This window comes from Streptomyces sp. 1114.5, from assembly GCF_003635085.1.
Lineage (GTDB): Bacteria > Actinomycetota > Actinomycetes > Streptomycetales > Streptomycetaceae > Kitasatospora.
Window position 1 is genome coordinate 1 of record NZ_RBXE01000002.1, and the last position, 57,671, is coordinate 57,671.

The window sequence follows — 57,671 nt, forward strand, 5'->3', positions numbered from 1 at the left end:
GTCGAAGGACATGCGAAAGGTCCGGCGTAGAGGGTAAGACCCCCGTAGACGAAATCTGTACGGCTTGCTTGCTCATCTCCCAAGTAGCACGGGGCCCGAGAAATCCCGTGTGAATCTGGCGGGACCACCCGCTAAGCCTAAATATTCCCTGGTGACCGATAGCGGATAGTACCGTGAGGGAATGGTGAAAAGTACCGCGGGAGCGGAGTGAAAATAGTACCTGAAACCGTGTGCCTACAAGCCGTGGGAGCGTCGTCGTGGTCTTCGGATCACGGCCGTGACTGCGTGCCTTTTGAAGAATGAGCCTGCGAGTTTGCGGTGTGTAGCGAGGTTAACCCGTGTGGGGTAGCCGTAGCGAAAGCGAGTCCGAATAGGGCGACTCAGTTGCATGCCCAAGACCCGAAGCGGAGTGATCTAGCCATGGGCAGGTTGAAGCGCGGGTAAGACCGTGTGGAGGACCGAACCCACCAGGGTTGAAAACCTGGGGGATGACCTGTGGTTAGGGGTGAAAGGCCAATCAAACTCCGTGATAGCTGGTTCTCCCCGAAATGCATTTAGGTGCAGCGTCACGTGTTTCTTGCCGGAGTAGAGCACTGGATAGGCGATGGGCCTTACCGGGTTACTGACCTTAGCCAAACTCCGAATGCCGGTAAGTGAGAGCGTGGCAGTGAGACTGTGGGGGATAAGCTCCATGGTCGAGAGGGAAACAGCCCAGAACACCGACTAAGGTCCCTAAGCGTGTGCTAAGTGGGAAAGGATGTGGAGTCGCAGAGACAACCAGGAGGTTGGCTTAGAAGCAGCCACCCTTGAAAGAGTGCGTAATAGCTCACTGGTCAAGTGATTCCGCGCCGACAATGTAGCGGGGCTCAAGCACATCACCGAAGTCGTGTCATTGCAGCATTGAGGGCCAACGCCTGCTGTGATGGGTAGGGGAGCGTCGTGTGCCGGGTGAAGCGGCGGTGGAAACCAGTCGTGGACGGTATACGAGTGAGAATGCAGGCATGAGTAGCGATACAAGAGTGGGAAACTCTTGCGCCGATTGACCAAGGGTTCCTGGGTCAAGCTGATCTGCCCAGGGTAAGTCGGGACCTAAGGCGAGGCCGACAGGCGTAGTCGATGGACAACGGGTTGATATTCCCGTACCCGCTTTGAAGCGCCAACGCTGAACCTCTTGATGCTAAGCCCGTGAAGCCGGCCCGGAGTCTTCGGACAATGGGACGTGGTGGAGCCGGTGACCCAACGGGGTAGTAGGTGAGCGATGGGGTGACGCAGGAAGGTAGTCCAGCCCGGGCGGTGGTTGTCCCGGGGTAAGGGTGTAGGCCGTGAGGTAGGCAAATCCGCCTCACGTTAAGGCTGAGACCTGATGCCGAGCCGATTGTGGTGAAGTGGATGATCCTATGCTGTCGAGAAAAGCCTCTAGCGAGTTTCATGGCGGCCCGTACCCCAAACCGACTCAGGTGGTCAGGTAGAGAATACCGAGGCGTTCGGGTGAACTATGGTTAAGGAACTCGGCAAAATGCCCCCGTAACTTCGGGAGAAGGGGGGCCATTCCTGGTGACGGGCCTTGCGCCTTGAGCTGGGGGTGGCCGCAGAGACCAGCGAGAAGCGACTGTTTACTAAAAACACAGGTCCGTGCGAAGCCGTAAGGCGATGTATACGGACTGACGCCTGCCCGGTGCTGGAACGTTAAGGGGACCGGTTAGCTCCATTTCGGTGGGGCGAAGCTGAGAACTTAAGCGCCAGTAAACGGCGGTGGTAACTATAACCATCCTAAGGTAGCGAAATTCCTTGTCGGGTAAGTTCCGACCTGCACGAATGGCGTAACGACTTCTCGACTGTCTCAACCATAGGCCCGGTGAAATTGCATTACGAGTAAAGATGCTCGTTTCGCGCAGCAGGACGGAAAGACCCCGGGACCTTTACTATAGCTTGATATTGGTGTTCGGTTCGGCTTGTGTAGGATAGGTGGGAGACTTTGAAGCGGCAACGCCAGTTGTTGTGGAGTCGTCGTTGAAATACCACTCTGGTCGTGCTGGATGTCTAACCTGGGTCCGTGATCCGGATCAGGGACAGTGTCTGGTGGGTAGTTTAACTGGGGCGGTTGCCTCCTAAAGGGTAACGGAGGCGCCCAAAGGTTCCCTCAGCCTGGTTGGCAATCAGGTGTTGAGTGTAAGTGCACAAGGGAGCTTGACTGTGAGACTGACGGGTCGAGCAGGTACGAAAGTAGGGACTAGTGATCCGGCGGTGGCTTGTGGAAGCGCCGTCGCTCAACGGATAAAAGGTACCCCGGGGATAACAGGCTGATCTTCCCCAAGAGTCCATATCGACGGGATGGTTTGGCACCTCGATGTCGGCTCGTCGCATCCTGGGGCTGGAGTAGGTCCCAAGGGTTGGGCTGTTCGCCCATTAAAGCGGTACGCGAGCTGGGTTTAGAACGTCGTGAGACAGTTCGGTCCCTATCCGCTGTGCGCGTAGGAGTGTTGAGAAGGGCTGTCCCTAGTACGAGAGGACCGGGACGGACGAACCTCTGGTGTGCCAGTTGTCCTGCCAAGGGCATGGCTGGTTGGCTACGTTCGGGAGGGATAACCGCTGAAAGCATCTAAGCGGGAAGCCTGCTTCGAGATGAGCACTCCCACCTCCTTGAGAGGGTAAGGCTCCCAGTAGACGACTGGGTTGATAGGCCGGATATGGAAGCCCTGTGAGGGGTGGAGTTGACCGGTACTAATAGGCCGAGGGCTTGTCCTCAGTTGCTCGCGTCCACTGTGTTGTTCTGAAACAACGACCGCCCTGCCGGCGGGTCGGACAGTTTCATAGTGTTTCGGTGGTCATAGCGTGAGGGAAACGCCCGGTTACATTCCGAACCCGGAAGCTAAGCCTCACAGCGCCGATGGTACTGCAGGGGGGACCCTGTGGGAGAGTAGGACGCCGCCGAACAATCATTCCGAAAAGACCCCCTTCCATTCGGGAGGGGGTCTTTTTGCGTTACCCTCTGCCAATGCAGAACCTGACCCTGACCTGGCAGTCCGCCGGGGGCGCTGCCGCCGGTCTCTACGCCGGTGCGTTCGCCGCGGCCAAGGTTCGGAAGCCGGCGTTGTCGGCGCTGCTGCGGGAGGCCGGGACGCTGCTGGCGCTGTTCGCGCTCTGGCAGCTGGTCGGGCACCTGTCGGTGATGAGTACGGATCACGCGCTGGACCGGGCGAGCTGGATCCACCACACCGAGCAGGTGATCGGGTTGCCCGACGAGGCGTCCTGGCAGGCGGCGGTCACGCCGTACCCGGTGCTGGTCCGGCTGGCGAACTACTACTACGCGGTCATGCACTTCGCGGTGATGCTCGGCGTCCTGCTCTGGGTGTTCGTGCGGCACCGGGAGCGGTACTCATGGGTGCGGAACACGGTGGTGATCACCACCGCCGTCTGCCTGCTGGTGCAGTTCATTCCGGTGGCACCGCCCCGGATGCTGTCGGAGAGCGGCTTCGTCGACGTGGCTGCGGAGTACGGGCAGTCGGTGTACGGGGGCGCGGTCGGCGGTGTCGTGGTGGCTGACCAGCTGTCGGCCATGCCTTCGGTACACGTGGCCTGGTGCGTGCTGGCCGCGGTCGCGGTGATCCGGGTGTCGCGCAGCTCGCTGCGGTGGGTGATGCTGCTGCACCCGGTGCTGACCGTCGCGGTGGTCGTGGTGACGGCCAACCACTTCTGGTCGGACGGCATCGTCGCGGTGGTCATCCTCCTGCTCGCTTACGCCGTCCTGGCGTTGGCGGCACGCCGACGGGGCCGGCCCTCCGTCGGGACGGAGGGCCGACCCCGCAGCACCGCCGAGGAGCGGTTGGAACAGGTCGGTTGAGCCGGCTCGGTGTCCGGCCGGTCACTTGACCGGCAGGGCGACCTTCCCCCAGGAGCCGTTGCTCAGCGCGGAGGTGGCCCAGTACCAGGCGGCGAGGCCGGAGACGGCCGCGACCCAGCCGGCGAGCTTGGCCAGACCGCCGTAGCCGCCGAAGGTGGCGATGGCGGACAGCAGCAGGGAGAGCGTCAGCAGGCCGTAGACGGCCCGGCTGAGCAGGCCCGAGCCCCAGCTCGCCGCGGTGAGGGTGAGCGCGAGCAGGGCCCACAGCAGCAGGAACAGTCCGGCGGCGTTCTTGCCGGCGCCGCCCGCCGCCGACCAGGTCGCCCAGAAGGCGCCGAGGCTGGTGAAGGCGGTTCCGGTGAAGCCCTCGCCGCCGCGGAGCTGCCAGAGGCCCGCGATGAAGAGAGTGACGCCGCCGAGCAGGTGGGCGAGGTGGGCCGCGTCGCCGACTCCGGTGCCGTGCAGGAGGCCGGTGGAGAGCAGGCCGTAGGCGAGAAGTGTCAGGCCGAGGGCGAGGTAGCCGAGGTTACCCGCGTCGGCTCCGGTGGAACGGGCGTTCGTTGCCCCGGTAGCGTCGTTGCTCACCGGAGGCTCCTTTCACTCTGGGCGCGCGCAGGGCGCAGTGACGCTGTGGTGTGGTGTCGGTGAGTGGATGCGCGCGACCGCGCCGAGGGCGCACGGCTGTGGGCGTGCGCGGGCTGCGGTCAGAAGTGACGGGCCAGGAGTGATGGGCCAGGGAAGAACCGCTGGCCACGTCCCCGCCGGGTGGATTCCCCGGTGGGATCGGTCTACCCGACGCAGGGCGCTTGTACCCTTGTGAAGATAACAATTTGTGACTGCGTCAGCTGCCGAGTGCGGACGAGTGCGGACGAGTGCCGACGCGGGCCGACGCGGGCCGACGAGCGCGGACGAGTGCGCGGAGCCGCCGGAGTCGGGGAGGGCTCAGGGCCGGCGACGCTGGTTGGGCACCCGCAGGGTCAGGATCGCCATGTCGTCGGACGGCGGCTCGGGGGCGAAGCGCTCGACGGCGCGCTGGACGCGGGCTGCGACGGCGCCGGCGGTCAGGCCGGTGCAGCCGGTGAGCACCTCGGCAAGGCCGTCGTCGCCCAGCATCCGCCGGCCCTCACGGCGTTCGGTGACGCCGTCGGTGACGCACAGCAGGACCTCGCCGGGGGCGAGCACCAGGGTCTCGGCGGTGAGTTCGAGGTCGTCCATGACGCCGAGCAGCGGCTGCGGGGTGGCGGCGCGGTCGACCCGGCCGTCGGTGCGCAGCCGCAGCGGGAGCGGGTGGCCGGCACAGACCAGGGAGAGTTCGGTGCTGCCGTCCGGGCGGGGCGTCAGTTCGCCGTAGAGCAGGGTGAGGAAGCGGCTGCGCGAACCCTCGTCCAGGATGGCCGCGTTGAGGCGGCTGAGCACCTGCGGGGCGTCCAGGCCCTCGCGGGCGAGCAGCCGCAGCGAGTGCCGGGCCAGGCCGGTGACCGAGGCGGCCTCGGGGCCGGTGCCGCAGACGTCGCCGATGGCGAAGCCGTAGGTGCCCTCGCGGATGGTGAACAGGTCGTAGAAGTCCCCGCCCACCTCGTTGCCCTCGCCGGCGGCCTGGTAGTAGACGTCCACCTCGACGCCCGGGATCTCCGGCAGGTCCGGCGGCAGCAGGCTGCGCTGCAGGGCCTGGCTGGTGGCGGTGCGCTCGGAGTAGAGGCGGGAGTTGTCGAGGGCGAGGGCGGCGCGACGGGAGAGGTCCTCGGCGAGTTCGAGGATCTCCTGGCGGAACCGGACGCCGGCCGGGACGCCGAGGGCCAGCAGGCCGATGACGCGGTTGCGGGCGGTCAGCGCGATGGCGACGGTCTCGCCGAGCAGGCCGGCGAGTTCGGGGTTGTCGGTGAGTCCGCCGGCTTCGGCGGCTTCGGCGGGCGCGGTCCAGAAGCGGACGCCGTGGGTGGGGCCGGCCGCGGGGGCGGGGGTCTTGTCGAGCAGGTCGCGCAGCGGGTCGATGCGGTCCTCGTCCTCGTGCAGGACGAAGGCGAGCCGGGCCGGGGACGTGTGGTCGGCGGTGGTGTAGACGGCGCACCAGGAGGCGAGGGTGGGGACGGCCATCTGGGCCATCAGCGCGAGGGTCTGCTCGTGTTCGAGGGTGCCGGCCAGCAGGTCGGAGGCCTCGACGAGGAAGGAGAGCGAGCCTCGGCGAAGCCGTTCGAGCTCGGTCAGCCGGGTGCTCTCGACGGCGAGGGCGACCCGGTCGGCGGCGGACTGCAGGCGCAGCGCGTCCTCGTTGTCGTAGCGGCCCGGCGAGGCGGCGGCGATGCCGAGCGAGCCGATCAAGCGGCCCTCGACCTTGAGCGGGACGGTGAGCAGGGAGCGCATGCCGCTGTCGGTGAGCAGGGGCAGGCCGGTGGGGCGGGCGCTGAGGTCCTCGTGGACGGAGGGCAGCCGGGCGGAGTGGTAGCGGTTGCCGCTCTCGACGGGGAAGCGGGTGTGCCGGCGGTGTCCGGAGGTGAGGCCGGTGGCGGCGCGGACCTCGAACTCGGCCTCGTCGTCGGTGGTGAGCAGCAGGTAGGCGGCGTCGCCGTCGAGCAGGTCGCGGGCGCGCTCGACGGTGCGCTGCAGCAGCGTGTCGAGGTCGTCGGTGGTGACCGGGCCGGCCAGCAGGTCGAGCCGGGGGCCGGCAGGGTCGGGGCGCTCGCCGGGCAGGACGCGGGAGGGGGAGCGCAGGACGGCGCGGTCGGGTTCGAGGACGAGCAGGCAGAGGGCGGAGGGGACGCCCGCGGTGTCGCGCACGCGCACCTGCACGCCGTACACCTCGACCTCCCGGCCGTCTTGGCGGCGGATCCCGTAGCCGCCCTCCCAGCGGGCCATCCGCAGGGTGTCGGTCAGATCGAGGCCGCGGCCGGCGGGCTTCGGCCAGACGGCGAGGTCGGCCCAGGGGCGGCCGAGGACGGCGCCGGCGGGGTAGCCGAAGAGCGCCTCGGCGTCCGGGTTCCAGGCCAGGACGCGGCCGTCCTCGTCGAGTTGGACGACGGCGACGTGCACCGGTCCGGGGCTGCTGGGCAGGTCGCTTCCGGGGGTGGCGGGAACGGCGTAGCGGGTGCCGAGCACGTGTGCGGGCAGGGCGAGGCGGAACCAGACGGTCTTCCGGCCGGCCCCGTACTCGACGCCCCATCTCTCGGCGAGGGCGGAGCACATCAGCAGGCCGCGGCCGCCTTCGCCGTCGGGGTCGGCGTAGCGGTCGGAGGCGGTGACGGGCCCGTCACCGAGGGAGGGCAGGCCGCGTTCGGGGTGGCGGTCGGTGACCTCGATCCGGACGGTCTCCTCCTCGCGCAGGCAGCAGACCTCGGCGGGGGTGCCGGCGTGTACGACGGCGTTGGTGACCAGCTCGCTGACCAGCACGACCGCGTCGTCCACGACCTCGGGCAGACCCCAGCCGAGCAGCGCGTCCCGGACGAAGCCCCGGGCGGCCGCCGCGGACCTGCCGTCGGGGTCGAAGGTGGCGGCTGCGCGCGCGGTGACCACGTTGCCACTTCTCCTCTGCTGCTTCTTGCCCTGGCTGTCCGGGGTGCGGCGCCGACTTTCCCCGTGCGCGCCGTCGGGGTGAGCGGCGGCGCTGGGTCGGGTCGTGGCCCGGTGCAGCGCTCCACCCTACTTTCCGCTTGGTTCCCCGTGGGGGCGGGGCGTCGAAACAGGCACCTGAGGGTGATTCTGCCCACCTGTTTCGGACGGTGCGGTGCTTTCCGTGCGTAACCGGCCGTACACCCGGCGCCGGTGCTGCCAGACTGGGGGGTCCGCACTGACCGGTACGAGCAGTACGGTCGTGTGGGTGCCGGTGCGCCGCAGGCCGCCGGTACGCAGCCCAGCCGGGCCGGTGCCCGGGCGCGCGTGTCGCGCTCGGCACGGGCGGTCACCGGACAGTTCACGATGTGGGAGGGGCCCGTTGAGTTCGGCCACCAAGGACGCAACCGGTACGACGCCGCCCGCCCAGCGCGGCGGCCGCCCCGGGACCGCGCCGCGGAACGCGGCCGGCCGTCGGGCGAGCCACAACCGCGGTGCGGAGCCCGCCGACCTGCGCAAACTGCTGTCCGCGCTGACCGCGATGCGCGACGGCAACTTCCGCCGCCGGCTGTCTGTCCCGGGCGACGGCCCGCTGGCGGAGATCGCCGCGGTGTTCAACGAGGTCGCCGAGCGCAACCAGCACCTGACCGGTGAACTGGCCCGGGTGCGGCGGGCGGTGGGCCGCGAGGGCCGGCTGAACGAGCGGCTGGAGACCGGGGCCGGCGAGGGCGCCTGGATGGCGGCGACCGACAACTGCAACGCGCTGATCGACGATCTGGCCCGTCCGATGGCAGAGGTGGGCCGGGTGCTCACCTCGATCGCCGAGGGCGACCTGGACCAGAAGATGGAGCTGCGCTCGCTGCACAGCAACGGGGTGAGCCACCCGCTGCGCGGCGAGTACCTGAAGATCGGCCGGACCGTCAACGGACTGGTGGACCAGCTCTCGGAGTTCACCGACGAGGTGACCCGGGTGGCCCGTGAGGTGGGCACCGAGGGCAAGCTCGGCGGTCAGGCCAAGGTCCGTAGCGTGTCGGGCAGTTGGAAGGACCTGGCGGATTCGGTCAACACCATGGCCGGCCGGCTGACCGCGCAGGTGCGCAACATCGCGCAGGTGACCACGGCGGTGGCCAAGGGCGACCTGTCCCGCAAGGTCACCGTCGAGGTGGCCGGCGAGATGCTGGAGCTGAAGAACACCGTCAACACGATGGTGGACCAGCTGAACGGCTTCGCCGCCCAGGTCACCACCGTTGCCCGGGACGTGGGGACGGAGGGTCGGCTGGGCGGTCAGGCCCAGGTGCCGGGCGTGGCCGGGGTGTGGCGGGACCTCACCGACTCGGTGAACTTCATGGCCGACAACCTGACCGGCCAGGTGCGCAACATCGCCCAGGTGACCACGGCGGTGGCCCGTGGTGACCTGTCGCAGAAGATCGAGGTGGACGCGCGCGGCGAGATGCTGGAGCTGAAGAACACCATCAACACGATGGTGGACCAGCTCTCCGGCTTCGCCGAGCAGGTGACCCGGGTGGCCCGCCAGGTGGGCACCGAGGGCCGGCTGGGCGGTCAGGCGCAGGTGCCGTGGGCGGCCGGGGTGTGGCGGGACCTGACCGACAACGTCAACTTCATGGCCAACAACCTCACCGACCAGGTGCGCAACATCGCCCAGGTGACGACCGCGGTCGCCAAGGGCGACCTGTCGCAGAAGATCCAGGTGGACGCGCGCGGGGAGATCCTGGAGCTGAAGAACACCATCAACACGATGGTGGACCAGCTGGGCGCCTTCGCGGACGAGGTCACCAGGGTCGCCCGGGACGTCGGCACCGAGGGCATCCTCGGCGGTCAGGCCAGCGTGCCGGGCGTGGCCGGGATCTGGAAGGACCTGACCAACTCCGTCAACCTGATGGCCAACAACCTGACCAGCCAGGTCCGCAACATCGCCGAGGTGACCACGGCGGTGGCCCGCGGAGACGTGTCGAAGAAGATCACCGTCGACGCCCGGGGCGAGATCCTGGAGCTGGTGACGACCGTCAACACCATGGTCGACCAGCTGTCGGCCTTCGCCGACGAGGTCACGCGCGTTGCCCGAGAGGTGGGCACCGAGGGGATCCTCGGCGGTCAGGCGCGGGTGCGCGGGGTGTCGGGTATCTGGAAGGACCTGACCGACAACGTCAACTTCATGGCGTCCAACCTGACCGGTCAGGTCCGCAACATCGCCGAGGTCGCCGGCGCGGTGGCCCGCGGAGACCTGTCCAAGAAGATCTCCATCGACGCGCAGGGCGAGGTCGCGGCGCTCGCCGCCACCCTCAACACCATGGTCGACCAGCTCTCCTCCTTCGCCGTGGAGGTCACGCGCGTTGCCCGCGAGGTGGGCACCGACGGCACCCTGGGCGGTCAGGCGAGCGTGCCCGGCGTGGCCGGGATCTGGAAGGACCTGACCGACAACGTCAACCTGATGGCCAACAACCTGACCGGTCAGGTGCGCAACATCGCGCTGGTGATCACCGCCGTGGCCCGCGGCGACCTCTCGCAGAAGATCGACGTGGACGCGCGCGGCGAGATCCTGCAGCTCAAGACCAGCATCAACACCATGGTCGACCAGCTCTCCGCGTTCGCCGACGAGGTCACCCGGGTCGCCCGCGAGGTGGGCACCGACGGGCGGCTCGGCGGCCAGGCCCGGGTGCCCGGCGTGGACGGCACCTGGCAGGACCTGACCGAGTCGGTGAACGAACTGGCCAACAACCTGACCCGGCAGGTGCGTGCGATCGCCCAGGTCGCCACCGCGGTGACCAGGGGCGACCTGAGCCTGCGGATCGACGTGGACGCGGCGGGCGAGCTCGACGAGCTCAAGGACAACATCAACCAGATGATCGCCAACCTGCGCGAGACCACCCGCACCAACCAGGAGCAGGACTGGCTCAAGACCAACCTGGCCCGGATCTCCGGCCTGCTCCAGGGCCGCCGGGACCTGGAGGCGGTCGCGTCCCTGATCATGACCGAGCTGACCCCGGTCGTCTCCGCCCAGCACGGCGCCTTCTTCCTCGCCCAGCCGGCCGGCCGCACCGCCGAACTGATCACCGAGGACGACGACGAGAACGACACGGTGCTGCGCCTGATCGGCAGCTACGGCTACCAGCGCAGGGCGATGCCGACCACCTTCCGCCCCGGCGAGTCGTTGATCGGCCAGGCCGCGGTGGAGAAGCGGGCGATCATCCTCAAGGAGGCGCCGCCCGGGTACCTCAAGATCGCCTCCGGCCTCGGCGAGGCCTCCCCGGCCCACATCGTGGTGCTGCCGGTGCTGTTCGAGGGCCGGCTGCTGGGCGTGATCGAACTGGCCACCTTCAGCTCCTTCACGACCGTCGCGCTGGACTTCCTGAACCAGATCGCGGACCTGATCGGTGTCACGGTCAACACCATCAGCGTCAACACCAAGACCGAGGGCCTGCTGCTGGAGTCCCAGCGACTCACCGCCGAACTCTCCATGCGGTCCGCCGAGTTGGAGGCGCGCCAGGAGGAACTGGAGCGCACCAACGAGGAGTTGCAGGAGAAGGCCGAGCAACTCGCCCAACAGAACCGCGACATCGAGATCAAGAACAGCGAGATCGAGGAGGCCCGCCAGGTCCTGGAGGAGCGCGCGGAACAGCTCGCCCTGGCCTCCCGGTACAAGAGCGAGTTCCTCGCCAACATGTCGCACGAGCTGCGCACCCCGCTCAACTCGCTGCTGATCCTGGCCAAGCTGCTCTCCGACAACAACGAGGGCAACCTCTCGCCCAAGCAGGTCGAGTTCGCCGACACCATCCACGGCGCCGGCTCCGACCTGCTCCAGCTGATCAACGACATCCTCGACCTGTCCAAGGTCGAGGCCGGCAAGATGGACGTCCGCCCGGCCCGGATCGCCCTGGTCCAGCTGGTCGACTACGTGGAGGCCACCTTCCAGCCGGTCGCGCTGGACAAGAACCTGGACTTCGCCGTCCGGGTCTCGCCCGCCCTGCCGGTCACCCTGCACACCGACGAGCAGCGGCTCCAGCAGGTGCTGCGCAACCTGATCTCCAACGCCGTGAAGTTCACCGACGCGGGCGCCGTCGACTTCTCGATCCGCCCGGCCGGCCGGGAGGTCCCGCAGCACGTGCGCGAGCGGCTGCTGGAGTCCGGCTCGATCAAGGGCCCGGACGAGGAGCTGATCGCCTTCTCGGTCTCCGACACCGGCATCGGCATCCCCGGTAACAAGCTGCGGGAGATCTTCGAGCCGTTCCGGCAGGCCGACGGCACCACCAGCCGCAAGTACGGCGGCACCGGCCTCGGGCTGTCGATCAGCCGCGAGATCGCCCGGCTGCTCGGCGGCGAGATCCACGCCGAGAGCGAGCTGGGCAAGGGCTCCACGTTCACGCTCTACCTGCCGCTGCGCACCGAGGCCCCGGAGGCCGGCCCGGGCGAGCAGCGGCCCTCGGCCGAGCGCCAGGCCGGGCCGAACGACCGGGTGCCGCGCGCCTCGGTCGGGGTGACCCCGGTCGGCCTGCCGGTGCCGGTCGGCGAGAACCCGGCCGACCACTGGGCCCAGGAAGTCCGGGAGATGGCCGAGGAGCGCCGCCGCGGAGCCGTCGAACGCCGCCGCAACGCCGCCCTGGAGACCGCCTCCGGGCCCCGGGCGGTCGAACCCGCCGCGCCCCGGCCGGCCAACGGCGGCCGGCGCTTCGACGGTCAGCAGGTGCTGATCGTGGACGACGACGTCCGCAACGTGTTTGCCCTCACCAGCGTGCTGGAGCAGCACGGCCTGACCGTCCTGTACGCCGAGAACGGCCGCGAGGGCATCGAGATGCTGGAGCAGCACGAGAACGTGGCGCTGGTCCTGATGGACATCATGATGCCGGAGATGGACGGCTACGCGACCACCGAGGCGATCCGCCGGATGCCCCAGTTCGCGGGCCTGCCGATCATCGCGCTGACCGCCAAGGCGATGAAGGGCGACCGGGAGAAGTCGCTGCAGGCGGGTGCCACCGACCACATCACCAAGCCGGTCGAGACCGACCACCTGCTGTCGGTGATGCACGAGTGGCTGAGCGGCGACCGCTCGTGAGCTCGAAGACGGGCCCGGGGGAGGCGTGAACCCCGGGCCGGGCCCCCGGGTTCGCGCCTGCCGGGCGGTCGCTTTGCTGGCGGTCGGGCCGGGGAACCGGGTAGGGTCACCGATCGTTGCGAACAGTGACCGGATGGCGACGCCCTGCTGAGCGTGCGCCGGAGCACTGGCCGCGCGCCGCTCCGGATCGGGTCACGACGGAGCGATGTGCCGGGCGAGGGGGTGCGGCTAGCATGACCGGGGTAGCGGTGGGCAGTACGCGAGTGCCCGCACCGGGCGGCAGGCAGGCGACAGGAGGGCGGGCCCTGATGCAGAAGGCGAAGATCCTCCTGGTCGACGACCGACCGGAGAACCTGCTGGCGCTGGAGGCGATCCTCTCGGCCCTGGACCAGACGCTGGTGCGCGCCGCGTCCGGCGAGGAGGCGCTCAAGGCGCTGCTCACCGACGACTTCGCGGTGATCCTGCTGGACGTCCAGATGCCCGGGATGGACGGCTTCGAGACCGCCGCCCACATCAAGCGCCGCGAGCGCACCCGGGACATCCCGATCATCTTCCTGACCGCGCTCAACCACGGTCCGCACCACACCTTCCGGGGTTACGCGGCCGGGGCCGTGGACTACATCTCCAAGCCCTTCGACCCGTGGGTGCTGCGCGCCAAGGTCTCCGTCTTCGTCGACCTGTACGCGAAGAACTGCCAGCTGAAGGAGCAGGCCGCGCTGCTGCGGCTGCAGCTGGAGGCGGGCGGCGGCGAGCAGGCCCTGGGCGGGGTGCTGCTGGGCGAGCTGTCCGCGCGGCTGGCGGCCGTCGAGGAGCAGGCGGAGTCGCTGGGCAAGCAGCTGGACGGGGTCGAGGACGCCGGGGTGGCGGCGACCGCCGCGCACCTGGAGCGCAAGCTCGCGGGACTGCGCCGGGCGCTGGACGCGATGCGCCCGGGAAGCCCCTGATCCGCCGCCCCGGGTTCACCCGCCCGAGTGGTTTGGTGCGGCGCACGGGTGAATCCCGGTCAGGGTGACGGTGTGTCTGCGACACGTCCGGGCGGCCCGGCTCGGGCGCATGTGCACCGGTGGTCCGCACCGGTAGGCTGCTGACCCATGGCCACTCGTACGCCCGGAAACGCAGCACGTAAGACGAGTCCGGGACCGTCCAAGAAGGCCGCGGCGAAGGCCCCCGGCAAGCCGCCCGCGAAGAAGGCGGCGGCCAGGAAGGCGGCCCCCGCGAAGAAGGCGGCGGCCAAGCCCGCACCCGCGCCGGCACCGTCCCGGTCGGTGCTGATGGGCGCGCTCAACGCACTGGCGAGCCCGATCGCCGCGATCTTCCGCGGCGCCAGGTACCTCGACCCGGCCCACCGCAAGGACGGCGTGGGCCTGCTGCTGTTCGCGCTCGGGCTGGCCACCGCCGCCGGCACCTGGTTCAGCGAGAAGGGCTGGCTCAACGACGCGGCCACCAACGTGGTCTCCGGGCTGTTCGGCCGGCTCGACGTGCTGGTGCCGTTCCTGCTGGCCGGGATCGCCATCCGGATCTGGCGCCACCCGGACCTGCCGGAGGCCAACGGCCGGATCATGATCGGGCTGACCACGCTGCTGGTCGGCGTCCTCGGCCTGGTCCACATCGGCTGCGGCGCGCCCGTGATGGGCAGCGGCGCCTCCCGGATAAGGGCGGCCGGCGGCATCCTCGGCTGGGCCGCGTCCACCCCGATGATGGCCGCCGCGGGCCCGGCGCTCGCCGTGCCGCTGCTCCTGCTGCTGGCCTTCTTCGGCCTGCTGGTGGTCACCGCCACCCCGGTCAACCGGATCCCGGAGCGGCTGCGGGCGATCGGCATACGGCTCGGCGTGGTCGAGCCCGGGCCGGACGACGAGTACCGCGGGGGGCGCACGCCGGAGCGCGACCTGTCCACCGAGCCGCCGGAGGACGCCGACCCCGACGCCCTGCCGTTCACCGTGGACAGCGGTGGTGACGATCCGGCGGACGAGGTGGCCGCCCGCCGGCTCCGCCGCCGGCGCCGCCAGGCCGACCCGGAGGATCCGGCGGAGGCCGTCCGGGTCTCCCTGGACAAGGAACCGCAGGACCCGTACGCCACCCGCAACCTCGCCGCCGGCGCGGCCGCCGATCTTGACGGCGCGCTGGTCTACGGCGTGCCCGCCTCCTCCGCGGTGGCGGACATGATGCACCAGGTGCAGGACCGCACCGCCCCGCCGGAGGAGCCCGTCGTCCCGGCCGCCCGCGGCGCAGGCCCGGGCGCGCCCGAGGAGCACGGCCCGGCACCGGTGCGGATGGAGCAGCTCCAGCTCACCGGCGACGTCACCTACGCGCTGCCCTCCCTCGACCTGCTGGAGCGCGGCGGCCCGGCCAAGGCCCGCAGTGCCCTCAACGACGAGGTGGTCGCCCAGCTCACCGGCACCTTCGCCGAGTTCAAGGTGGACGCCCGGGTCACCGGCTTCACCCGGGGCCCGACGGTCACCCGCTACGAGGTCGAGCTCGGCCCGGCCGTCAAGGTGGAGCGGATCACCGCGCTCGCCAAGAACATCGCGTACGCGGTGGCCAGCCCGGACGTGCGGATCATCAGCCCGATCCCGGGCAAGTCCGCGGTCGGCATCGAGATCCCCAACCGGGACCGCGAGATGGTCAACCTCGGCGACCTGCTGCGTTCGCGCACGGCTGCCGAGGACACCCACCCGATGGTCGTCGGCATGGGCAAGGACGTCGAGGGCCACACCGTGATGGCCAACCTCGCCAAGATGCCGCACATCCTGGTGGCCGGCGCCACCGGCGCGGGCAAGTCGTCCTGCATCAACTGCCTGATCACCTCGATCCTGGCCCGGGCCACCCCGGACGAGGTCCGGATGGTGCTGGTCGACCCCAAGCGGGTCGAGCTGACCGCCTACGAGGGCATCCCGCACCTGATCACGCCGATCATCACCAACCCCAAGAAGGCCGCCGAGGCCCTGCAGTGGGTCGTGCGCGAGATGGACATGCGCTACGACGACCTCGCGGCGTACGGCTTCCGGCACGTGGACGACTTCAACGCGGCGGTGCGGGCCGGCAAGGTCACCCCGCCGCTGGGCAGCGAGCGGGAGCTGCGGCCGTACCCGTACCTGCTGGTGATCGTCGACGAGCTGGCCGACCTGATGATGGTCGCGCCGCGCGACGTCGAGGACTCGGTGGTCCGGATCACCCAGCTGGCCCGTGCGGCCGGCATCCACCTGGTGCTCGCCACCCAGCGGCCCTCGGTGGACGTGGTCACCGGCCTGATCAAGGCCAACGTGCCGTCCCGGCTGGCCTTCGCGACCTCCGCGATGGCCGACTCCCGGGTCATCCTGGACCAGCCCGGCGCGGAGAAGCTGATCGGCAAGGGAGACGCGCTCTTCCTGCCGATGGGCGCCAGCAAGCCGATCCGGATGCAGGGCGCGTTCGTCACCGAGGCGGAGATCGCCAAGGTGGTGCAGCACTGCAAGGACCAGCTGAGCGCCGTCTACCGGGACGACGTGACGGTCGGCGGCGGGCCGAAGAAGGAGATCGACGAGGAGATCGGCGACGACCTGGACCTGCTGATCCAGGCGGCCGAGCTGGTGGTCTCCACCCAGTTCGGCTCGACCTCGATGCTCCAGCGCAAGCTCCGGGTCGGCTTCGCCAAGGCGGGCCGGCTGATGGACCTGATGGAGTCGCGCGGGATCGTCGGCCCCAGCGAGGGCTCCAAGGCCCGCGACGTCCTGGTGAAGCCGGACGAGCTCGACGGGGTGCTGCTGACCCTGCGGGGCTGAGGACGGACCTGCGGGGCTGACGGGCCGTGTCCTCCGCCGGGGCCGGGTCCTCCTCCCGGCCCGTGTCCCGGGCGGGTGTCACTCGTTCGGAGGAGGGCGGGCGCGGTGTGCGGAACCGGACGTCCGTACACCGCGTCACAGGCCGGGAAGCGAACGCCGGGTCCTCCGCGCGACTGCGCTGACGGCCGGTCAGCGCAATGCCGGGCCCCGGCCGGAGCGGGTGCGCGCATTCGGTCCCTCTCCGCTTGAGAAACGATCCGCCCACGCCCCTAGACTGTTCCCCAGCAGGTGGCCATCCGCTCGAAAGGCGTGCCCCGTGACCATCGGCAAGTCCTCCGACCGCGAGAACGCCCCGTCGTCCGTCCTGCCGACCGACGACGCGGTGCAAGCGGCCGATGCCCCGAGCATCGGCCGGGTGCTGTCCGCCGCCCGGATCGACGCGGGACTCACGGTGGACCAGGTGAGTACCGCCACCAGAGTCCGGGTGCCGATCGTCCATGCCATCGAGGAGGACGACTTCGGCCGCTGCGGCGGCGACTTCTACGCCCGCGGGCACATCCGCCTGATCGCCCGCGCCGTCGGCGCGGACGGCGAGGCGCTGGTTGCCCGGTACGACGCCGCGCACGGCGGCTCCCCGGCCTCCAAGCGCCCGGCGGGTCAGCTGATCGACAGCGGCCCGATCAAGGTGCCCAGCCGCGGCCGGCCGAACTGGGCGGCCGCCATGGTCGCCGCGATCGTCGCCGTGGTCGCCCTGATCGGCTTCAACCTGGTCAGCGGCAAGGGCGGGCACGGCACCACCGGCTCGGCCAGCGCGCCGCTGCCCAGCGGCTCCGGCACCGGCTCGGTGGCCCCCGCGGCCAGCCCCGCCGTCCAGCCGCCGGCGCCCGCGCCGAGCGCCGCCGCGATCGCCGCCGTCCCGGCTGACAAGGTCACCGTGAAGCTCGTCGCCGCGGGCACCAGCTGGGTCTCGGCGATGAACGGCAAGGGCGAGTCGCTGTTCCAGAACAACATCAGCGACGGCCAGGACCAGACCTTCACCGACGCCAAGCAGATCAAGCTGGTGCTGGGCAACGGCGGAGCCGTGCACGCGTACGTCAACGGGAAGGACCTCGGTCTCCTCGGCAAGGACGGCCAGGTGGTGCACGTCACGTACACCCCCGGAGACCCGCAGGCGGGCTGACCACAGGGGCTGCGGAGCCCGCTGATGATCAGCTGATCCGAGGCGCGCGGCCTCCGGGGCGAACGGCACCGGAGGCCGCGCGTTAATCTTGGGCCTATGCCTGAACGCCGCACTGTCGCCCTTGTCACGCTCGGATGCGCCCGCAACGAGGTGGATTCCGAGGAACTCGCCGGGCGACTGGAAGCCGACGGCTGGTTGCTCGTCGACGACGCCGCCGAGGCCGATGTCGCCGTCGTCAACACCTGCGGCTTCGTCGAGGCCGCCAAGAAGGACTCCGTGGACGCCCTGCTGGAGGCCAACGACCTCAAGGGCCACGGCCGCACCCAGGCCGTCGTCGCGGTCGGCTGCATGGCCGAGCGGTACGGCAAGGAGCTCGCCGACGCCCTGCCCGAGGCCGACGGCGTGCTCGGCTTCGACGACTACGCCGACATCTCCGACCGCCTGCAGACCATCCTGTCCGGCGGCCACCACGCCCCGCACATCCCGCGCGACCGCCGCAAGCTGCTGCCGATCAGCCCCGCCGAGCGGCAGTCCGCCGCCGAGGCCGTCGCGCTGCCCGGCCACGGCGCCGAGGCCGCCGCCGAGCCGATCGCCGACCTGCCCGAGGGCGTCGCCCCGGCCTCCGGCCCGCGCACCCTGCGCAAGCGGCTGGACGACAACCCGGTCGCCTCGGTCAAGCTCGCCTCCGGCTGCGACCGGCGCTGCTCCTTCTGCGCCATCCCGGCCTTCCGCGGCTCCTTCATCTCCCGCCGCCCCTCCGACGTGCTGCACGAGGCCCAGTGGCTGGCCGGGCAGGGCGTCCGCGAGATCGTCCTGGTCAGCGAGAACAACACCTCGTACGGCAAGGACCTCGGCGACATCCGGCTGCTGGAAACGCTGCTCGGCGAGATCGCCGCGATCGAGGGCGTCGAGCGGGTGCGGGTCTCCTATCTGCAGCCGGCCGAGATGCGCCCGGGCCTGATCGACGCGATGACCGGCATCGAGGACGTCGCGCCCTACTTCGACCTGTCCTTCCAGCACTCGGCGCCCGCCGTGCTGCGCCGGATGCGCCGCTTCGGGTCCACCGACCAGTTCCTGGAGCTGCTGAAGACCATCCGCGACAAGGCCCCGCAGGCCGGCGCCCGCTCCAACTTCATCGTCGGCTTCCCCGGCGAGACCGAGGAGGACTTCGCCGAGCTGGAGCGCTTCGTCACGCACGCCGGGCTGGACGCGATCGGCGTCTTCGGCTACTCCGACGAGGAGGGCACCGAGGCCGCCGGCTACGACGGCAAGCTGCCCGAGGACGTGATCGCCGACCGGCTGGACCGGCTCAGCCGGCTGGCCGAGGAGATGACCGCCCAGCGGGCCGAGCAGCGGATCGGCACCGAGGTCGTGGTGCTGGTCGAGTCGATCGAGGACGGCGTGGTCGAGGGCCGGGCCGCCCACCAGGCCCCGGAGACCGACGGCCTGACCACCCTCGAAGGCGTCGAGGCGCCCGCGGTCGGGCAGTTCTGGCGGGCCAAGGTGGTGGCCAGCGAGGGCGTCGACCTGGTCGCCGAGGCGCTGGAGCAGGTCCGGCCGGCCAGGACGTCGGGGGCCGAGACCCCGGGAGCCGGGGAATGACCCAGGGGCCCGGCGCCCCGGCCGCGGCCCACCCGGGCAGACCGGCGGCCGCGGTGCCGTCGACCCCGGGGGTCTGGAACATCGCCAACGTGCTCACGATGGTCCGGGTGCTGCTGGTGCCGGTCTTCGTGGCCCTGCTGTTCGCCGGCGGCGGGCACGATCCCAAGTGGCGCTCGGTCGCCTGGGCCGCGTTCGCCATCGCGATGATCACCGACCTGTTCGACGGGGAGATCGCCCGCCGCAAGGGTCTGGTCACCGACTTCGGGAAGATCGCCGACCCGATCGCCGACAAGGCGATCATGGGCTCGGCGCTGATCGGCCTCTCGCTGCTCGGCGACCTGCCCTGGTGGGTCACCGTGGTGATCCTGGCCCGCGAGCTCGGCATCACCCTGATGCGCTTCTGGGTGATCCGCTACGGGGTCATCCCGGCCAGCCGCGGCGGCAAGCTCAAGACGCTGACCCAGGGCACCGCGGTCGGCATGTACGTGCTCGCCCTGACCGGCTGGCTGGCCACCGGGCGGGCCGTGCTGATGGGGCTGGCGGTGCTGCTGACCGTCGGCACCGCGCTGGACTACGTCGGACAGGCGCTGCGACTGCGCCGCGAGGGACGGGCCGCGGAGCGCGCGGACCGGTGAGCGACGGGGGAGACCGGGTGGCGGAGCACGACCACGGGCTGGCCGAGCGGGCGCACGCCGCCCTGCGGGCCGAGGGCGGCACCCTGGCCGTCGCCGAGTCGCTGACCGGGGGGCTGCTGGCCGCCGCGCTGGTGGACGTCCCCGGGGCGTCCGCGACCTTCCGGGGCTCGGTCACCGCGTACGCGACCGAGCTGAAGGCCTCGGTGCTCGGCGTCGACGAGGGCCTGCTGGACGTGTACGGGCCGGTCCACCCGGTGGTGGCCCGGCAGATGGCCGAGGGCGTGCGGCGGCTGCTGGGTGCCACCTACGGGCTGGCGACCACCGGGGTGGCCGGTCCGGAGCCGCAGGGCGGGCAGCCGGTGGGCACCGTACACCTGGCGGTCGCCGGACCGGGGGGAACTCTGGTCACTTCGCCCCTGCTGTCGGGCGGGCGTGCCACAATCCGTCACGGGGCGGTGACTGCCGCGCTGGAGCTGCTCGTCGGCCGGCTCGCACGATGACGGCCCTCGCCGACGGATCTCCACCGAACCGAGATCTGCCGATCTGGCGCGCGGGGACGACACAGCTGGAGGATCGTGTTACATCCAACAGCCTGGTTGGGCAGAAACCAGGTGGCGAACGAGTTGCGTGACGGTGGCCGGGTGGCCCGCGTCGGGTACCACGAGGGGCCCACGGACCCGGGGACGACACCGGAACGAGGAGGGGGACAGCCTTGCAGCCCAGAGTGAACACGACCAGGGTCCCCGCACGCGAAGCGGGCAAGGCGGTACGGTGGGGTCGTGACATCTCGATCCGCAGTCCGAGGAGGGAGGCACCGATGATCCTGCTCCGTCGCCTACTGGGCGATGTACTGCGTCGGCAGCGCCAGCGCCAGGGCCGCACACTCCGCGAGGTGTCGGCGGCCGCCAGGGTTTCGCTCGGGTACCTCTCCGAGGTCGAGCGGGGACAGAAGGAGGCCTCCTCGGAGTTGCTCTCCGCCATCTGCGACGCACTCGACGTCCGGATGTCCGAGGTCATGCGCGAGGTCAGCGACGAACTGTCGCTCGCCGAACTTGCGGCGATGGCCACCCTCTCCGAAGGTGATCTGCTGAGGCCGGTACTCGAACCGGTTCCGCTTCCCGCCCCCGGCAGCGACCGGGCGACCATGTCGCCCAAGGCCGCCGCGATGGACGTGGTCGCCGCCTGATCCCGGCCTCGACTCCCGGGCGTCCCTGCCCGGGGCGAGCGAAGGGAGGGCGGTCGTGCGAAGAGACGTGCGGATGCGCCCGTCGGCCCGAATACGGGCCCGGGCGCGACTGTTGCTCCGGGCGCGACGTCCGGTGCGGCCGGTCCTGGCGGCCGTGGCGGCCGGGTTCGCCTGGTGGCTGCTGATCGTCCGGGGACAACTCGCCGACGGTGCGGCGCTCGGGCTGCTCGCGGCCGGAGGCTGGGGGCTCGGTCTCATCCCGGTGCACGCCGACCGGAACGCGACCGGACCGGCCAGGCGCCGGCCCGAGGAGACGGTCCGGCCGGTGGAGGCCCAGCCGCCGCAGATCGGGTGAGTACGACCCGGGCGACGACGGCTCGGGAGACACGACCCGGGAGACACAGCTCGGGAGATCAGACGTGGCCGGAGGCCGCGGGGTCCTGGACCCCGCGGCCTCCGGCGTTCCCGTGTGCTGCTTCGTGCCCTGGCTCAGGGGCGCAGCCGCAGGCCGCGCGGGGTGGCGTGGAACCCGGCGTCCTCCAGGGCGCGGCCGAGCTCGGAGCCGAGGGCGGGCTCGCCGTTGGCCCGCTCCACCGTGACGCTGCCGAGCGCGCCCGCCCGGATGGCGGCGGCCAGCGCACCGGCCGCCAGCGCCCGGGTCTCCTCGTCCTCCGGCCAGGCCAGCAGGGACTTGCCGCCGCGCTCGACGTACAGCGCCAGCTCGCCGTCCACCAGGACCACCAGGGCGCCCGCCTTGCGGCCCGGGCGGTGGGCGGTGGACTCCTTGCCGCCGGGCGCGGTGGGCGGCTCCGGCCAGGGCAGGGCGGCGCCGTAGGCGTTGGCAGGGTCGGCGGCGGCCAGCACCAGGGCCTGCGGCGGCTCGGCGGCCGGGGCGTCGGGCCACTCGGCGGCCCGGGCCCGCTCCAGTCGGCCGTTGACGGAGCGCAGCCGGTCGGCCGCGCCCTCCATCGCGAACTGGGCGCCGCCGAGGCCCTCGACGAAGTAGCCCCGGCGGGCCCGGCCGCGTTCCTCCATCGCGGCGAGCACCCGGTAGACCCCGGCGAAGCCGCCGGGCACCCGTTCGGCCGCCACCGTGCCCCGGGTGAGCAGGCCGTGGCGATCCAGCAGGCTCTGCGCCTGGGCGGTGGCCCGGACCGTCGGGTCGGGGGCGAGGGCGGGCAGCAGCGACCAGCGCCCGGCCACCGTCGGCGGACCGCTGCGCAGGGCGCCGCCGACCCGGCCGAAGGGGCGGCCGGCACCGCCGTAGCGGCCGCGCGGCGTCGCCCGGGGCGCGCGGTGGGCGGTGGCGCCGGCCGTCCGGGCGGAGCCGAGCAGGGCGCGCAGCGGGGCGAGGGTGTCATTGGTGACGTAGCCGGCCCAGACCAGGTCCCACAGGGCCGTGACGACCTCGGGCTCCGCGGTCTCCTCCGGGAGCTGTTGGACGAGCTGGCGGAAGAACAGGCCGTAGCCGCCGGCCAGGGCGGACATCAGGGCGCTGTGCAGCGGGGTGAGCGCGGGCGGGACCGGCTCGGGGCGCAGCAGGTGGGCGTTCTCGGTGAGGTGCAGGCTGATCCAGCCGTCCTTGCCGGGCAGTGCGCCGGCCCCGCACCAGCCGATCTCGCCGGCCGCCGTCAACTCGTCCAGCAGGCCGGGGGAGTAGTCGGCGAGCCGGGCCGGGAGGACCAGCTTCTCCAGGGCGGAGGCGGGCAGGGCGGTGCCCTGGAGCTGTTCGACCACCCTCAGCAGGCCGTCCGGGCCGCGCAGCCGGTGGCCGGCCAGGTGCTGCCACTGCGGGAGGAAGGCGGCCAGGGCACGCGGCGGGACGGGCTCGACCTCCTGGCGCAGGGCGGCCAGCGAGCGGCGGCGCAGCCGGCGCAGCACCTCGGCGTCGCACCACTCGGGGGCGGCGGTGTGGCTCTCGGCGGGCCGGAACGCGCCCTGGACCAGGCGGCCGGCGGCGGTGAGGCGGTGCAGGGTGCCGGTGACGACGGCGGTGCCCAGGCCGTACCGGGCGGCGGCCTCGGCGGCGGTGAACGGGCCGTGGGTGCGGGCGTGGCGGGCCAGCAGGTCGCCCAGCGGGTCCTTGACCGGTTCGGTGAAGGCCTCGGGGACGCCGACCGGCAGCGGGGTGCCGAGCGCGTCGCGCAGCCGTCCGGCGTCCTCGATCGCGGCCCAGCGCTGCTCGCCGGCGATCCGGACCTGGATCACCCGGCGGGCGGCCTCCAGTTCCAGGGCCCACAGCGGCTCGGCGCCGCGGGCGGTCAACTCGGCCTCGCCGAGCGGGCCGAGCAGGCGCAGGGCGTCGGCGACGCCCTCGGCGTCCCTGATCCGGCGCTCGGGGGTGAGGCGTTGGAGCTCGGCCTCCAGCTCGGCGAGCACCCGGGGGTCGAGCAGTTCGCTCAGCTCGGCCTGGCCGAGGAGTTCGGACAGCAGCCGGGAGTCCAGCGAGAGGGCGGCGGCCCGGCGTTCGGCGAGCGGGGAGTCGCCCTCGTAGAGGAACTGGGCGACGTAGCCGAAGAGCAGCGAGCGGGCGAAGGGCGAGGGCTCGGGGGTGGTGACCTCGACCAGCCGGACGGCGCGGGATTCCAGGTCCCCCATCAGCTCGACCAGGCCGGGGACGTCGAAGACGTCCTGCAGGCACTCGCGGACGGCCTCCAGGACGATCGGGAACGAGCCGTACTCGGAGGCGACTTCGAGCAGTTGGGCGGCGCGCTGGCGCTGCTGCCAGAGCGGGGTGCGGCGGCCGGGGTTGCGGCGGGGGAGCAGCAGGGCGCGGCCGGCGCACTCGCGGAAGCGGGAGGCGAACAGGGCGGAGCCGCCGACCTGGTCGGTGACCAGCTGTTCGATCTCGCCCGGGTCGAACAGGGCGGCGTCGGCGCCGACCGGGGCCTCGTCCGGGGTCGAACCCGCCTGTTGCGACAGGTCCGCAGGGCTGCCGAAATCGAAGTCGGGGGCGAGCAGGTCCGCGTCGGGCAGGCGCAGGACGATGCCGTCGTCGGCGTGCATGACCTGGGGGTCGAGGCCGTGCTTCTCCCGGAGCCGGGCGCCGAGGGCGAGGGCCCAGGGGGCGTGCACCTGGGCGCCGAACGGGGAGTGGATGACGATCCGCCAGTCGCCGAGCTCGTCGCGGAAGCGCTCGACCACGATGGTGCGGTCGTCCGGGAGGTGGCCGCAGGCGGCGCGCTGTTCGGCGAGGTAGTCGAGCAGGTTGGCGGCGGCCCAGTCGTCCAGCCCGGCCTGCTTGAGGCGCTCGGTGGCGGCCGCGGGCTGCAGCGCACCCAGCTCGCGGGTGAACGCGCCCAGGGCGCGGCCGAGTTCGAGCGGACGGCCGAGGGTGTCGCCCTTCCAGAACGGGAGCCGGCCGGGGATGCCTGGGGCGGGGGTGACCAGCACCTTGTCGTGGGTGATCTCCTCGATCCGCCAGGAGGTGGTGCCCAGCGTGAAGACGTCGCCGACGCGGGACTCGTAGACCATCTCCTCGTCGAGCTCTCCCACCCGGCCGCCGCCCTTCTTGGGGTCTGCGCCGGCGATGAAGACGCCGAACAGGCCGCGGTCGGGGATGGTGCCGCCGGAGGTGACGGCCAGGCGCTGGGCGCCGGGGCGGCCGGTCACGGTGCCGGCCACCCGGTCCCAGACCACGCGGGGGCGCAGCTCGGCGAAGGCGTCCGAGGGGTAGCGGCCGGCCAGCATGTCGAGCACGGCGTCGAAGGCGGACTGCGGGAGGGTGGCGAAGGGTGCGGCGCGGCGGACCACGGCGAGCAGGTCGTCCACCGGCCAGGTGTCCAGGGCCGTCATCGCGACGAGTTGCTGGGCCAGCACGTCCAGCGGGTTGCGGGGGATGCGCAGCGCCTCGATCCGGCCGGCCCGCATCCGCTCGGTGACCACGGCGGACTGCACCAGGTCGCCCCGGTACTTGGGGAAGAAGACGCCGGTGGAGACCGCGCCGACCTGGTGGCCGGCCCGGCCGACCCGCTGCAGGCCGGAGGCGACCGAGGGCGGGGACTCGACCTGGACGACCAGCTCGACGGCGCCCATGTCGATGCCCAGCTCCAGGCTGGAGGTGGCGACCACGGCGGGCAGCCGGCCGGCCTTCAACTCCTCCTCGACCAGGGAGCGCTGCTCCTTGGAGACGGAGCCGTGGTGGGCCCGGGCGATGACCGCGGGCGCGCCCTTGGCTGCGCCCGAGCCGCCCATCAACTGGGCCGGGGCGTGCGCCTCGGGGGCGGCGGTGCCGGTGGCGCGCTCGTGGGCGATCTCGTTCAGCCGGTTGCACAGGCGCTCGGCCAGACGGCGGGAGTTGGCGAAGACGATGGTGGAGCGGTGCGCCTCGACCAGGTCGACGATCCGCTCCTCGACATGCGGCCAGATCGAGGCTTGACGCTGTGGGTCGCCGGCGGCGGCGCCGCCGGTGGCCGGGGCGGCGGGCAGGTCGTCCAGGTCGGGGACGGGGACGACCACCGAGAGGTCGAAGTCCTTGGCGGCGGGCGGCTGGACGACGACGGCGCCGCGCTGCGGGCTGAGGAAGCGGGCCACCTCCTCGACCGGGCGCACCGTCGCGGACAGGCCGATCCGGCGGGCCGGGCGGTCCAGCAGCTCGTCCAGCCGCTCCAGGGTGAGCGCGAGGTGTGCGCCGCGCTTGGTGCCGGCGACCGCGTGCACCTCGTCCAGGATCACCGTGTCCACGCCGCGCAGGGCCTCCCGGGCGGCGGAGGTGAGCAGCAGGAACAGTGATTCGGGGGTGGTGATCAGGATGTCCGGCGGGTGGGTCGCGAAGCGGCGGCGGTCGGCGGCCGGGGTGTCGCCGGAGCGGATGGCGACCTGGACCTCCGGCTCGGGCAGACCGAGCCGGACGGCGGCCTGGCGCAGGCCGGTCAGCGGGGCGCGCAGGTTCCGTTCGACGTCCACCGCGAGGGCCTTGAGCGGGGAGACGTAGAGGACCCGGCAGCGGTGCTTGGGATCGGCCGGGGGAGGGGTGCTGCTGAGCCGGTCGAGGGCGGAGAGGAAGGCGGCGAGCGTCTTGCCGGAGCCGGTGGGGGCGACCACCAGGACGTCCGTGTCCCGCTGGATGGCGCGCCAGGCCTCGGCCTGGGCGGTGGTGGGGGCGGAGAAGGCGCCGGTGAACCAGGCCCGGGTGGCCGGGGCGAAGCCGGCCAGGGGGTCGTCGGGCCGGGGGGAGCCGGTGGCTGGGGTCGGGTGCTGGGGCGCCATGCCCCCATGGTGCCGGGTGGGACCGACAACGGGTGGCCGAGGCGTGGGGGAGGGGTGCAAGCCGGGGAGCAGAAACGACAATCCGCTCATATGGTGATGATTCGGGAGCATGATCCACCCGTGAAATCACCGGACCGACGAGCGGAGGCCGTGCGATGGCGCAGGCGCACCCGTCGGGCCGGCCCGCCCGCGCCGCCCGCCGCCGGGTCCGCGGGCCCGCCCGGGCGCTGCTCGCGATGCTGCTCACGGCGCTCGTGGTGGGCGGGGCCGTCCCGTACGTGTCCGGGCCCGGTCGGGCCTACCTCAGCTACCTGGTGCTGGCCGAGCGGGAGGACGCGTCCGGCGCCGACCGGGCCGCGGCGGAGAGCCGGGCGGCCGGCGGGCAGGTGGTGCAGGCGTACCCGCAGATCGGAGCCGTCCTGGCGTACGCGACCGGGGGGTTCGCGGACGCGGTGCGGGCCCGGCCCGGGATCGCCGCCGTCGGCGCCACCCGGACCGCGCCGGTGGTGGCGCCGCCCCGCGCGGTGGACGGGGCCGGGGACTTCACGGCGGGCGTGGCCCGGGGCGTGACCGGGACGAGGGGGGCGGACCGCGCGGACCGGGCCGACGGGGAGACGGCCACCGTGCCCGATCCGGCCGAGGGCGGGGCCTGGAACCTCGCCATGCTCGGGGCCGGTGCGGCCCGGGCCGGCGACGCCTCCCCGACGCCGAACGGCGCCCCTGCGGGCGGCGTGCCCGGCCCGGAGACCCTGCGCGGGGTGCTGGTCGCGGTGCTGGACTCCGGCGTCGACGACACCCACCCCGACCTGCGGGCGGCCGTCGACCCGAAGGCCTCCGTCTCCTGCGCCGACGGCCGGCCCGACGCCCGCACCGGCGCCTGGCGGCCCGACCCCGGGGTCGGCGAGAGCGGCCACGGCACCCACGTCGCCGGGATCGTCGGCGCGGCCCGGGACGGCCGCGGCGTCACCGGGGTCGCGCCGGGCGTGCGGATCGCCGCCGTACGGCTGCTCGGACCGCTCGGGCAGTACTACGCCGAGAACATCGTCTGCGGCCTGCTCTGGGCCGCCGACCACGGCGCCAAGGCGGTCAACAACAGCTACTTCGCCGACCCGTGGAAGTACAACTGCCCCGGGGACCGCGACCAGGCCACGCTGATCGCCGCCGTCGACCGGGCCGCCCGGTACGCCCGGAGCAAGGGCGCGGTGGTGGTCGCCTCGGCGGGCAACGACGGGCAGGACCTGAGCGCCGCCCGGACCGACGAGCGCAGCCCCAACGACCGGGCCTCCGGGCCGCCGCGCACCCGCTACCTGGGCACCGAGTGCGTCCGGCTGCCCGGCGAGCTGCCCGGCGTCGTCACCGTCACCGCCGTCAACCGGGACGGCCACCCGTCCGCGTACACCAACTACGGGCGCGGCCGGGTCTCGCTGGCCGCCCCCGGCGGGGACCCGGACGGCGGGGCGCAGAACGCGATCGTCTCGGACTGGCCCGGCGGGCAGTACGCGGCGCTGGCCGGCACCTCGATGGCCGCCGCGCACGTGACCGGTGCGGTCGCGATCGCGGCGGCGCTCCACCCGGGCCTCGGCTCGGACGGCCTGGCGGCGTTGCTCGCCGACTCCGCGACGGCCGGCTGCCCGCCGGGGCCGTACGCGTGCGGGGACCGGCAGTACTTCGGGGCGGGGCTGCTGGCGCTGCCGCGTTGACCCCGGCCTGTGCGGCGGAACTCCGGGGACGGGCGCGGGCGGTGGGGTCCGGGATACTTGAGCCATGAGGCTGACGGAGTTCTGGCGACGGATGTACGCGCACTTCGGAGAGGCGTACGCGGAGTCGTTCGCGACCGACCACGTGCTGACGGAGCTGGGCGGGCGGACGGTGCGGCAGGCGCTGGAGGCGGGCTGGGAGGCCAAGGACGTCTGGCGCGTGGTCTGCGACACCCAGGGGGTCTCGACGCTGCTGCGCTGAACGGGGCCTCCGCCGGGAGCCGCGGCGCGGGGACGTGCGACGCTTGAATCGAACAGATGTTCTTTGTACTCTCCGGCGACGAGTTTTCCACAGGCCGAGCCCGATCGGGCTCGTTTGTCAGTGGGACGCGCTAGCGTCGAGGACGATGAAGCGCACAGCACAGAACCCGAGGGAAAAAGCCATGGCAGGTACGGACCGCGAGAAGGCCCTGGAAACCGCGCTCGCCCAGATCGAGCGGCAGTTCGGCAAGGGCTCGGTGATGCGCCTCGGCGAGAAGGCCAACGAGCCCATCGAGGTGATCTCCACCGGCTCCACCGCCCTGGACGTCGCCCTCGGGGTCGGCGGCATCCCGCGAGGCCGAGTGATCGAGATCTACGGCCCCGAGTCCTCCGGCAAGACGACCCTGACCCTGCACCTGGCGGCCAACGCCCAGAAGGCCGGCGGCACGGTCGCCTTCGTCGACGCGGAGCACGCGCTCGACCCGGAGTACGCCAAGAAGCTCGGCGTGGACACCGACGCCCTGCTGGTCAGCCAGCCGGACACCGGTGAGCAGGCCCTGGAGATCACCGACATGCTGATCCGCTCCGGCGCGATCGACCTGGTGATCATCGACTCGGTCGCGGCGCTCGTCCCGCGCGCCGAGATCGAGGGCGAGATGGGCGACTCGCACGTCGGTCTGCAGGCGCGACTGATGAGCCAGGCGCTGCGCAAGATCGCCGGTGCGCTGAACCAGTCGAACACCACCGCGATCTTCATCAACCAGCTGCGCGAGAAGATCGGTGTGATGTTCGGCTCGCCGGAGACCACGACCGGTGGCCGGGCGCTGAAGTTCTACGCCTCGGTCCGGCTGGACATCCGCCGGATCGAGACCCTGAAGGACGGCACCGAGGCGGTCGGCAACCGCACCCGCGTCAAGGTGGTCAAGAACAAGGTCGCCGCGCCGTTCAAGCAGGCCGAGTTCGACATCCTCTACGGCGTGGGCATCAGCCGCGAGGGCGGCCTGATCGACATGGGCGTCGAGCACGGCTTCATCCGCAAGTCGGGCGCCTGGTACACCTACGAGGGCGACCAGCTCGGCCAGGGCAAGGAGAACGCCCGCAACTTCCTGCGGGACAACCCGCAGCTCGCCGACGAGATCGAGCGGAAGATCAAGGGCAAGCTCGGCATCGGCCCGAAGACCGAGGAGCCGGCCGAGGGCGAGCCGGCCGCCGCGGCCGCCGACGGTGCGGCGAAGCCGATCACCGCGACCGTCGCCAAGACGGCCGCGGCGAAGAAGACGGCTGCTGCCAAGGCCTGAGCCGTTGACGCAGTACGACACGGTGGGTGGCGGCCCGGCGGGCCCGGAGGACGAGGACTACGGGCCGCCGGACTGGTTCGCCGCCGTCGCGGAGGAGCCGGAGCCCGAGTCGGATCCGCAGCCCGACCGGCCTCCGGCCCGGGCGGTGCGCGGCGCGGCGCCCGGGCCGGCTTCGGCGGGGGAACGGCCGGCGGAGGCCTCGGTCGAGGCGCTGGGGCTGGTCTCCGCCTCCGAGCTGCCCACCGGCCGCCGTCGGCGGCGCTCGGCCGTGACGGCCGAGGAATTCGAAGCGGGCGCATCCGCCTCCGCACCGGCGTTCGCGCCGCGCCGCCGGAGTGAGGACGAGGCGGCTGGTCACGGGGGTGTGGCCGCCTCCACCCTGCGCTCCGGCGCGCGCCGGGGCCGCACCCGGCGCGGGCGCACCGCCGACGGGCCGTCCGGCGAGTCCGACGGACCCGGCGGCGGGCTGTTCGACGAGGAGCAGCCCGGCGGGGGGCCCTCCGGCGCGCGGGAGAAGGGCGGCCGCGGAGCCCGGAAGCAGGCCGAGGAGTCGGTCGATCCGGAGACCCGCGCCCGGGACGTCTGCCTGCGGCTGCTGACCGGCGCGGCCAAGACCCGCAAGCAGCTCGCCGACGCCCTGCGCAAGCGGGAGATCCCGGACGAGGTCGCCGACGAGGTGCTGACCCGGCTCGAAGAGGTCGGGCTGATCGACGACGCGGCCTTCGCCGCGGCCTGGGTGGAATCCCGGCACGCCGTCCGGGGCCTGTCCCGGCGGGCCCTGGCGCAGGAGCTGCGCACCAAGGGCGTGGCCGCCGAGCTGGTCGAGCAGGCCGTCTCCCAGGTGGACCACGACGACGAGGCGGACGCGGCCCGGGCGCTGGTGGAGCGCAAGCTGCGCTCCACCCGGGGCCTGGATCCGCAGGTCCGCACCCGGCGGCTGGTGGGGATGCTGGCCCGGCGCGGCTACTCCGAGGGGCTGGCGTTCCGGGTGGTGCGCGGTGCGTTGGAGGAAGAGGAGAGCGGGCGCTAGGCAGCCGCGGTAAGCCCAGGCCCTAGCTCGGGGAGTCCACCTGTTGTGGCGCGTGGCGGTCGGCGTGCTCGGGGGTGGGCGCCGGCTCGGGTGCGGGGTCGGGCTCGGGCTCGGATTCGTGCTCGGGGGCCGGGGCGAGCGGGGCGGGGCCGCCGCGGGCGCGGTCGGCCAGGGCGTGCAGGTCCTCGGCGACGGCGCCCTGGGTGGCCCCGACCAGGTGGCCGTCGGGGCGGATCAGCAGCACGGTGTGCGGCCCGGCGCCCGGGTACTCCTCGGTGACCAGCACCTCGGCGGGTACCGGCAGGGCGGCGGCGACCTCGGCGAGCCGGGGCATCAGGCCGGCGCCGAGCCAGTGCTCGGACGACCAGACGGCGGTGCCGGGCGCGACCAGCAGCAGCAGGAAGGTGGCGCCGAGACGGGCGTGCAGGTGGTCGGGGGAGCCGTCGGTGGCGAGCACCGGCAGGTCCGGGACGAGCACGCCGGGGGCGGTGGCGGGCAGCAGTTCGCTGAGCGAGGTGGTGCCGCGCGAGCCGCGCTGCACCGGGACGCGGCCGGGGACTCCGGAGGGCGCCGCCGGGTAGGCGGGCGCGCCGCCGAAGCGGCCGGTGCCGAGCTGGCCGTCGGCGAGCATCGGGGCGTGCTTGCGGAAGCCGCCGACCAGCAGTGAGCGCCGGGTCTGCTGCCAGCCGCGCAGCGGGCGCAGCAGTGGCATGGCCTGGTCGACGGCGCGCAGCCGGGCGCCGACCGCGCCGCGTCGCTCGGCCTCGTAGCCGTCCAGCAGCGAGCCGCCGGGCTGCGGACCGCCGGAGTGGAGGTGCCAGGCGAGGGCGAGCCGCCAGGCGAGGTTGTCGGCGTCGCGCAGCCCGTCGGCGAGGTTCTGCATGCCGAGCGCGCCGTGCAGGTGAGCGGCGTCGCCGGCCAGGAAGCAGCGGCCGACCCGGAACCGGGCGGCCAGGCGCTGCTGGGCGGTGTGGTCGGCGGCGGCGAGCAGGTCGAAGCGGGGGAGTTCGCCGCACCACCCGGTGAGGGTGGCGGTGACCCGGGTGAGCAGGGTGTCGCCGGTGACGATGCCGGGCCAGGTGGCGTGCGGGTCGACCGTCTCGGTGGGGGCGGGCCGGCCGGGGGGCAGCCGCCAGTCGAGCCGCCAGACGCCGTCCGGCAGTGGACGGGCGGAGGCTTCGCGGTCGCCGCGCCACGGGGGTTCGCGGTGCAGCCGGGCGCCGTCGAAGGGCAGGTCGACCCGGACGGTGGCGATGGCGTTTCGGTCGACCGCCGGGCGGCCGGGGAAGCGGATCTTCAGGAGCTTGCGGACGGTGGATCTCGCGCCGTCGCAGCCGACCAGGTGGCTGCCGCGCCACCAGGTGGTGGAGCCGTCCCGGGTGCCCGCGGTGCGGACGCTGACGCCGTCGCGGTCCTGTTCGAGTTCGACGACCCGGTGGAGCGGGACCAGCTTGATCAGCGGGGTGCCGGTCAGGGCGTCGCGCAGGCCGCGCTGGAGGCGGTGCTGGGGGAGGTGGAAGGTGGGCGACTCGGTGAGGTCGATCCGCAGCACCTCCTGGCGGCGCCGCCAGATGGCGAAGGAGTCCCACAGGGCGGAGTCCGAAACGGCCCGCGGGTAGCCGATCCGGGTCAGGAAGGCGATGGCGTCGGCGCCGAGGACGAGGCTGCGCGGGCCCTCGGGGCAGAGCCCGGAGCCCTCGTCCAGGACGACGGTCGGCACCTCGTGCCGGGCCAGGGCGAGGGCCAGGGCCAGACCGACCGGTCCGGCCCCGACCACGATCACCGGGTCCATGAGGGGACCTCCGGGCACGAACCGGCCGATCGGCCGGCGTCAGTTACCGCTGCCGCATATGCCGCGTGGATGCTCCCGGGAGGTGTCACGAAGAGCAATGCAACAGTTCACCTGCGTGTCCGTCAAGCAGCAGCTGAAGTGCGCCGGTTCGCGCCGCGACGGCCGCGTGCTTCGATCCAGCGCGCGAGCGCGGTCAGCAGCAGACACATGGCGATGTAGAGCGGGCCGATCACGAGCACCACGGGGATGTAGGGGAAGCCCGCGGCGTTCAACGGCTGGCTGGCGATCTTCTTGCCCATGAACAGCAGCTCGTTGTAGGTGATGATGTAGCCGAGCGAGGTGTCCTTGAGGGTGACGACGAGCTGGCCGATCATCGTGGGCAGCATCGAGCGGACGGCCTGCGGCACCAGGATGCCGGCCATCACCTGGGTCTTGCGCATGCCGAGGGCGTACGCCGCCTCGCCCTGGCCGCGGGGCACGGCGTTGACGCCGCTGCGGATGATCTCGGCCTGGACCGCCCCGTTGTAGAGGGTGAGGCCGAGCACCAGCGCCCACATCGGCTCCTTGGCGAAGAACGCGTAGTAGAGCCCGACGATCAGGATCAGCAGCGGCATCGCCCGGAAGAACTGGGTGAAGCCCGTGCAGGCCCAGCGGACCGGCCGGTGGTCGGAGAGCTGACCGGCCGCCAGCAGGGCGCCCAGCGTCAGCGAGAACGCCGCTGCCAGGCCGAAGGCCTTCAGGGTGGCGAGCAGGCCGTCCACGATCATCTGCTGGACGTAGGTGTACTGGAACGCGTCCCACAGGTCGGCGTCGAACTGGCCGTTGTCGGCGAGCGCGGTGACGGCGTACCAGAGGAGTCCGGCGACGCCGATCAGGGAGAGGACGCCGAACAGGCGGTACCGGGTGCGGGCCTTGGGGCCGGGGGTGTCGTAGAGGACACTGGCCGTCGCAGGGCGGTTGAAAATGGTCATGCGCCCACCTCGCTGCGCTCGGCAGGGGCATTCGCCCGCACGCGCGTCTTGATTGTTCGCTCGCTACGCTCGCTCATCGGGCCACCGCCAGTCGGGATTCCAGGAAGCGGAAGAACGTGGCGACCACCGCGCTGATCAGCAGGTAGGCGCAGGCCACCCAGAAGAAGATCGCGAAGATCGAGTAGCCGCGCTCGGAGAAGGTCTGCTGGGCGCTGTACAGCTCGGGGACGCTGAACGCGCCGGCGATCGCCGAGTTCCTCGGCAGGGCGATGAACACGCTGCTCATCGGGGCCAGCACGGTGCGGGCGGCCTGCGGCAGGACGACCAGGGTGAGGGTCTGGCCGAAGGTCATGCCGAGGCTGCGGGCGGCCTCCGCCTGGCCGAGCGGCACGGTGTTGATGCCGGAGCGGATCACCTCGCAGACGAACGAGGCGGTGTAGCCGCCGAGCGCCAGCACGGCGAAGGCCAGGTGGCTGAAGTGCACGCCGAGCGGCGGCAGGCCGAAGGTGACGGCGAAGAACAGCAGGGTCAGCGGGGTGTTGCGGAAGAGCGTCACCCAGCCGGTGCCGAAGGCGCGCAGGACCGGCACCGGGGAGACCCGGAAGGCCGCCAGCAGGGTGCCCAGCAGCAGGGCGAGCAGCGCGCTGAGCGCGCTCACCTCGATCGTCTGCAGGAAGCCGTCGCGGAACAACGCGAAGTTGTCGTCCTCGAACAGGAACCCCATCCGGCGGCCCTCCTCTCAATCAGGGTCGGGAATGTCGTGCGGTGGGCGGATCGGTGCCCGGGTGGATCGGTGACCGGGTGGATCAGTAGCGGTCGAGGGCCGGGACGTCGGGCGCCGGGGAGCCGGAGGCGCCCAGGGTCGCGTCGTAGGCCTTCTTCCAGTCGCCGTTGTCCTCGTGGGCCTTGAGGGCGTCGCTGATGGCGTTGCGCAGCACCGCGTCGTCCTTGTTGAGGCCGACGCCGTAGTTCTCCTTGGTGAAGGGCTTGCCGACGACCTTGAGCTTGCCGGCGTACTTGGAGGCGTAGCCCTTGAGGATGGCGTCGTCGGTGGTGACGGCGTCGACCTCGCCGGAGAGGAGCTTCTCGACGCAGGCCGAGTAGGTGTCGAACTGCGTGATCTTCGGGCTGTACTGCTGGACGTTCTTGATCGAGGTCGAGCCGGTGGCGGTGCAGACGTTCTTGCCGTTGACGCTCTCCGGGCCGGTGATCGTCGTGTTGTCCTGCTTCACCAGCAGGTCCTGGCCGGCGATGTAGTACGGGCCGGCGAAGGAGACGGTCTTCTTGCGCTCGTCGTTGATGCTGTAGGTGCCGACGTAGAAGTCGATCTGGCCCTTGGCGATGGCGGGCTCGCGCTGCGAGGAGACCAGGGTCTGCCACTTGATCTGCTGCGGGGTGAAGCCGAGGTCGGCGGCGATCATCTTGGCGATCTCGATGTCGAAGCCGCTGCGGTCGCCGCTGGCGACGTCCTCCCAACCGAGGTTCGGCTGGTCGGCCTTGGCGCCGATGATCAGCTGGCCGCGCTTGCGGGCCTCGGCGACGATCGGGGAGTCGACCTTGGCGTCGGTCTTGACCGTGTAGGTCGGCAGCTTCGGGGCGTCGCTCGCGCTGGCGGCGGCACCGGGCGTGCCGTCCTTGCCGCAGGCGGCGGTGGCGGTGAGCGCGACGGCACAGAGCGCGACGGCGAGGGTGCGGGAAGTCCTCATGAGGGTGTTCTCCTGGGGCTGGGCCGCGGTGTCAACCGGGCTCTGGCGTCTGGAAGTTGTGCACGGGCAGGGCCGATCGGCACCGTTGCCTTAGGCGGCCCGCGTGGTCTCGAAGCGTCAGTGGTGCAGGATCTTCGAGAGGAAGTCCTTGGCGCGGTCAGAGCGCGGCGCGGTGAAGAAGGCGTCCGGGGTGTTCTGCTCGACGATCTTCCCGTCGGCCATGAACAGCACGCGGTTGGCGGCGGAGCGGGCGAAGCCCATCTCGTGGGTGACCACGACCATGGTCATGCCGTCGGCGGCCAGTTGGCGCATGACCTCCAGCACCTCGTTGACCATCTCCGGGTCGAGTGCCGAGGTGGGCTCGTCGAAGAGCATCACCTTGGGCTTCATCGCCAGCGCCCGGGCGATCGCCACGCGCTGCTGCTGGCCGCCGGAGAGCTGGGCCGGGTACTTGTCGGCCTGCGCGCCGACACCGACGCGCTCCAGCAGTTCGCGGGCGGTCTTCTCGGCCTCCGGGCGGGGCACCTTGCGCACCTTCACCTGGCCGATGACCACGTTCTCCAGCACGGTCTTGTGCGCGAACAGGTTGAAGCTCTGGAACACCATGCCGACCTCGGCGCGCAGCCGGGCCAGCTCCTTGCCCTCGGCGGGCAGTGGCCGGCCGTCGATGGTGATCGTGCCGGAGTCGATCGTCTCCAGCCGGTTGATCGTCCGGCAGAGCGTGGACTTGCCCGAACCGGACGGGCCGATCAGCACGACCACCTCGCCCTGGGCGATCTCCAGGTCGATGTCCTGCAGTACGTGCAGCGCGCCGTAGTGCTTGTTGACGTTGCTCAGCACGACCAGCGGGGCGGCTGCGGGGGTGGAGTCCTGGACCGGGCTCTCGGTCATCGCGCCTGCTCCCTCTGTATCGAATCGTGCCTGCCCGAGAAGTCTTCAACTCCCTTGGGAGGCAATGGTGGTGCGAATCCGGGAGCCGCGGCCGGCGGAGCCGCAGCCCCCGGTGGGCCGACCTTAGGAGCCGTGACCGCGCGCCGTCAGCCGATCTGAGCGGAACTTGAGGATCACGAAACGGCCACACGGTCCGTACGTACTGTTCGCGAGGGCGTCGGCGGGGCATGTCACAGCGGGAAGCAGCGCCGGTGCTCCCCGTCCCCCACGAGCCCGGTGCGCGGTCCAGCCTGGCGTCGGGCCGCCCGCTGGCCCATACTGCGCAAGGGTCGGGCCTGACCGATCGGTCCGCGACCACCGGTGATCACGTGGGGGAAGGAGGAGAACAGGATGCGACTGCTGCTCGTCGAGGACGACGAACGCGTGGCCGCCGCGCTCGTCGCGGTACTGGGCCGGCACGGGTTCCAGGTCCGGCACGCCCGCAGCGGGCACGAGGCACTGGACGCCCTGGTACCGGACGGCAACGAGCCGTACCGGGTGGTGCTGCTGGACCTCGGGCTGCCCGACCGTGACGGCTTCGAGGTCTGCAGCCGGATCAGGGCCGGCAGCGGTGTGCCGGTGATCATGGTCACCGCCCGCGCCGACGTCCGCTCCCGGATCCACGGCCTCAACCTGGGCGCCGACGACTACGTCACCAAGCCGTACGACATGGGCGAACTGCTCGCCCGCATCCACGCCGTCGCCCGCCGCGGCGCCGCCCCCTCCTCGGTGTCGGTGCCCGCCCCCGACACCGTCCCCCAGCAGCGCGGCCCGCTGGAGTCCCGCGGCATCCGGATCGACCGGGAGCGCCGCCGGGTCAGCGTGGACGGCCGTGACGTGCCGCTCACCCGCAAGGAGTTCGACCTGCTCGCCCTGCTCGCGCAGAGCCCGGGCGTGGTCTACCGGCGCGAGCAGATCTTCAGCGAGGTCTGGCGCAGCGGCTGGGAGGGCAACGGGCGCACCCTGGAGGTGCACATCGGCTCGCTGCGCAACAAGCTCGCGCTGCCCGGCCTGGTCGAGGCCGTGCGCGGTGTCGGCTACCGGCTGATCCCGGAGTCCCCGGCGCCCGTCGCCGCGGACCAGGCCCCGAACGCCCCCGCGGAGCACTGACCGCACGTGCGCACCCGCCTGCTCGGCATCCTGATCGCCCTCATGCTCTGCGTCCTGGCCGCCCTGGGGCTGCCGCTCGCGGCGGCGGTCGCGGCGGCCGAACAGACCAAGGTGGTCGTCGACCGGCTCGACGACGCCGCCCGCCTCGCCCAGGACCTGCCCACCTCCGGCGCCGTCGACTCGGCGCGCAAGGGCGACCCGGAGCCCGCCCCCGGCGACCTCAGCCGACAGCGCGCGATCGACGCCGAGGTCCGCCGCTACTACGACCTGTACGGCGTGCGTCTGGGCATCTTCCAGCGCGACGGCCTGCCGATCGCCGCCGCGCCCGTCGACTGGCGGGTACCGGCCGGCGGCTGGGGTGCCCAGGCCTTCCAGGAGGCGCTGGACGGGCGGCGCAGCCACAACCCGCCGCAGGTCTGGCCGTGGACCCCGGACCGGACGATCACCGTCGCCGCCCCGGTGGTGCGTGACGGTGACGTGGTCGCGGTGGTGCTCAGCGAGTCCCCGACCGGGGCGCTGCGCACCCGGGTGGTGCACAAGTGGTTGGTGCTCGGCGCGGGCGAGGCCGCCGCGATGATCGTCGCCGTGCTGCTGGCCGTCCGGCTCACCGAATGGGTGCTGCGGCCGGTGCGCACCCTGGACCGGGCCACCCACGACATCGCCACCGGCCGGATGGCCGCCAGGGTCGCCCCCGGCGGCGGCCCGCCCGAGCTCCAGCGGCTGGCACGCTCGTTCAACGAGATGGCGGACCACGTGGTGCTCGCCATGGACCAGCAGAAGGCCTTCGTCGCGGACGCCTCGCACCAGCTGCGCAACCCCCTCTCGGCGCTGCTGCTGCGGGTCGAGGTGCTCGGCCTGGAGCTGCCCGAGGGGCACGAGGAGGAGCTCAGCGGCGTCCGGGAGGAGGGCGTCCGGCTGGCCCGCGTCCTGGACGACCTCCTCGGGCTGGCCACCGCCGAGCACGCCCGCCCGGAGCCGGAGCGCACCGACCTCGCCGAACTCACCCTGGCCCGGGTGGACGCCTGGCGGCCGGTCGCCGAGCGGCGCGGGATCGCGCTGCGCTGGGACGGCCCGGCGCTGGCGATCGGCATGGCCGACCCGATCGGCTTCGGCTCCGCCCTGGACGCCGTGGTGGACAACGCGCTCAAGTTCAGCCCGGCCGGCAGCGAGGTGCGGCTGCGGGTCGCGGTGCGCCGGGACGAGGTCGCGGTGACCGTGGTCGACGCCGGGCCCGGCCTCACCGAGGACGAGCTGTCCCGGGCCGGCGACCGGTTCTGGCGCAGCCCCCGGCACCAGAACGTGGACGGCTCCGGGCTGGGCCTGTCCATCGCCCGCACCCTGCTGGCGGCCGGCGGCGGCTCGCTCGGCTTCGCGCCGGTCAAGCCGACCGGGCTCGCGGTGACGCTGACGGTGCCGCGGCCGGAGAAGTGACGGCCGGCGCTCCGGCATCGGCGGGCGGTCCGGCATCGGCGGGCGATCGGCGTCGGTGCCCGCGTGCGGCAGGGGCTTACGGCTTCACCGAGCGGTAGTAGCGCGCGGCGCCCGTGTGCAGCGGGAGCGGGTCGGTGTAGACGGCGGTGCGCAGGTCGACCAGCTGGGCGGCGTGCACCTGGGCGCCGATCTGGTCGCGGCTGTCGATCACCGCGCGGGTCATCCCCTCGACCAGGCCCGGGTCCGCGTCGTCCCGGGTGATCAGCAGATTGGGCACGGCCACCGTGGCGACGGCCTCCTTGGGCTCGGCGTTCGGGTAGGTGCCCTTGGGCATGGTGGCCGCCCGGTAGGCGTCGGTGCCGCCGCCCTCGGCCTTGTGCAGGGCCTCGGCGAGGTCGCTGAGCGGCACGATCCGGATCCGGACGTGGTCGGACAGGTCGGTGAGCGCGCTGGTGGGCAGCCCGCCGGACCAGAAGAAGGCGTCCAGCCTGCCCTCGCGCAGCTGGTCGGCGGCGTCGCCGACCCCGGCCGGGACCGGGACGATGTCGCGGTCCGGGTCCAGCCCGGCCGCAGCCAGCAGCCGCTTGGTCACCAGGTTCACGCCGGACTGCGGCAGGCCGACCCCGACCCGCAGGCCCTTGAGGTCGGCCGTGCGGCGCACCGGGGAGGAGACCGGGACGATCAGCTGCAGGTAGTCGTCGTACAGTCGGGCGATCGCCCGCAGCCGCTCCTTCCCGGGGCCCTGGTAGTCGGCGACCGCGTCGGCGGTGGCGATCGCGAAGGCGTCCCGGCCGGTGATCACCCGGTTGAGGTTGTCTATCGAGCCCTCGGAGCTGTCCAGGGCCAGCCGCACCCCCGGCATCGTCCCGGACACGTGCGCCTGCAGCAGCTGCCCGTACCGGTCGTAGACGCCGCGTTGCACGCCGGTGGCGAAGCGGACCTCCCCGTGCGGGTACCCGGGCGAGCGGGCCGCCGACAGCCACCAGCCGCCCAGACCGGCGACCAGCAGCACCAGCACCAGCAGCGTCCGCCACAGCGGGCTGCGGGCCGCGGTGCGGGCGGCGGCGCCGAGACGGGACGGGGTGGTGGGGGCCATGCAGGGATACTGCCAGGCGCTCCGGCCGAACGGGAGGGGACCGGGACGGGCAAAGCTCGGGGCGGAGCCGGGGGCCCTGGGCGGGGCCTCGGTCGGGGCCTCGGTCGGGGCCGGGGAAGCTCCGGGAAAAGCGCTTCGCGGCTGCCCGTACCCTGGTCTGGTGAGCGGTGAGAGCGGATTGAAGAGCTACAAGGTCGTCACGCACGGCTGTCAGATGAACGTCCACGACTCCGAGCGGCTGTCCGGGCTGCTGGAGGAGGCGGGCTACGTCAAGGCCGGGCCCGAGGGCGACCCGGACCTGGTGGTGTTCAACACCTGCGCGGTGCGCGAGAACGCCGACAACAAGCTGTACGGCAACCTCGGCCAGCTGGCGCCGGTCAAGGGCCGCCACAAGGGCATGCAGATCGCCGTCGGCGGCTGCCTGGCCCAGAAGGACCGCGACACCATCGTCCAGCGTGCCCCCTGGGTCGACGTGGTGTTCGGCACGCACAACATCGGGCACCTGCCGGCGCTGCTGGAGCGGGCCGCGATCGAGCGGAAGGCCCAGGTCGAGATCCTGGAGTCGCTGGAGACCTTCCCCTCCACCCTGCCGACCCGCCGCGAGTCCGCGTACGCCGCCTGGGTCTCGATCTCGGTCGGCTGCAACAACACCTGCACCTTCTGCATCGTCCCCGCCCTGCGCGGCAAGGAGGAGGACCGCCGGCCCGGCGACGTCCTCGCCGAGATCGAGGCGCTGGTGGACGAGGGCGTCATCGAGGTGACCCTGCTCGGCCAGAACGTCAACGCCTACGGCTCCGACCTGGGCGACCGCGAGGCCTTCTCCAAGCTGCTGCGGGCCGCCGGCCAGGTCGAGGGCCTGGAGCGGATCCGCTTCACCTCGCCGCACCCGCGCGACTTCACCGACGACGTGATCACCGCGATGGCCGAGACCCCCGCCGTGATGCACCAGCTGCACATGCCGCTGCAGTCCGGCTCGGACCGGGTGCTCAAGGCGATGCGCCGCTCCTACCGGCAGGAGCGTTTCCTCGGGATCATCCGCAAGGTCCGCGAGGCGATGCCGGACGCGGCGATCTCCACCGACATCATCGTGGGCTTCCCCGGCGAGACCGAGGAGGACTTCGAGGAGACGATGCACGTCGTCCGCGAGGCCCGCTTCACCAACGCCTTCACCTTCCAGTACTCCAAGCGCCCCGGCACCCCCGCCGCCGAGATGGCGGACCAGGTGCCGAAGGAGGTCGTGCAGGCCCGCTACGACCGGCTGATCGCCCTCCAGGAGGAGATCTCCTGGGAGGAGAACAAGAAGCAGGTCGGCCGCACCCTGGAGATCCTGGTCGCCGAGGGCGAGGGCAAGAAGGACGACCAGACCCGGCGGCTCTCCGGCCGCGCCCCCGACAACCGGCTGGTGCACTTCAGCAAGCCCGAGGAGCCGGTGCGCCCGGGCGACATGGTGACCGTCGAGATCACCTACGCCGCCCCGCACCACCTGCTCGCCGAGGGCCCGGTGCTCGCGGTGCGCCGCACCCGGGCCGGCGACGCCTGGGAGAAGCGCCAGGCCAAGCCCGCCGCCAAGCCGGCGGCCGGTGGCTCGACGGGCGTCATGCTCGGCCTGCCGTCCATCGGGGCCCCGGCGGCCCTGCCGCTCACCGCGCCGGCGGGCGGGGCCTGCTGCGGGGACTGACGGCGCTGCTGAACCGCTGACGCGCTGCGTGTGACGGCGGCCCGGTGGGACTTCCCAGTCCTGCCGGGCCGCCGTTCGTGTTGGTTAGAGTGATCCACATGCTGGTAGCCGCCGCCGTGTGCCCCTGTCCGCCGCTGCTCGTCCCCGAGGTCGCCGCCGGGGCGGCCGCCGAGCTGGACGCGCTGCGCGCCGCCTGTGACGAGGCGCTGGCGGCGCTGGTCGCGGCCGGGCCACAGCTGGTCGTGGTGGTCGGCACCGGGCCGGAGGCCGAGGTGTGGACCGAGGGCGGGGCCGGCTCCTTCCACCGCTACGGGGTGCCGCTGGTCGCCAAACTGCCCGGGGACCGGGTCGAGGGGCCGGAGCTGGCGCCCTCGCTGACCGTCGGCGCCTGGCTGCTGGAGCGCGCCGGGGTGACCCTGCCGACGCACGCCTGCGCGGTGCCCGCCGACGCCCCGGCCGACCGGATGCTCGGCCTCGGCCAGGGCCTGGCCGGCCTCGCCGACCGGGTCGCCCTGCTGGTGCTCGGCGACGGCAGCGCCTGCCGCACCGTGAAGGCGCCCGGCTACCTGGACGAGCGGGCCGAGGGCTTCGACGCCGCGCTGGCCACCGCCCTGGGCACGGCCGACCTGCCCGCCCTCGCCGCCCTGGACGCGGGCCTCGCCGCCGAGCTCAAGGCCGAGGGCCGGGCGCCCTGGCAGGTGCTGGCCGGCGCCGCGCAGGGCGCCGGTCTCACCGGGCGGCTGGGCTACCAGGACGCGCCGTACGGGGTCGGGTACTTCGTGGCGTCCTGGAGCTGACGGTCAGGACTGCGGGGCCTGGCCCCCGCCGCCGTCCGGCTTCGGCTTGTGGGCGAAGTCGTCGACCGCGCCCTTGGCCCGGTCGGTGCCGTGCTCGATCTTCTCGCTGTACTTGCCCTTGGTCGCCTTGTCGATCGCACCGCCGGCCTTGTCGACGATGTTGTCGATCTGCTCGCTGTGCTTGCCGGCGAGTTCGCTGGCCTTCTCCTTGAGCTCCTCGGCCTTGCCCTTGAGGTTGTCCATCAGACCCATGGCGGTCTCACCCTTCCCTGTCGTCCGTCGGTCCCCGTCCCCTGCACAACGTCCGCGCCCGACGAAGTGTTCGCAAAGCGGGCACCACCTGGGGAAACGGCCGGAAACGGTCCCGGGAACAGTCATATCGTCGCGCAGTGGCGGGCGAGCGGCAGCCCGGTCTCCGGTGCCGCGGGGGTTTTGCGAGACTGGAACGGTGAGCAGCCTCCGTACCCCGCGTGTCATCTCGATCGTCGGCGCGACCGCCGCCGGCAAGTCCGACCTGGCCGTCGCCATCGCCCGCAGCCTCGACGGCGAGGTGATCAACACCGACTCGATGCAGCTGTACCGGGGCATGGACATCGGGACCGCCAAGCTCACCACGGCCGAGCGCGGCGGAGTGCCGCACCACCTGCTGGACGTGTGGGACGTCACCGAGGCCGCCAGCGTGGCCGAGTACCAGCGGCTGGCCCGGGCCGAGATCGACCGGCTGCTGGCCGCCGGGCGCACCCCCGTCCTGGTCGGCGGCTCCGGGCTGTACGTCCGGGCGGCGATCGACGAGATGGAGTTCCCCGGCACCGACCCGCAGGTGCGGGCCCGGCTGGAGGCCGAACTGGAGCAGGCCGGACCGTACGAACTGCACCGGCGGCTGGCCGCGCTGGACCCGGCGGCGGCCGAGGCGATCCTGACGAGCAACGGCCGCCGGATCGTCCGCGCGCTGGAGGTCATCGAGATCACCGGGCAGCCGTTCACCGCCAACCTGCCGAGCAACACCGCCGTGTACGAGGCCGTGCAGATCGGCGTCGCCGTGCCGCGCCCCGAGCTGGACGAGCGGATCACGCTGCGGGTCGACCGGATGTGGGAGGCCGGACTCCTCGACGAGGTGCGGGAGCTGGAGAAGGCAGGACTGCGGGAGGGCAGGACCGCCTCCCGGGCGCTCGGCTACCAGCAGGTGCTCGACCACTTCGCCGGCGAGTGCACCGAGGACGAGGCGCGGGCCGAGACCGTCCGGGCGACCAAGCGCTTCGCCCGCCGTCAGGAGTCCTGGTTCCGCCGGGACGACCGGATCCACTGGCTCTCCCGACCGGCCGGCACCGACCCCGTCGAGCTGCTGGAACGGTCCCTGGAACTGATCGACGGTCAGGGAGTTCCGGCCGCGTAGGACGGGTTCCGGCCAATCCGGCGGTGCACCTGCGCGCGCAGGCGACCGTGCAGGACGAACCGGCGGTCACGGCCCGATCACGTGATGGCCACGGATCACCCGTCGACCCCGGTCAGGCCCGGAACGCCCCTCTGGACATGCCATCATCGATGCCAGAGGGGTCGGCCGGACGGGCCGACCGCGCCCGGCCGCGAGTCCGCTCGTGTCGAACTGTCAGGGGAGGCCGCGTGTCGACGGGTACCGGCCCCGAATCCGGTCAGAGCGGGAGCGTCACCGCCCCGGCCGAGGCGTTCGACGAGTCCACGTTCGACGAGTCCACGTTCGACGAGTCCACGATGGGCGACCTCCCGGTGCTGACCGGACTTGAGGCGCCGACCTCGTACGCGGTCGCGCTGCCCGCCCTGGACACCCGCACACCGCCGGGGGGTGCCGTGCACGAACGGGAGATCCGGCCGCGGCGCCGACTGCGCTGGTGGCAGACCCTGCCGATCGCCCTGCTGGGCACCCTCGGCTCACTGATGTTCGCCTTCCCGCTCGCCTTCGGCTCGGCCGGCTCGCGCGCCACCATGGTCGGCATGCTCGGGCTGCTGCTCACCGCCGCCTCCTTCGGCTGGGGCGCGATGGCCGCCCGGCACGCCGGCTACAAGTGGCCGGGGCTGCCGCGACGGGGCTCCGGGCAGCGGGCCGGCTGGAAGGCGATCGTGGTCTACACCCTGATCGCGCTGGCCGCCTGCGCGCTCGCGGTCTGGCGGGTCGCCTACCTGCGGTAGGCCCGGGCGGGCCGCCCCCGCCCCGGAGGCGAGCGGGCGAATATCAGTACCATCGGGAGGGTGAGCGCATCCTCCTTCCCGCAGGGCGGCCTTCCCTTCTTCAAGGGGCACGGCACCCAGAACGACTTCGTCATCGTCCCGGATCCGGACGGCCTGCTGGAGATCGGGCCCGAGACCGTCGCGGCGCTGTGCGACCGGCGGGCCGGGATCGGCGGGGACGGGCTGCTGCGGGTGGTGCGTTCCGCCGCCGACCCGGCCGCCGCGGGGATGGCCGACCGGGCCGAGTGGTTCATGGACTACCGCAACTCCGACGGCAGCATCGCCGAGATGTGCGGCAACGGGCTGCGGGTGTTCGCCCGCTTCCTGGTCGAGACCGGCCTGGCCAAGCCGGGGGAGTTGGCGGTCGCCACCCGTTCCGGGGTGCTCACCGCGAAGGTCGCCGAGGCTGCGGAGGACGGCACGCCCGGTGACGTCACCATCGACATGGGCCGCGCCCGGCTGCCCGGGCCGGACGGCATCGAGGTCGCGGTCGGCGAGCGGCGCTGGCCGGCCCTGAACGTCAACATGGGCAACCCGCACGCGGTGGCCTTCGTGGAGAGCCTGGACCACGCCGGCGAGCTGCGGACCGCGCCGCTCACCAGCCCCGAGGGCGTCTACCCCGAGGGCGTCAACGTCGAGTTCGTGGTGGACCGCGGACCGCGGCACGTGGCGATGCGGGTGCACGAGCGCGGCTCGGGCGAGACCCGGTCCTGCGGCACCGGCGCCTGCGCGGTCGCGGTGGCCGCGATCCGCCGGGACGGTGCCGACCCGGCCGTCACCGGCGAGGCCGTCGCGTACACCGTGGACGTGCTCGGCGGCCGACTGGTCATCACAGAGCACCCGGACGGCCGGGTGGAGATGACCGGCCCGGCGGTGATCGTGGCCGAGGGGCGGCTGGACGAGCGCTGGTGGGCGTCGCTGAGCCGGAGCTGACGGCCCGGTTTGCCCACTTCGTACCGCGACGAATCCCCCCGATCGGGTGATACCGGTCGCGGACGGGAATCACGGCGTCGCGGAACGTGCTCTGCTCGGTAGCATGGACCACCGGGTCGATCACCCCATGGGGAGGGGCAGCGCCCGGCGACCGTTGCCGGAGGTGCGCCGATGACCATCGAAGCCGGACAGCCCCTGGGCCTGGGGCAGCCGACGACCGTACGGCAGGCCGGGGCCAGGAGGCCCCTCGGAGAGCTCGGCCGGGCCGCCCTCGGCCGGGCCGGGCGGGCCGCGTTACTGGCCACCGGCCGGCCGCCCGTGCCGGACGCGCTGGAACCGCTCGTCCGGGTCCACCGCCTGCACCACCCGCAGGCCGACCTCGGCCTGCTCGCCCGGGCGTACCGGCTCGCCGAGGCCAGCCACCGCGGCCAGAAGCGCAAGAGCGGCGAGCCGTACATCACCCACCCGCTCGCCGTCACCATGATCCTGGCCCAACTCGGCGCCGGGACCACCACCTTGGTCGCCTCGCTGCTCCACGACACGGTGGAGGACACCGAGTTGACGCTGGACCAGGTGGGTGCCGGCTTCGGGCCCGAAGTCGCCTACCTGGTCGACGGGGTGACGAAGCTGGAGAAGGTCGACTTCGGCGCCGCCGCCGAGGCCGAGACCTTCCGCAAGATGCTGGTCGCCACCGGGGACGACGTCCGGGTGATGGTGATCAAGCTGGCCGACCGGCTGCACAACATGCGCACCATCCGGCACATGAAGCCGGCCAGCCGGGTGCGGATCGCCAAGGTCACCCGGGACGTGCTGATCCCGCTGGCCGAACGGCTCGGCATCCAGGTGCTCAAGGCGGAGCTGGAGGACATCGTCTTCGCCACCCTGCACCCCGAGGAGTACGCCCGCACAAGGGCCCTGATGGCCGGTCACGAGGCGGAGCCGGACGCCGTGCTGGAGCCCTTCGCCCGGCAGCTGGCCAAGCAGCTGGCCGAGGCCGGGGTGGCGGCCGAGGTGACCGTCCGCCCCCGGCACTGCGTCTCGCTGCACCGGGTGCTGCTCAAGCGCTCCGGCGGGACGGGGCCGGACGGCCGGCCGAGCGGGCCGCGGCCGGCCGACTTCGGGCGGCTGCTGGTGGTGGTCGAGGAGAACGCCGACTGCTACGCCGTGCTCGGCGAGCTGCACACCTGCTGGACGCCGCTGCCCGGGGAGTTCAAGGACTTCGTCGCCGCGCCCAAGTTCAACCTGTACCAGTCGCTGCACACCGCCGTGGCGCTGAGCGGCGGCGCGGTGGTCGAGGTGCTGGTCCGCACCCGGCGGATGCACGAGGTCGCGGAGACCGGGGTGGTCGCGCTGGGCGACCCGTCCCCGGCCGGCACCGCCCAGGACACCGACGAGCTGGACCGCACCGACCCTGCCCGGCCGGGCTGGCTCAGCCGGCTGCTGGAGTGGCAGCAGGAGACGCCCGACCCGGACGCCTTCTGGTCCGCGCTCACCGCCGACCTGGCCGGCGACCGCGAGATCACCGTCGTGACGGAGAGCGGCGAAACGCTTCAGCTGAGGGCCGGCGCGACCTGTGTCGACGCGGCCTACCTGCTCGGCGAGGAGACCGGCCACCGATGTATCGGCGTCCGGGTCAACGGGCGGCTCAGCGCGCTCTCCACCGTGCTGGAGGACGGCGACCAGATCGCGGTGCTCACCGAGACCCTTCCGGCCGGCGGCGGGCAGCCCTCCGGCCCCGCCCCCGAGTGGCTGGCCCACGCCCGTACCCCCGCCGCCCGGCTGGCCATCGAACGCTGGCTGGCCGACCCACCGGCCCGGCTGCCGGCGGTCCGGACCGGCCCGGCGGTCACTCCGCCCGGCCAGCCCGGTCAGCCCGGTCAGCCCGCCCGGACCGGCCGGCCGTCCGGGCCCGGACGGCCGGCCGCCGAGAAGCGGGCCACCCCGGTCACGGTGGCCGGCCGGCCCGGGGCGGCCGTACGGCTGGCGCGCTGCTGCACGCCGGTGCCGCCGGACGCGGTGGCGGGCTACCCGATCCGCGGCGGCGCGGTGGCCGTGCACCGCACCGGCTGCCCCGCGGGGGAGCGGATGCGGGCGGACGGCCGGGACGCGCTGGAGGTCCACTGGCAGCCGCAGGACGCCCCGGCGGACGGGCACCGGGCCACCCTGCGGGCGGAGGCGCTGAACCGGCCCCGGCTGCTCGCCGACCTCACCGCGGCGATCTCCGCCGAGGGCGTCGGCATCGTCTCGGCCGAGGTCGAGCCGCCGCAGGAGTCCAGGGTCCGGCACACCTACACCGTGGAGCTGCCCGAGCCGGGCGCGCTGCCCGGGCTGATGCGGGCGATGCTGCGGGTCTCCGGGGTGTACGACGTGAGCCGGCCGCACGCCCCGGAGGTCGGCTAGGTTCCGGCTCGGTTCCGGCCTGGTTCCGGGCGGGCTGACGTGGGCGGTCGTCCGCCGGGACGGGGGCGGCCGTCCGTCGGGACGTGGGCGGCCGGTAAATGGGGATGACCGGCCCGGGCCGGGCGTGCGACCATCATGGGGAATTCACGGCCGGTCCGCGGCGTTATCGGGGCACAGGAGCCCGGTGGCGTTTGAGGACCCGAGGGGTAGCTCACCCCGCCCGGACGATAGCCGGGTCGGCAGCTGGGCAGACTCCTTACGGGACCGCTCCGACGGTCCCCGAAGGCCACCCGTACCAGCGAGCCAAAGGACAGAATGACCTCCACGTTCGACACCCGCGACCACGCCGACGCCACGCGCCGCCTCGACGGTCTGCGGGCGGAAGCCCTCATGGACGAGGACCTCGCGGCCATCGACGAGGACCTCGACCACCACTACGACGGCGACCAGTACGACCGCAGCGAGCGAGCCGCCCTGCGCCGTGTCGTCGGCCTCTCCACCGAGCTCCAGGACGTCACCGAGGTCGAGTACCGCCAGCTCCGCCTGGAGCGCGTGGTTCTCGTCGGCGTCTGGACGGACGGCACGCTGGAGGAGGCGGAGAACTCGATGGCGGAGCTCGCCGCGCTCGCCGAGACGGCCGGCTCCGAGGTGCTGGACGGCGTCATCCAGCGCCGTGACAAGCCCGACGCGGCCACCTACATCGGCTCCGGCAAGGCGAAGGAGCTGCGCGACATCGTCGCCGCCAGCGGCGCCGACACCGTGGTCTGCGACGGTGAGCTCACCCCCGGCCAGCTGATCCAGCTGGAGGACGTGGTCAAGGTCAAGGTCGTCGACCGGACGGCCCTGATCCTGGACATCTTCGCCCAGCACGCCAAGTCCCGTGAGGGCAAGGCGCAGGTCTCGCTCGCCCAGATGCAGTACATGCTGCCGCGGCTGCGCGGCTGGGGTCAGTCGCTCTCCCGGCAGATGGGTGGTGGTGGCTCCGGCTCGTCCGGCGGCGGCATGGCCACCCGTGGTCCCGGTGAGACCAAGATCGAGACCGACCGGCGCCGGATCCGCGAGAAGATGGCGAAGCTCCGCAAGGAGATCGCCGACATGAAGAAGGGCCGCGACACCAAGCGCCAGGAGCGCAAGCGCCACCAGGTGCCGTCCGTGGCCATCGCCGGATACACCAACGCCGGCAAGTCCTCCCTGCTCAACCGGCTCACCGGCGCGGGCGTACTGGTGGAGAACGCGCTGTTCGCCACCCTGGACCCGACCGTGCGCCGGGCCCAGACCCCGAGCGGGCGGGTCTACACCCTGGCCGACACGGTCGGATTCGTCCGGCACCTGCCGCACCACCTGGTCGAGGCCTTCCGCTCGACCATGGAGGAGGTCGCCGACGCGGACCTCATCCTGCACGTGGTGGACGGCTCGCACCCCGAGCCGGAGACGCAGCTGGCCGCCGTCCGCGAGGTCATCGTCTCGGTCGACGCGCAGAACGTGCCGGAGATCGTGGTGATCAACAAGGCGGACGCCGCCGACCCGCACGTGCTGCAGCGCCTGCTGCGCCGCGAGCCGCACGCCATCGTGGTGTCGGCCCGCAGCGGCGCGGGCATCGAGGAGCTGCTGCAGCTCATCGACGACGAGCTGCCGCGTCCGGCGGTCGAGGTGCGGGCACTGGTGCCCTACACCCAGGGCGGGCTGGTCTCCCGGGTGCACGCGGAGGGCGAGCTGCTCTCCGCCGAGCACACCGGCGAGGGCACGCTGCTGCACGCCAAGGTGCCGGCCGAGCTGGCGGCGGAGCTGGAGTACTTCGCGGTGGCCCTGCAGGGCTGATCGAGAATCGACGCCGAAGGCGTGGGAAGGGCCCCCGGGAACAGTCCCGGGGGCCCTTCCTGCGCGGTGGGAGCTCCTGCGTAGGGGAGCGTAGGGGGAGCGTTGGGGGAGCTACCTGACGTTCTTGGCGAAGTAGTCGAAGGCCTGCTTCGCCTGGTCCTGCAGGGCCGGTCCGGCCTGGTAGCCGGCCGGGTTGCGGTTGCCGACCGCGCCGACGCTGATGAGGTTGGGCTTGCCGTCCTTGGTGATGAACCAGCCGCCGCCGCTGGAGCCCGCCGTCATCGAGCAGCCGATCACGTACAGCGGCGGGCGGGTCCGGTCGAAGGAGAGCCGGGCGGGTGCGACGGGCGAGTCGCAGTGGTCCAGCTCCATGCCGTCGAAGGGCCGCTCGGCCGGGTAGCCGTAGGCGGCGGCCGAGGTGATCTGGTCGCGCGGGGCGTTGAACCAGATCGGGACGGCGCCGCCGACCGTCTCCTCCAGGGACCTGCCGGAGTCGTCCTCGCCGCGCACCCGGAGGATCCCGTAGTCGAACTGGTTGTGGGCCCCGACGCCGCTCTCCTGCAGCCAGGTCGGCGACACCAGCGCGCGCACCGCCGTCCACCGGCCGTACGGTGCGGCCTGCCGGTCGGCGTACGGCTTGCCGTGGGCGGCCTGGCCGTCCCGGTTGAAGGCGGGCACGAAGACCAGGTTCTTCAGCCAGCCGCCGCCCTTGCCGTCGTGCAGGCAGTGCGCGGCGGTGTAGACGAGGTTGCTGCGGCCGGGGTTGGCCGGGTCGGAGACCACGGTGGCGGAGCAGGCCGCGTCGCCCTGCGGGGTGGTCATGAAGAGCCGGCCGACCACGGCGGCGGGCAGGCCGTACGGGTGCGGCTGCGGCTGGGCCGGGACGGCGGTGGGCGCCGGGTCCCGTTCGACGCCGGGGGCCGCCGGGCCGGTCAGGGAGTACTCCGGGGTGGGCCGCGGCTTGGCGGCGTCCATCCGGGCGGCCGACCAGGCGCCCGGGGCCGCGTCCTCGGCGAACCCGCTGTCGGCGACGTACTTCGTCCAGTCCTCCAGCTTCCAGCCCGTCAGGTCGCCCAGGCTGGTGGGCGCGGACTTGGGCAGGGCGGGGGGCGGGGCGGCCGGCCTGGCGGGGCCGTCCGGGCCGCAGGCGGTCGCGGCGAGGGCGAGCGCGGCGAGCAGTGCGGCGCCGGCCGTGCCGGTCCGGCGTCCCCGGCTGGTGGTTCTGGGCATGCTGCATCGTCCCCCGCGCTGTGCTGGTGTTCCCGTACCGCCGCCCCCCGTGGCGGCTACTGCTTCCTGGAGATCCAGTCCAGGGCCTGCCTGGCGACCGTCTCCAGGTACGGGCCGCTCAGCGAGGTGTGCTCCTGGGTGCCGATCGAGGTGTTGCTGACCAGGGCCGTCCTGCCGTCCGGCATGGTGGCGAACCAGCCGCCGCCGCTGGAGCCCTGGGTCATGTCGCAGCCGATGGTGAGCATCGAGGGGCGCTTGGCGTCGAAGGAGAGCCGGGTCGGCTTGCCGCCGTCGCACCGGTACAGCTCCTGGCCGTCGAAGGGCTTGAGCAGCGGGTAGCCGGTGGCCCACACGCCGAGCTTGTCGCGGGGGGCGTCGAACCACACCGGGACGGCCGAACCGACCGTCTCCTCAAGGGACTTGCCGGTGTCGTTCTGGTTGTGCACGCGCATGACCGCGAAGTCGTACTGGTTGGCGGCGTCGCCGGAGCTGCCGCCCTCGACCGTCCACTGCGGGGAGGTGGCGACCTGGTCGGCCCACCAGGTGCCGAACGGGGCCAGTTCGGACAGCGGGGCCCGCTTGCCGCCGCTGGACGCGCCCGAGTTGTTGTACGCGGGCACGAAGACCAGGTCCTTGTAGTAGCTGCCGCCCTTGCCCGGATGCACGCAGTGGCCCGCCGTCCACACCAGGTTGCTCTTGCCCGGGTGCTGCGGGTCGGTGATCACCGTCGCCGAGCAGTTGCCGCGGCCGCCCTGGGCGGAGAAGAACACCTTGCCGGAGGGCTGCTTGGTGTACGGACGCGGTACCGCCACGGCCTTGACCGCCGGCGGCTCCGGATCGGTCACGCCGTCGTCGGTGGCGGGTTTGGGGGTCGTGGGGGCGGGCTTGGCGGCGGGCGGAGCCGGTTCGGCGGGCTTGGAGTCGCCCATCTTGTCCGGATCCCAGAAGTCCTTCACCACCGGGTTGTTGAAGACGTGCTTGGACGCCCACGTGTCCCAGTCCTCGAACTTCCACTTCTTCAGGTCGTCCCAGCTCCTCGGCAGGCCCTCCAGCAGGCCGGTCGGCAGACCGGACGGGAGGGTGATCCCGCCGATCACGCCGCTTCCGCCGGAACCGCTCGAACGGCCGCTCGCCGCGGCCGAGTCGGGCGGCGGCGCGGCGGTGCCCGCGCCGCTGCCCGCCGGGCCGTCAGGTCCGCAGGCGCTCACGGCGAACAGGGCTCCCGCGACCGCGGCGGCGGCCAGTGCTGACCGGTGGATCGTTGACATCTGTGCGCGTCCCCCTGTGCTCGGTCGGTTCGGTGCTCGGTCCGCCTGTGGTGCGGTGGTGCGGTGGGCCCGCGGTGCGGTGGGCCACCGTCCTGGAGTCTTCCATCGCCGACGAGGACGGCCGTGCCCACCCCCCCGGGTTGCGGCCCGGACCGGAGGTCACCGATCCGCGACGCGGGCCCGGTTGATCCGTTGGTGCAGCAGGGTCCCGACCTCCGGTGGTGGACAATCTCCGATCTTCACCCGGACGAGTGAGCCGTCCTTGTGATCACCCGTCATGGATAGGTAACCCTTACCTGACGCGACGGTGCGAGCGCCCGCCGGTTCCCTTCTCCGCCCGCGCGTCGGCACCCCCACGCGCCCCAAGGAGCAGCCTTGAGCACCGCCCTCACCGGAGCCCCGCCGGAACCGCCGCTGGCCGCGCCGCGGTCGACCGTCGAGCCCGACCCGCTGCTGCACGCCGACCCCGCGGTCGCCGCCGAACAGGCCGCACTGGAAGCCCTGTTGCGCTGCTGGACCCGGGAGACCGGCGCCCGCCCCGGCCCCGACGGCCGACTCCGGATCGCCGTCCTCGGCGGCGCCGCCCTGCTCACCGCCCCGGTCCGCTACTGGTCCCCGGGCGGCTGGCACCGCTTCGGGCGCGCCACCCTCGCGGCGGCGAGCGCTCCGGTGGAGGCCTCGGCCGGCACCCCGGTGGACGCCGTCACCGCCGCCGCGCTGCTCGCCGCCGCGGCCGCCGAGCGGCCCGACCCCGGGCAGGTCGCCGACCTCGCCGGCCGGGTCGCCGACTCGGTCGTCCGCACCGCCGAGATCCTGGCCCACCGCCGCACCGCCCCCGCCCCCGGCGGACCGGAGCGCTCGCACTTCCTCGCCGCCGAACAGTCCCTGCTGCTCGGCCACCCGCTGCACCCCACCCCGAAGAGCCGCGACGGCCTCGGCCCGGCCCAGAGCGCCGCCTACTCGCCCGAACTGCACGGCTCCTTCCAGCTCCACTGGTACGCCGTGGACCGCGACCTGCTCGCCGCGGGCTCCGCCGTCGCCGAGAGCGCCGACCAGCTCACCGCCGGCCTGCTCGGCAGCCGCACCGCACTGCCGCCCGGCACCGCCGCCCTGCCGCTGCACCCCTGGCAGGCCCGCGAACTCGCCCACCGGCCGGCCGTCGCCGCACTGCTCGCCGAGGGGCTGCTGCACGACCTCGGCCCGGCCGGGGAGCCGTGGTACCCCACCTCCTCGGTGCGCACCGTCTACCGGCCCGGCACCCCGTGGATGCTCAAGCTCTCGCTCGGCCTGCGGATCACCAACTCCCGCCGGGAGAACCTGCGCAAGGAGCTCCACCGCGGCCTGGAGATGCACCGGCTGCTGGAGAGCGGGCTGGCCGCCGAGTGGCGGGCCGCCCACCCGGGCTTCGACATCGTCCGCGACCCGGCCTGGATCGGCGTCGACCACCCCGGGCTCGGCGACCCGGGCGGCCTGGACACCGTGCTGCGCGCCCAGCCCTTCGCCGCCGCCGAGCGCGTGCTCTGCGTCGCCGGGCTGGTCGCCGAACAGCCGCTCGGCACCGGCGACACCGTGCCCTCCCGGCTCGGCGACACCCTGCGGGCGCTCGCCGCCCGCTGCGGCCGCCCGCTGCCGACCGTGGCCGCCGAATGGTTCCTGCGCTACCTGGACACCGTCGTGCTGCCCGTCCTCTGGCTGGACGGCCGGGCCGGCATCGCCCTCGAAGCCCACCAGCAGAACAGCCTGGTCCTGCTGGACGCCGACGGCTGGCCGACCGGCGGGCGCTACCGCGACAACCAGGGCTACTACTACCGGGAGAGCGCCGCCGAACGGCTCACCGCCCGGCTGCCCGGGCTCGGCACCGACAGCGACACCTTCCTCCCCGACCCGGTGATCGACCACCACTTCGCCTACTACCTCGGCATCAACCACGTCCTCGGCTTGATCGGAGCCCTCGGCTCCCAGCAACTGGCCGACGAGACGGTGCTGTTGGCCGCGCTGCGCCGGTTCCTGGCCGGTCCCGCGGCCGCCACCGGCTCGGCGCTGCCCGCACTGCTGCTGGACGCGCCCACGCTGCCCTGCAAGGCCAACCTGCTCACCCGGATCAACGGCCTGGACGAGCTGGTCGGCCCGGTCGCCACCCAGTCCGTGTACGTGGACATCCCCAACCCGGTGGCGGGCCCCTGATGTTCGACGACCTGCCCGGGTGGGGCGCGATCCCCACCCCGGCCGGCGAGTTCCGGCTCGGGCCCGTCCGGCTGCCCGCCGACCTGGACCTGCTCGCCGGGTGGATGAACGACCCCGAGGTCGACGCCTTCTGGGAACTCGCCGGACCACCGGAACGCACCGCCCGGCACGTCCGGGCCCAGCTGGACGGCGACGGCCGCAGCCTCCCCTGCCTCGGCCTGCTCGACGGCGAGCCGATGAGCTACTGGGAGGTCTACCGCGCCGACCTCGACCCGCTCGCCGCCCACTACCCGGCCCGGCCGTACGACACCGGCCTGCACCTGCTGCTCGGCCCCGCCGCCAGCCGCGGCCGGGGGCTGGGCGCCGTCCTGCTGGGCGCCCTCGCGGAGCGGATCCTGCGCCGCCGCCCGCACTGCGAACGGGTCGTCGCCGAACCGGACGTCCGCAACCGGCGCTCGGTCCGGGCCTTCGAACGGGCCGGGTTCCGGACGGCCGCCGAACTCGACCTGCCCGGCAAGCGCGCCGCCCTCATGGTGCGAACCCGGGCCGCCCGGCCCTGACCCGCCCGGCCCCGGCCTTCGGCCGGCAGACCCCGCCCGGCCCCGATCCCGCCTAGGACACCCCGTGGACACCGCAGCCTCCCAGCCGCCGTACGACCTGCTCGGCGTCGGCATCGGCCCGTTCAACCTCTCGCTCGCCGCGCTCGCCCAGCCCGTCCCCGGCCTGCGCACGCTCTTCTGCGACCAGCGCCCGGAGTTCCGCTGGCACCCCGGAATGCTGGTGGACGGGGCCCGGATGCAGGTGCCCTTCCTCGCCGACCTGGTCTCCCTGGTGGACCCGACCAACCCGTGGTCCTTCCTCAACTACCTGCGAGAGCAGGACCGGCTCTTCCCCTTCTACTTCGCCGAGCGCTTCCAACTGCCCCGCCGCGAGTACGACCACTACTGCCGCTGGGCCGCCGAGCGGCTGCCCAACTGCCGCTTCGGCACCGAGGTCACCGCCCTGCACTGGGCCGGCACCTCGGGGGAGGGCCCGTGGTACCGGGTGGAGCTGACCGACACCGCCACCGGGCAGCGGTCCACCGTACGGGCCCGCAACCTCGCCCTCGGGGTCGGCACCCGGCCGGTGCGCCCCGAGGCCTTCGCCGCCCTGGCCGGCCACCCCCGCGCCTTCCACTCCGCCGACTACCTGGACCGCCGCGCCGACCTGGCCGGCGCCCGGGACATCACCGTGGTCGGCAGCGGGCAGTCCGGCGCCGAGGTCTTCCTCGACCTGCTCCGCCGCCACCAGGACGACGGCGTCCGGCTGCGCTGGCTCACCCGCACCCGGGCACTCGCGCCCATGGAGTACTCCAAGCTCGGCCTGGAGCACTTCACCCCCGACTACACCCGCTACTTCCACGGCCTGCCGGCGCCCGTCCGGGACACCCTGGTCGACGCCCAGTGGCAGCTGCACAAGGCCGCCAGCGCCGAAACCCTCGCCGAGATCCACGACCACCTCTACGAGCGCACCATCGGCCGCCCGATCGACACCGCCCCGGTCGAGATCACCCCCGGCACCGGCGTCACCGACGCCCGCCCCGGCCCCTGCGGCGGCCTGGAACTGCGCTGCCGGCACACCGACTCCGGCGCCGAGCACGTGCTGCGCACCGATGCCGTGGTGCTCGCCACCGGCTACCGGGCCGCCCGCCCGGCCGCGCTCGAACCGCTCGCCCCCCTGATCGACTGGGACGAGACCGGGCGCTACCGGGTCGACCTCGACCACCGGGTCGCCACCCGGCCCGAGCTCACCGGTGGCCTCTACGTCCAGAACGCCGAACTGCACACCCACGGCGTCGGCACGCCCGACCTCGGGCTCGGCGCGCACCGGGCCGCCGTGATCCTCAACGCCGTCACCGGCCGGACCGTCCACCGGCTGCCCACCCGCACCGCCTGGACCGGCTTCGCGCCGCCCGCCCCTGCCCCTGCACCCGCCTCCGGACCCGCAGCCGTACCCGCACCCCTCGAACAGACCCCCGTCTTCCCCCGCCCCCAGGAGCTGACCCGTGCCGCAACAGCCGGCCGCTGAACCGCCGCTCTACCTGCCCCCACACCTCACCGCCGGGCACTGGCAGCGGGCCGGCCGCGCCCTGCTGGCCAAGATGCTCGGCGAGTTCGCCTACGAGGAGCTGCTCACGCCGCTGCCCGGGGCCCTCGACGGCGAGTACCTGCTGAAGCTGCCCGGCGTGGAGTACCGTTTCACCGCCCGGCGCGGCGCCTACGACGGCTGGCAGGTCGACCCGGACTCCGTCCGGTGCTCCGAGCCCGACGGGCTGGACCCGCTGCGCTTCCTCCCGTACGCCCGGGAGACCCTGGGGATGCCCGGCGACACCACCGGCCACCTGATCCGCGAACTCTCCGCCACCCTGGCCGCCGACGCCCGCCAGCTCGCCACCGCGCTCACCGCCGCCGAGCTCGCCGACCTCGACCACCCCGCCCTGGAGGGCCGACAGACCGGCCACCCCTGGATCGTCCCCAACAAGGGCCGGATCGGCTTCTCCGCCGTCGACGCCGCCCGCTGGGCCCCCGAGGCCCGCAGCCCGCGCCCACTGCCCTGGATCGCCGTCCACCGCCGGCTCGCCGAGTACCGCGGCGTACCCGGCCTGGAACGGCCCGAGCAGCTCTACGCCCGCGAACTCGACGACGTGGACGCACTGCGCGCCGCGCTCGGCCCGGACGCCGACGACTACCTGCTGCTGCCCGTCCACCCCTGGCAGTGGGACGAGACGATCCTGCCGCTGTTCGCGCCCTGGATCGCGTCCGGGGAAATCGTCCCGCTGCCCTCGGACGGCGACCCACGACTGCCCCAGCAGTCCATCCGCTCCTTCTTCAACACCGCCCGCCCCGAGCGCTGCACCGTCAAGCTGCCGCTGTCGATCCTCAACACCCTGGTCTGGCGCGGCCTGCCCACCGAACGCACCCTCGCCGCGCCCGCCGTCACCGCCTGGCTGCACGGGCTGTACGAGGCCGACCCGTTCCTGCGCGACGAGTGCCGGGTCATCCTGCTCGGCGAGATCGCCTCCGTCACCGTCGACCACCCGCTGTACCGGGAGCTGCCCGAGGCGCCCTACCAGTACAAGGAGCTGCTCGGCGCGATCTGGCGCGAACCGCTCGGCCCCCGCCTGGACCCGGGCGAACGCGCCCGCACCCTGGCCGCCCTGCTGCAGACCGGCTCCGACGGGCGGGCGCTCGCCGCCGAGCTGATCACCCGCTCCGGCCGTACCCCCGCCGAGTGGACCGCCCGGCTGTTCGCCGCGATGCTGCCGCCGCTGCTGCACTTCCTCTACCGGTACGGCCTGGTCTTCTCCCCGCACGGCGAGAACGCCATCGTCGTCTTCGACGAGCGGGACACCCCGGCCCGGCTCGCGGTCAAGGACTTCGTCGACGACGTCAACCTCAGCTCGGCCGACCTGCCCGAGCTGCGCGACCTGCCCGCCGAGGTCGCCGACGTCCTGCTGCGGGAGCATCCGCAGGGGCTCTGCCAGTTCATCCACTCCGGGCTGTTCATCGGCGTCTTCCGCTACCTCGCCCCGCTGCTGGAGGCGCAGACCGGGCTGCCCGAGGCCGAGTTCTGGGCGCTGCTGCGCGCCGAGATCCTCCGCCACCAGGACCGCTTCCCCGAGCTGCGCGAGCGCTTCGAGCTGTTCGACCTGTTCCGGCCCCGGATCGACCGGCTCTGCCTCAACCGCAACCGGCTGCTCCTCGACGGCTACCAGGACCGCCCGTTCCGCCCGCACGCCGCGCGGTACGGGACGGTGCCGAACGCGCTCGTGGCCGTGG

Annotated in this window: 37 protein-coding genes, 2 rRNA genes and 2 pseudogenes (1 of these 41 running past the window's edge); 29 read left to right on the forward strand and 12 right to left on the reverse strand. The window is 72.8% G+C overall.

The features are described 5' to 3' along the window. The 3 genes from BX285_RS23535 to BX285_RS23545 form a co-directional block, all read left to right on the forward strand. Positions 1–2,745, forward strand: a 23S ribosomal RNA gene (locus BX285_RS23535); the annotation flags it as partial. Positions 2,746–2,817: 72 nt separating this feature from the next. Further along, positions 2,818–2,934, forward strand: a 5S ribosomal RNA gene (gene rrf, locus BX285_RS23540). A gap of 61 nt (positions 2,935–2,995) precedes the next feature. Next, positions 2,996–3,841, forward strand: coding sequence for a phosphatase PAP2 family protein (locus BX285_RS23545; protein ID WP_121177907.1), 846 nt, complete (start codon positions 2,996–2,998; stop codon positions 3,839–3,841). A 21-nt stretch (positions 3,842–3,862) separates the two neighbouring features. Here BX285_RS23545 and BX285_RS23550 read toward each other — a convergent pair whose 3' ends face one another. Beyond that, positions 3,863–4,426 (reverse strand): acetate uptake transporter, encoded by a 564-nt coding sequence (locus BX285_RS23550; protein ID WP_097236061.1) that lies wholly within the window; start codon positions 4,424–4,426, stop codon positions 3,863–3,865. Positions 4,427–4,783: 357 nt separating this feature from the next. Further along, positions 4,784–7,348, reverse strand: coding sequence for a SpoIIE family protein phosphatase (locus BX285_RS23555; protein ID WP_121177911.1), 2,565 nt, complete (start codon positions 7,346–7,348; stop codon positions 4,784–4,786). A gap of 577 nt (positions 7,349–7,925) precedes the next feature. Here BX285_RS23555 and BX285_RS23560 point away from each other — a divergent pair. The 9 genes from BX285_RS23560 to BX285_RS23600 all read left to right on the forward strand — a co-directional run bounded on the left by BX285_RS23560 (position 7,926) and on the right by BX285_RS23600 (position 21,168). After that, the gene (locus tag BX285_RS23560; protein WP_121178975.1) at positions 7,926–12,452 is read left to right on the forward strand and encodes a hybrid sensor histidine kinase/response regulator; all 4,527 of its coding nucleotides are present in this window, start codon (positions 7,926–7,928) and stop codon (positions 12,450–12,452) included. Between the two features lie 305 nt (positions 12,453–12,757). Continuing rightward, positions 12,758–13,396: a response regulator gene (locus BX285_RS23565; RefSeq protein ID WP_097239978.1), complete on the forward strand. Its 639-nt coding sequence runs from the start codon at positions 12,758–12,760 to the stop codon at positions 13,394–13,396. Between the two features lie 147 nt (positions 13,397–13,543). Further along, on the forward strand, positions 13,544–16,210 hold the full coding sequence (locus BX285_RS23570; RefSeq protein WP_097236059.1) for a DNA translocase FtsK: 2,667 nt from the start codon (positions 13,544–13,546) through the stop codon (positions 16,208–16,210). Positions 16,211–16,526: 316 nt separating this feature from the next. Then, on the forward strand, positions 16,527–17,390 hold the full coding sequence (locus tag BX285_RS23575) for a helix-turn-helix domain-containing protein (protein WP_097236058.1): 864 nt from the start codon (positions 16,527–16,529) through the stop codon (positions 17,388–17,390). 96 nt (positions 17,391–17,486) lie between these two features. After that, positions 17,487–18,992 (forward strand): 30S ribosomal protein S12 methylthiotransferase RimO, encoded by a 1,506-nt coding sequence (gene rimO, locus BX285_RS23580; RefSeq protein ID WP_121177914.1) that lies wholly within the window; start codon positions 17,487–17,489, stop codon positions 18,990–18,992. Next, complete coding sequence (gene pgsA / locus BX285_RS23585; protein WP_097236056.1) at positions 18,989–19,627, forward strand: CDP-diacylglycerol--glycerol-3-phosphate 3-phosphatidyltransferase; 639 nt, start codon at positions 18,989–18,991, stop codon at positions 19,625–19,627. Before rimO ends, pgsA begins: the two co-directional genes overlap by 4 nt. Before the next feature lie 17 nt (positions 19,628–19,644). Next, positions 19,645–20,127: a CinA family protein gene (locus BX285_RS23590; protein ID WP_373560474.1), complete on the forward strand. Its 483-nt coding sequence runs from the start codon at positions 19,645–19,647 to the stop codon at positions 20,125–20,127. Between the two features lie 317 nt (positions 20,128–20,444). After that, positions 20,445–20,813 (forward strand): helix-turn-helix domain-containing protein, encoded by a 369-nt coding sequence (locus BX285_RS23595; RefSeq protein WP_097236055.1) that lies wholly within the window; start codon positions 20,445–20,447, stop codon positions 20,811–20,813. Positions 20,814–20,868: 55 nt separating this feature from the next. Further along, positions 20,869–21,168 (forward strand): hypothetical protein, encoded by a 300-nt coding sequence (locus BX285_RS23600; protein ID WP_147465225.1) that lies wholly within the window; start codon positions 20,869–20,871, stop codon positions 21,166–21,168. A gap of 134 nt (positions 21,169–21,302) precedes the next feature. On the opposite strand, the gene BX285_RS23605 is transcribed toward BX285_RS23600, so the two are convergent. After that, entirely contained in the window at positions 21,303–26,021 is a 4,719-nt protein-coding gene (locus BX285_RS23605) for an ATP-dependent helicase (RefSeq protein WP_121177919.1), read from the reverse strand. A gap of 155 nt (positions 26,022–26,176) precedes the next feature. Here BX285_RS23605 and BX285_RS23610 point away from each other — a divergent pair, with 155 nt between their 5' ends. The 4 genes from BX285_RS23610 to recX all read left to right on the forward strand — a co-directional run bounded on the left by BX285_RS23610 (position 26,177) and on the right by recX (position 30,307). After that, positions 26,177–27,721 (forward strand): S8 family serine peptidase, encoded by a 1,545-nt coding sequence (locus BX285_RS23610; RefSeq protein WP_121177922.1) that lies wholly within the window; start codon positions 26,177–26,179, stop codon positions 27,719–27,721. A 64-nt stretch (positions 27,722–27,785) separates the two neighbouring features. Beyond that, entirely contained in the window at positions 27,786–27,980 is a 195-nt protein-coding gene (locus BX285_RS23615; RefSeq protein ID WP_097236051.1) for a DUF3046 domain-containing protein, read from the forward strand. Positions 27,981–28,161: 181 nt separating this feature from the next. Continuing rightward, on the forward strand, positions 28,162–29,277 hold the full coding sequence (gene recA / locus BX285_RS23620) for a recombinase RecA (protein WP_097236050.1): 1,116 nt from the start codon (positions 28,162–28,164) through the stop codon (positions 29,275–29,277). A gap of 379 nt (positions 29,278–29,656) precedes the next feature. Then, positions 29,657–30,307: a recombination regulator RecX gene (gene recX, locus BX285_RS23625; RefSeq protein WP_373560552.1), complete on the forward strand. Its 651-nt coding sequence runs from the start codon at positions 29,657–29,659 to the stop codon at positions 30,305–30,307. Positions 30,308–30,329: 22 nt separating this feature from the next. Here the strand turns inward: recX and BX285_RS23630 are convergent, their stop codons facing one another. The 5 genes from BX285_RS23630 to BX285_RS23650 form a co-directional block, all read right to left on the reverse strand. Then, positions 30,330–32,099 carry an FAD-dependent monooxygenase gene (locus tag BX285_RS23630; RefSeq protein ID WP_121177926.1) on the reverse strand — a complete coding sequence of 590 codons (1,770 nt, stop codon included), beginning with the start codon at positions 32,097–32,099 and terminating at the stop codon, positions 30,330–30,332. Between the two features lie 122 nt (positions 32,100–32,221). Further along, positions 32,222–33,070, reverse strand: a complete 849-nt coding sequence (locus BX285_RS23635; protein ID WP_121177928.1) for an amino acid ABC transporter permease — start codon at positions 33,068–33,070, stop codon at positions 32,222–32,224. Between the two features lie 73 nt (positions 33,071–33,143). Continuing rightward, a complete protein-coding gene (locus tag BX285_RS23640) occupies positions 33,144–33,794 on the reverse strand; it encodes an amino acid ABC transporter permease (RefSeq protein WP_097236047.1) in 651 nt (216 codons plus the stop codon). A gap of 82 nt (positions 33,795–33,876) precedes the next feature. After that, positions 33,877–34,776: a glutamate ABC transporter substrate-binding protein gene (locus BX285_RS23645; protein WP_097236046.1), complete on the reverse strand. Its 900-nt coding sequence runs from the start codon at positions 34,774–34,776 to the stop codon at positions 33,877–33,879. 117 nt (positions 34,777–34,893) lie between these two features. Beyond that, entirely contained in the window at positions 34,894–35,667 is a 774-nt protein-coding gene (locus tag BX285_RS23650) for an amino acid ABC transporter ATP-binding protein (protein WP_097236045.1), read from the reverse strand. A 390-nt stretch (positions 35,668–36,057) separates the two neighbouring features. Between BX285_RS23650 and BX285_RS23655 the strand changes: the two genes are divergently transcribed. Both BX285_RS23655 and BX285_RS23660 read left to right on the forward strand, forming a co-directional pair. Further along, on the forward strand, positions 36,058–36,816 hold the full coding sequence (locus tag BX285_RS23655; RefSeq protein WP_097236044.1) for a response regulator transcription factor: 759 nt from the start codon (positions 36,058–36,060) through the stop codon (positions 36,814–36,816). Between the two features lie 6 nt (positions 36,817–36,822). Then, positions 36,823–38,247 (forward strand): HAMP domain-containing sensor histidine kinase, encoded by a 1,425-nt coding sequence (locus BX285_RS23660; protein ID WP_097236043.1) that lies wholly within the window; start codon positions 36,823–36,825, stop codon positions 38,245–38,247. A 76-nt stretch (positions 38,248–38,323) separates the two neighbouring features. Here the strand turns inward: BX285_RS23660 and BX285_RS23665 are convergent, their stop codons facing one another. Further along, positions 38,324–39,343 carry a TAXI family TRAP transporter solute-binding subunit gene (locus BX285_RS23665; RefSeq protein ID WP_097236042.1) on the reverse strand — a complete coding sequence of 340 codons (1,020 nt, stop codon included), beginning with the start codon at positions 39,341–39,343 and terminating at the stop codon, positions 38,324–38,326. Between the two features lie 160 nt (positions 39,344–39,503). Here BX285_RS23665 and miaB point away from each other — a divergent pair, with 160 nt between their 5' ends. Together miaB and BX285_RS23675 are read left to right on the forward strand one after the other, a co-directional pair. Continuing rightward, on the forward strand, positions 39,504–41,021 hold the full coding sequence (miaB, locus tag BX285_RS23670) for a tRNA (N6-isopentenyl adenosine(37)-C2)-methylthiotransferase MiaB (protein ID WP_259470753.1): 1,518 nt from the start codon (positions 39,504–39,506) through the stop codon (positions 41,019–41,021). A 98-nt stretch (positions 41,022–41,119) separates the two neighbouring features. Then, complete coding sequence (locus tag BX285_RS23675; RefSeq protein WP_121177933.1) at positions 41,120–41,818, forward strand: hypothetical protein; 699 nt, start codon at positions 41,120–41,122, stop codon at positions 41,816–41,818. Between the two features lie 3 nt (positions 41,819–41,821). Here the strand turns inward: BX285_RS23675 and BX285_RS23680 are convergent, their stop codons facing one another. Further along, positions 41,822–42,070: an antitoxin gene (locus BX285_RS23680; RefSeq protein WP_097236039.1), complete on the reverse strand. Its 249-nt coding sequence runs from the start codon at positions 42,068–42,070 to the stop codon at positions 41,822–41,824. 196 nt (positions 42,071–42,266) lie between these two features. On the opposite strand from BX285_RS23680, the gene miaA reads away from it, so the two are divergent. From miaA to hflX, 5 genes are all read left to right on the forward strand, one after another. Next, the gene (miaA, locus tag BX285_RS23685; protein ID WP_121177936.1) at positions 42,267–43,211 is read left to right on the forward strand and encodes a tRNA (adenosine(37)-N6)-dimethylallyltransferase MiaA; all 945 of its coding nucleotides are present in this window, start codon (positions 42,267–42,269) and stop codon (positions 43,209–43,211) included. Between the two features lie 227 nt (positions 43,212–43,438). Next, positions 43,439–43,981 (forward strand): hypothetical protein, encoded by a 543-nt coding sequence (locus BX285_RS23690; protein WP_183107205.1) that lies wholly within the window; start codon positions 43,439–43,441, stop codon positions 43,979–43,981. A 60-nt stretch (positions 43,982–44,041) separates the two neighbouring features. After that, positions 44,042–44,953, forward strand: a complete 912-nt coding sequence (gene dapF / locus BX285_RS23695; protein ID WP_097236037.1) for a diaminopimelate epimerase — start codon at positions 44,042–44,044, stop codon at positions 44,951–44,953. Positions 44,954–45,124: 171 nt separating this feature from the next. Next, positions 45,125–47,353, forward strand: a complete 2,229-nt coding sequence (locus tag BX285_RS23700) for a bifunctional (p)ppGpp synthetase/guanosine-3',5'-bis(diphosphate) 3'-pyrophosphohydrolase (protein ID WP_121177939.1) — start codon at positions 45,125–45,127, stop codon at positions 47,351–47,353. A 315-nt stretch (positions 47,354–47,668) separates the two neighbouring features. Continuing rightward, entirely contained in the window at positions 47,669–49,171 is a 1,503-nt protein-coding gene (gene hflX / locus BX285_RS23705; RefSeq protein ID WP_097236035.1) for a GTPase HflX, read from the forward strand. 111 nt (positions 49,172–49,282) lie between these two features. Here the strand turns inward: hflX and BX285_RS23710 are convergent, their stop codons facing one another. Together BX285_RS23710 and BX285_RS23715 are read right to left on the reverse strand one after the other, a co-directional pair. Further along, positions 49,283–50,401 carry a serine protease gene (locus BX285_RS23710; RefSeq protein ID WP_121177941.1) on the reverse strand — a complete coding sequence of 373 codons (1,119 nt, stop codon included), beginning with the start codon at positions 50,399–50,401 and terminating at the stop codon, positions 49,283–49,285. Positions 50,402–50,457: 56 nt separating this feature from the next. Further along, on the reverse strand, positions 50,458–51,669 hold the full coding sequence (locus BX285_RS23715) for a serine protease (protein WP_121177943.1): 1,212 nt from the start codon (positions 51,667–51,669) through the stop codon (positions 50,458–50,460). A 693-nt stretch (positions 51,670–52,362) separates the two neighbouring features. Between BX285_RS23715 and BX285_RS39530 the strand changes: the two are divergent. The 4 genes and pseudogenes from BX285_RS39530 to BX285_RS23735 form a co-directional block, all read left to right on the forward strand. Then, positions 52,363–53,151, forward strand: a pseudogene (locus BX285_RS39530) (IucA/IucC family protein); the annotation flags it as partial. A gap of 164 nt (positions 53,152–53,315) precedes the next feature. Further along, positions 53,316–54,413: pseudogene (locus BX285_RS39535) on the forward strand (GNAT family N-acetyltransferase); the annotation flags it as partial. Between the two features lie 64 nt (positions 54,414–54,477). Beyond that, positions 54,478–55,920 (forward strand): lysine N(6)-hydroxylase/L-ornithine N(5)-oxygenase family protein, encoded by a 1,443-nt coding sequence (locus BX285_RS23730; protein WP_121177948.1) that lies wholly within the window; start codon positions 54,478–54,480, stop codon positions 55,918–55,920. Next, positions 55,898–57,671, forward strand: partial view of an IucA/IucC family siderophore biosynthesis protein gene (locus tag BX285_RS23735; RefSeq protein WP_310794233.1) — the 5' portion only. Its footprint extends 50 nt past the window's final position; 1,774 of the gene's 1,824 nt are visible here — the first part of the coding sequence; it begins with the start codon at positions 55,898–55,900; its stop codon lies off the right edge, out of view. Before BX285_RS23730 ends, BX285_RS23735 begins: the two co-directional genes overlap by 23 nt.

Coding starts and splice junctions, on each gene's coding strand:
- BX285_RS23710 (WP_121177941.1), bottom strand. CDS start 50,401: ATGCCCAGAACCACCAGCCGGGGACGCCGGACCGGCACGGCCGGCGCC.
- BX285_RS23570 (WP_097236059.1), top strand. CDS start 13,544: ATGGCCACTCGTACGCCCGGAAACGCAGCACGTAAGACGAGTCCGGGA.
- BX285_RS23605 (WP_121177919.1), bottom strand. CDS start 26,021: ATGGCGCCCCAGCACCCGACCCCAGCCACCGGCTCCCCCCGGCCCGAC.
- BX285_RS23715 (WP_121177943.1), bottom strand. CDS start 51,669: ATGTCAACGATCCACCGGTCAGCACTGGCCGCCGCCGCGGTCGCGGGA.
- BX285_RS23640 (WP_097236047.1), bottom strand. CDS start 33,794: ATGGGGTTCCTGTTCGAGGACGACAACTTCGCGTTGTTCCGCGACGGC.
- BX285_RS23665 (WP_097236042.1), bottom strand. CDS start 39,343: ATGGCCCCCACCACCCCGTCCCGTCTCGGCGCCGCCGCCCGCACCGCG.
- BX285_RS23645 (WP_097236046.1), bottom strand. CDS start 34,776: ATGAGGACTTCCCGCACCCTCGCCGTCGCGCTCTGTGCCGTCGCGCTC.
- rimO (WP_121177914.1), top strand. CDS start 17,487: ATGCCTGAACGCCGCACTGTCGCCCTTGTCACGCTCGGATGCGCCCGC.
- pgsA (WP_097236056.1), top strand. CDS start 18,989: ATGACCCAGGGGCCCGGCGCCCCGGCCGCGGCCCACCCGGGCAGACCG.
- recA (WP_097236050.1), top strand. CDS start 28,162: ATGGCAGGTACGGACCGCGAGAAGGCCCTGGAAACCGCGCTCGCCCAG.
- BX285_RS23610 (WP_121177922.1), top strand. CDS start 26,177: ATGGCGCAGGCGCACCCGTCGGGCCGGCCCGCCCGCGCCGCCCGCCGC.
- BX285_RS23595 (WP_097236055.1), top strand. CDS start 20,445: ATGATCCTGCTCCGTCGCCTACTGGGCGATGTACTGCGTCGGCAGCGC.
- hflX (WP_097236035.1), top strand. CDS start 47,669: ATGACCTCCACGTTCGACACCCGCGACCACGCCGACGCCACGCGCCGC.
- BX285_RS23680 (WP_097236039.1), bottom strand. CDS start 42,070: ATGGGTCTGATGGACAACCTCAAGGGCAAGGCCGAGGAGCTCAAGGAG.
- BX285_RS23545 (WP_121177907.1), top strand. CDS start 2,996: ATGCAGAACCTGACCCTGACCTGGCAGTCCGCCGGGGGCGCTGCCGCC.
- BX285_RS23635 (WP_121177928.1), bottom strand. CDS start 33,070: ATGACCATTTTCAACCGCCCTGCGACGGCCAGTGTCCTCTACGACACC.
- BX285_RS23700 (WP_121177939.1), top strand. CDS start 45,125: ATGACCATCGAAGCCGGACAGCCCCTGGGCCTGGGGCAGCCGACGACC.
- BX285_RS23615 (WP_097236051.1), top strand. CDS start 27,786: ATGAGGCTGACGGAGTTCTGGCGACGGATGTACGCGCACTTCGGAGAG.
- BX285_RS23650 (WP_097236045.1), bottom strand. CDS start 35,667: ATGACCGAGAGCCCGGTCCAGGACTCCACCCCCGCAGCCGCCCCGCTG.
- BX285_RS23675 (WP_121177933.1), top strand. CDS start 41,120: ATGCTGGTAGCCGCCGCCGTGTGCCCCTGTCCGCCGCTGCTCGTCCCC.
- BX285_RS23630 (WP_121177926.1), bottom strand. CDS start 32,099: ATGGACCCGGTGATCGTGGTCGGGGCCGGACCGGTCGGTCTGGCCCTG.
- BX285_RS23655 (WP_097236044.1), top strand. CDS start 36,058: ATGCGACTGCTGCTCGTCGAGGACGACGAACGCGTGGCCGCCGCGCTC.
- BX285_RS23560 (WP_121178975.1), top strand. CDS start 7,926: ATGCGCGACGGCAACTTCCGCCGCCGGCTGTCTGTCCCGGGCGACGGC.